The following is a 56,553-nucleotide window of genomic DNA, read 5'->3' as shown; positions in this document are numbered from 1 at the left end:
ACTGTTCAGGATCATCTTGAAATAAAAATTGTGGATGAAAATGGCAGAACCCTGAAACGTGGCGAACATGGCGAACTGTGCACAAGAGGCTATTCTGTTATGCTGAAATACTGGAATGATCCTGAAAATACTAAAAAAGTACTGGATGATGCCCGCTGGATGCATACCGGAGATATGGCAGTAATGGATAAAGACGGATATATTACCATTTCAGGAAGAATAAAAGACCTCATCATCCGTGGCGGAGAAAATATTTCACCTAAGGAAATTGAAGATTTTTTATATACTTACACCAACATTCTTGATGTTCAGATCATTGGAGTTCCGAGTGAAAAATTCGGAGAAGAAGTGATGGCTTGGGTAAAAGTAAGGAAAGGATTCACTATCACAGCAGAGGAACTTCAGGAATACTGCAAAGGAAGAATTGCCCACTATAAAGTTCCTAAATACTGGAAGTTTGTAGATGAATTCCCCATGACCATTTCCGGAAAAATCAGAAAAGTAGAAATGCGGGAGATCTCTATGAAAGAGCTTGAATTAGGAAGTTTTAAAGATTAATTCCTGAATTAAAATTGGGAGCTACCATACTTATATTTCTTCCGGCGATAAAATAATAAAAAAAGCATTCCAAATTGAAATGCTTTTTTATATTTTAAAGTTCTTTTCTTAATCTTGCTACAGGAATATTGAGCTGTTCACGATATTTTGCAATCGTTCTTCTGGCAATATTATAACCCTGTTCTTTTAGGATTACCACTAATGCATCATCTGTAAGTGGCTTTCTTTTATTTTCTTTATTGATTACTTCCTGAAGATGGGTTTTGATCTCCTTGGTAGAAACCTCTTCTCCGTCATCATTCGTTAAGCTGTCTGAAAACAGGTCTTTAAGATATACAATACCGTTAGGAGTATCTGCATATTTACTTTTTACGACCCTTGAAATGGTAGAAATATCAAATCCTGTAATATCTGCAACATCCTTTAAGATCATTGGTTTCAGAGACTTTTCGTCTCCGGTAATGAAATAATCCTTCTGGAATTTCACAATCGCCGTAATCGTCTGTAATAAGGTATTCTGACGCTGATTAATTGCATCTATATACCATTTTGCTGCATCCAGTTTCTGTTTGATAAATAATGCAGCCTGCTTATGCTCCGATGAATTTTTATCATGGGAATAAGTAGTAAGAATATCTTTATATTCTTCAGAAACTCTTAACGTAGGTGCATTTTTGCTGTTAAGCATAGGAATTACTAATCCGTCTTTTACCTGAATCACAAAATCCGGAATAATTTCCTGATTGATTGTAATGGTCTGTGTGTCGAAATTCCCACCTACTTTCGGGGATAATTTTGAGATTTCTTCCAGTGCATCTTTAAGATCTTCTTCTTCAATATCATATTTCTGAATGATCTTGTTGTAGTGCTTATTCGTTAAGGCTTCAAACTGATGTCTCAAAATATTGGCAGCTAAAGAAACTGCTTTATCTGAGCTTACTTTCTTTTCAATTTGCAGCAATAAACATTCCTGCAGGCCTCTTGCTCCTACTCCGGAAGGGTCCAGCTTCTGAACATAGTTCTCCAGGATATCCTCAACTTTTTCTTTAGTTGTATAAATTCCTTGTGAGAAAGCCAGATCATCAACAATAGACTTGATTTCTCTTCTAAGATATCCGTCTGTATCTAAGTTCCCGATAAGGTATTCTGCAATCTTAAGATCTTCATCACTGATATTCACCAGATGAATCTGTTCTGTAAGATAGTCGTATAAGGACTGTCCTTCCGTAAGAAGACTTTCATTGTCAAATTCTTCGTCATCCGGAGAATAGTTGCTGGATGCGGTTTTATAGCTTGGTTCATCGTCATAGATATATTCATTGACGTCGAAATCTGTTTCAATGCTTTCTGTACCCTCATCCTTATAAGCATCTTCCAGGGAAGAATATTCATCCTCCTTAGAATCTTCTTTCGCAATTTCCAAAGCCGGGTTTTCTTCTAACTCTCTCTCCAACTCCTCTTCAAATTCCAGAGTATGAAGTTGAATAAGCTTCATCAACTGGATTTGCTGAGGGGCCAGCTTTTGTCCTAATTTGAGTTGTAAGTGTTGTTTAAGCATATTCTTATTTGCGTTTTAACATAACATATTCTACGAATTTAATAAATTTATTTGATAAAAAACGTATTTAGCATGATTTTTGCAGTATACATCCCATCTTAATAAACTATTGAAAAATAAAAAAAGCCTTAACTTGTGATTAAGGCTTTTTTTTATTGTTCTAGAATTCAGCGCTTTTCGGCGTTCTTGGGAAAGGAATTACGTCTCTGATGTTCGTCATTCCTGTTACGAAAAGAACTAATCTTTCCAGTCCTAAACCAAAGCCTGCATGCGGCACAGAACCGAATTTTCTGGTATCAAGATACCACCAAAGTTCATGTTCATCTACATGCATATCTGCCATTTTCTGTTTTAAAACATCTAATCTTGCTTCTCTTTCAGATCCACCGATGATCTCACCGATACCAGGGAAAAGAACATCCATCGCTGCAACAGTTTTGTTGTCATCGTTCAGTTTCATATAGAAAGCTTTGATTTCTTTCGGGTAGTCAAATAATACTACCGGGCTTTCAAAATGTTTTTCAACAAGATATCTTTCATGCTCAGACTGAAGGTCTGTTCCCCATTTTTCAACCGGGTAAGCAAATTTTCCTTTTTTGTTTTCTTTAGAGTTCAATAGGATTTCGATTGCTTCTGTATAGCTTACACGCTTGAAACGCTTAGCCACTACATTCTGAAGTTTTTCGATAAGACCTTCTTTTGCTCTTTCTTTTTCCGGTTTTGTTTTCTGCTCTTCTGCAAAACGGTTGTCTAAGAACTCTAGATCATCTTTGCAGTTATCCAATACATACTGAATCACATATTTTAAGAAATCTTCCGCAAGGTCGATATTGTCTTCAAGGTTGTTGAAAGCTACTTCCGGCTCAATCATCCAGAACTCAGCAAGGTGTCTTGTAGTGTTAGAATTTTCAGCACGGAAAGTAGGTCCGAAAGTATAAATTCTTCCCAATCCCATAGCTGCAGTTTCTCCTTCAAGCTGTCCTGAAACGGTAAGGTTGGTTTTTTTACCGAAGAAATCCTGTGCAAAATCAATATCTCCTTCTTCAGTTCTCGGCATGTTGTTCAGGTCAAAGTTCGTCACTCCAAACATTTCACCTGCTCCTTCTGCATCTGCTCCGGTAATAACCGGTGTGTTGATGTAGAAGAACTGATTTTGGTTGAAGAACGAGTGAACCGCAAAACTTACCGCATGACGCACTCTGAACACCGCTCCGAAAAGGTTTGTTCTGAATCTTAAGTGTGCCTGCTCACGAAGTTTCTCAAGACTGTGTTTTTTGGGCTGAAGAATTGTATTCTGAAGTTCTTCCGTAAAGTTATCTCCTAAAACAATGATTTTTTTAGCGATAATTTCCACAGTCTGTCCAGCTCCCTGGCTTTCTACCACCTCACCTACTACTTTCAGAGAAGAAGCCGTATTAATTTTCTTGATGATCTCTTCATCAAAATTTTCGAAATCAACAACTATCTGCAAATTATTAATCGTAGAACCATCATTAAGCGCAATAAAGCGATTAGAACGGAATGCTCTTACCCATCCGTAAACTGTAATGTCATGATGTAATACTTTCTTGTAATCCTTTAGGATTTCTTTGATCGTTTGCTTTTTCATTTGTTGATGATAAATTTTTTATATAAAAATTAATGTCTGCAAAGTTACAAAAAAACAGCGCAACTTGATGATTGCGCTGTCTTTAAAAATCATTTAACAGGTATTTAAACTTTCAGTTCAGGAAATTCACCTTTTTTCTTCTGCAGACTCTTCTTCATTTTCAGGTACATTTCCACTCAATATCATCCTGAACTTCAATAAAATCCGGATACACCCGGAATGAACACACTTACACTATCACTTTTAAAAAGAATAAAATATTATTTTATTCTGAGTTTTCATGGAATTAGTTTATTGAAATGGTTATTAGTTTTTAAGTGATACGTTCGTGGTAAATTACCGGGTCATACATCCATTTTTAGACTATAACTATACTTTTAAACTGTGGCGGATTCACCGGATTTACTGTTTAATGATTTTAAATGATTACTACACTTTACATCTCTAAAATTCTGAACAATTACATCATTAGTTGCATTTTAGTTTTCTGGTTATTATTCTGTTTTTATCCTCTTCATTATTAATTTTTTTGATACAGTTCCTGACTTGATATTTAAATATTCAACAGCTTAGAACTGATATCTTGTATTGTGCACATACAAAATAAATGGTTGTGTTTTTACCTGAAGCAAAGATGCAGGAAGTGGAAGAATGACACAAGGGAATGGTTTATAGATTCATAAATTTATATACATAAAATCATGAATCTATAAACATTAACCAAATGAATACCAGTAAATTAAATCTAATCCGAAGACATGTTTTCAATTTCTTTCAGATAGATAGAAAGAGGAGTTCCGGTTCTTTTTTTGAAGGCTAAAGTGAAAGCCTGTTCGTTATTATATCCTAATTCTTCTGCGATAAAAGGAATTTTGTAGGACCTGAATTTTCTGTCAGTGGCCAGTCTGCTGATGGCATAGTCAATACGGAGATCGTTGAGATAGGTTGCGAAGTTTTTCCCTTTGTAAGTATTGATAATTTCTGACAGATATTTAGAGTTTGTTTTTATTTTTTTAGCAAGACTTCCCAAGGTAATCCCTTTATTCAAAAACTGATCTTTGTTTTCAAATATTTCAAGTTCCTTTAAAATGGTCTGAGCAATATCTTCAGAAACAGTTCTGGATGTTTTGTCTTCAGAATTTTCCGTAATTTCTACCGGATGAATTTCTTGTTCGATTTCCGGTTCTTTATTTTTCCCTACTCTATTTTCATTTACGGATTGAATCAGATCCTGGGCAATCTTTTTATAGTTCTTTTCAGATTTTTTATATTTAAAATAAACATTGATAAACAGGAGGTGCGATATCAATAAAAGACTCAGTACAATATAAAACAAACTCTTTCTTTTTGTAAGCTCATTAGTAATATCTTCCTTCTCCTGCTGTAGTTCCGGCGTATCATATCTTCTCGGAAGCTCTCTGGAAATATACCTGAACTGTGTATCCAGGACCTGATCAACTTTTAGAAAACGGTCTACATAATACAGCTGCTTTTCTTTATCATTATTTTCTTTATAATAATCAATCAGGTAAGTGTATACGTCCCTCAGCTCGGGATAAATATAATTTGTTTTAAGAACCATAGAATCGATCTTCCTGAAAAAGTCTGCTGCTTTTTCTTTTTTCTGAAGCCCGGCATAAGATTTCCCTAAATACAAAAGGGTATAATTATGATCTCTCTTAGAGCCATTATTCCTGGTAAAGAAATATTTTTCACATTCCGATAAGCCGTCAATCGCTTTCTGATAATTTTTTGAATGAAGATGATAATATCCCAGCAACCCAAGATTCTGATAATAACGGTAAACATCATTATTTTTTTTGCCCCCCTGTAAACCTTCCTGTATCAATATATAAGCAGAATCCATTTTATTGATCTCTATATAAGCATCTGCGAGATTCAATTTGAGAGAATTTCTTTCATCTATAGTCAAATAATCGGCATGATATGCATAGTGTCTCAGTACTTTTGCGGTCTCCGCATGTTTCCCTATATAATTGTTGAGATAGGCAATACTGGTATGGGCCATGGCAATCTGCCTTTTATTTCCTTTTTCTTTTGCATATTTCAATCCCAGGATATAATTATTTAATGCAGCCTGGAGATTATCAGTCTTGAAATACAGGTTTCCTTTTAACAGGTAGATTCTTGCCGGATAGGCATTTCCTTTTGAATTTTTGGTGATGTGTTGTAAGCTGTCAAGGTATTTTAATGCATTGGGTAAATCTTCGTCATAATGAAGCAAAACATACCCTTCAGCAATCTGAGTTGTATTTTTTTCAAATTTTGCCTTTTTAAGATAAGAACTGGCAATACTTTTTGTGCTGTTTGTATCTCCGGGAAGGGCCTTATAGAATTCATGTTCCAATTCCTTATAAGTCAGTCTTTCCAGAATATTTTTTTCTACATTATTGATCTGTGCCTTAAAAAGCACATTCCCTATAATCAAAAACAGCAATAAATATTTTATTTTCATCATTCATCCGAGCTATATTACAAAAATATTATTTTTCTTCAGTAGATGCATCACTGCTTTTGCTTTTTTCATGTATTAATCAATATTTTCATTAAATTTAATAGTGATAAGTCTCTAAAAAGAGAGTACAGACTGATGGCTGCACTCTCTTCAAAAAATTATTTCCATTCTACTCTACCCTCAAGATAATATACTCTTCCATCACTTTCGTAAAGAAGATCATATCCCTGGGATGTCAGATAAAAATGGCAAACCTTTGTTTCTCCACTTCTATCTTTAAAATTGATAACAGCAGGACACATTTTAGCATGATCCATTTTTTTCACAATCAGGTCAAAATTTTTCTGAATGTTCTTTTTGCTGTACAGAGACAGCATCCTGTCATCAATAAAACGCACATACTTCAAAGCTGAAAGAGGATAATGAATAAGTTTAAAAGGCTGTCCTGCCAACTTAGCTGCATTCTCATTGAAAAAATTCGTGATCGAAAGACTATCCTGTGTAATATTTTTCACCACGTTTGATTCATATCTTTTTCCGTCCGTGAATTCCATACTGTAGATAGCTTCCATTTTAATAGCAAAACCTTTCCCTGATTTTCTTAAATCTTTTAAATCTGTAAATTCTTTTCCTTTTTTGATCACAATCAAACATTTCCTTCTCCAAAATCACAATCATAATATTTTTTATAATCAAAAGGTTCTTCTGTAGAGGTATTCACTGTATCATGAGTGGCATTTTGTGAAAAAATACGTGCTGAAAACAGGAATAAAAATAATATGAGTTTATAATTTTTCATGTCTAATTTGTTTTCTGTTTTTTAAAATTCCAGTTGATGAGCGGAAGTTTTCTTTTTCCGTTTTCATTCCATCCACCGATCTGGATTCCTCTGAAATCTTCACATTTGTTGTACAAACCAATCTGCAGCCCACGACATTTATGTCCAATATTGGCCAACGGTGCTGCAGAAACACCTTTCATCTCATGATGGAGATTAAAAAATGGAGAAACAGACACTCCGTTAGTCACCGCATATGTGTTGATATTACTCGAAACATTAACCTCCAGACCATTGGTAACGGTAGGCTCCATATTGATCAGAGACAATTGAAGTCCATTGATTGTATTCATCTTTTCACGGGGAACCATTACATAATCATCATTGCCTGGTAATTGTAAGTTGAAAAGCATCAACGGAGGAAGAAAAATACCCAGGAAGTTGAATCCCATTCCCAATCCGTTTACTTTTTTAGGCTTAAAATGATCTTCCTCATCATAATATTTAAATAAAATCCCGTTGACATTTCTAACATTCTTTGAAGGAGAAGCTGCGATAAATCTCGGTTTCAAAGAATCTGCTTTTAAACTGTCTGATGCATAAGCCAGACTATTGAATAAAAGAACTGCTGCAAATAAAATTCGTGTTTTCATAACGCATTATTTTAAAATTACATTTCAAAATTATCAGCAGAAAGCGCAGTTTCGAATGTGAAAAAAAATTAAAAAAAATACTACATTTGTGAAAATCACAAAACTATGCACCAGGAAGCTCTATTGAAGGAAATCCGAAGAAAAATCGGGGAAAAATCTTTAAATGATGAGATTGCCAACATTCTTAACATCAGTTATGATGCGGCCCACAGAAGAACTTCTTTGAAAGCTAAGTTCAGCTTTGAGGAAGCGCTGGAGCTTGCCAGGTACTATCAGATCTCATTGGATCAGTTTCTGGGAACAGAAAACCAATTGGTTGTCAAAAGAACACAGCCGGTAAGAACAACTGAAGATCTTTTAAATTATTTCGAGAACTCATTGAAAATTTTAAACGTTTTTCAGAATATCAACAATTCCAAAGTATTTTATTCTGCAAAAGACATCCCGTTTTTCTATACCATTTCAGATTCAATGTTATCCCGCTTCAAGTTTTATGTCTGGATGAATTTACTGAATCAGGATAAATTCTTAAGTCCGTTTCATGAGTTTAGTATGGAATATCATTCAGTAAAAAATGACATGCTGAAAGATCTTTATGATAAACAAAACGTCACCGAAATCTGGAATGACACCACCATTATGAGTGCTTTGAGACAAATTTCTTTCTACTATGAAATGGGACTATTGAAGAAAAATGATGTGGATCTTATTCTTGATGACCTGAAGAAATTACTGGAATGCCTGGAAATTAAAACACTGGAAAAAACTAATTATCAGATCTATGTCAATGATTTAGTAATTTTAAACAACAGTATTTTATTCAAAAATGAGCAGCAATGTTCCTTTTTCGTTCCTTTCAGCATGTTTGGATATATGATGACCAATGATAAAATCACCTGTGAAGATTCTCTAAGCTATTTTGAACATCAGATCAAAAACTCCCGATCACTCAACGAATCCGGAAACCGGGAAAGGAAAATGTTCTTTAATAAAATGTATGAACAGATTGACCGATTAAAACAAAATTTATCATGAATACTCTTCGTAAAGGCGAATATTTTGGGGAAACCAATCAAATGGTCAATGTAGAAGGATTGATTATCACTGATACGGAGTATACACATCCTTACGTAGACTGGCATTATCATGAAAATGCTTATTTCACTTTTTTGCTTCAGGGCAATATGACAGAAGGAAACAGAAAAGAGACCTATGGCTGTTCTGCAGGAACATTATTATACCATCATTGGGAAGATCCGCATTACAATATTAAACCGGATGTTTTTACAAGAGGTTTTCATATCGAGCTCACGCAAAGCTGGTTTGATCGTTTTGACATTCAGAAAAATAAAGTGGAAGGCAGCTTTAATATAAAAGATCCGGCTTTAAAACTATTGGTTTATCAAATGTTCAAAGAAACGAAAATCAATGATTTATCCTTTGAACTGGCCGTCAATCAGTTATTACTGCACCTTTTCAGTCAATTGACCCATCAGAAGGAAACCACTGATAGAAAACCAGTCTGGGTAGGCCAGATCAATGAAATTTTACATGAAAGCTTTACAGAAAGCCTGAATCTTACGGAACTTTCTAAAACATTGAACATTCACCCTATTCATCTCAGCAGGGATTTTCATAAATATTTCCACTGCAATCTGGGTGAATATCTCAGAAAATTAAAACTTAATAAATCACTTGAATTGCTGACTTTACCCCATTCTTTGACGGATATTGCTATAGAATGCGGCTTTTCAGATCAGAGTCATTTTACCCGATGTTTTAAAGAAAATATAGGAATTACACCTTTGAAATACAGGAACCTTCTGAAAAATTATTAAAAAATCTCTGAATGTAAAGGAAATAAATCATCATTCACGATTTGGATACATCATTCCCCGATTTGGATACATTTCCCTTTTCGTAAGTTTCCATCTTTGTACCATCATTTAAACAAAAAAATATTTAAAAATGGAAACAAAAAAAGTATGGTTCGTGACAGGAGCTTCAAAAGGCTTAGGATTCGAGTTGGTAAAAAAATTATTATCCGAAGGATTTCAGGTTGCTGCAACAAGCCGTACCGTTGAATCCCTGATCTCAACCCTCGGAGAAACTTCTGAAAACTTCCTTCCGCTCAGCGTAAACATTACAGACAATAACGATATTAAATCTGCCATTGCCCAAACGGTTGAACATTTCGGAAAAATTGATGTAGTGGTCAATAATGCAGGTTATGGACAAATCGGAACACTGGAAGAACTTACAGATGAAGAGGCGAGAGAAAATTATGCAGTAAATGTTTTCGGAACCTTAAATGTGATCAGAAATGCCATGCCTTATCTTCGTGAGCAAAGGTCTGGAAACATCTTTAATATTTCTTCCGTTGGTGGATATTCCGCTAATTTTCCGGGTTGGGGAATTTACTGTTCAACAAAATTTGCTGTTGCCGGATTTACCGAAGCTTTGGCTGAAGAAGTAAAAGATTTCGGAATTCATGCTACCGTTGTGTATCCCGGATATTTCCGTACAGATTTCCTGAACAAAGATTCTGTGAAAACACCTTCCAATCCTATTCAGGCTTATGAGGCGGCAAGAAATTCTGAACAGGCTCATCTTAATGAGATCAACGGAAATCAGCCTAATGATCCTGAGAAGGCAGCTGATGTACTGATTCAGATCAGTAAAGAGAAAAATCCGCCGGTACATTTATTATTGGGAGTAGGAACGATGGAGTTTCTGAATAATAAGATTGATATCTTAAAGAAAGATGCTGAGAAATGGGAAAGTCTTACTGTTTCTACTGCGATTTAATTTGATACTATCCTTCGGCTCCGCCCAGGATGACATTCCTAATACTTAATATTTCAATTTAATCGGATGAATTAAATATAAAACTTTAGAAGTCAACCTGACCGGAGTCCAAGGTTTTATGATATCATGTATTATAATTTTTACAAAAACACTTAACTTCGCTATTATGAAACACCCTGTTCGTTTTAATTCGATTTCAGATTTTCATGCTTTCTGTAGTCTTCCGAATCCTGAGCATCCACTGATCAGTTTGATAGATTACAGCAAGGTTCGTTATGTTGTAGAAAATGAAGAACTGAAGTGGATCCAGAATTTTTATTCTATTGGTTTGAAAAAAAATGTCACTCCAAAATTCAATTACGGTCAGCAGCAATATGATTTTGACTCCGGTGTATTGTGCTTTGTTTCTCCGCAACAATTTTTAAGTCTGGAAATAAGACAGGATGTTGAAGTAGAGCCTACCGGATTTTTATTGCTGATTCATCCCGATTTTCTGTGGAATACTTCATTAACCAGAAAAATAAAGTCTTATGATTTCTTCAGCTACAAGGTGAAGGAAGCCCTTTTTCTTTCTGACAAGGAAGAGAAAATCCTTGTTGATATTTTTAAAAATATTGAACGGGAATATCAGGCAAACACTGATAGGTTCACACAGGAGCTCATCATTGCCCAGATTGAATTATTATTGGTTTACTCTGACCGTTTTTATGAGCGTCAGTTTTTCACCAGAAAAAAATCAAGCCACGAATTATTATACAAGTTTGAAGATCTCCTATCCCAATATTTTGAAAGCGGAAATCTTCTTGAAAGTGGAATTCCTTCGGTAAAAACGATAGCCGAGCAAATGAATATTTCACCTAATTATCTCGGAACCTTACTCCGATTACACACTCAACAAAATACGCAGCAGCATATCCAGAATAAATTGATTGATTCTGCTAAAGAACGTTTGAGTACCACAAGTTTATCTGTAAGTGAAATTGCTTATGAATTGGGATTTGAACACCCGCAGTCTTTCAGTAAACTCTTTAAACAAAAGACGAATCAGTCTCCCGGAGAATTCAGAAAGCTGTTCAATTAGAATATATGGTGAATAATAAAATCGCAATGTTAATTTCATTCTATTTTACCATGAAGAAGTTTGCTACTTTTGCTTAAATACTTCTAGCAATGAAACCAGTTCTATTATTGATCTTTATTTTCACATTTTATCTTTATCAGGGACAAAATAAAAACATAGTCAATCCTGAAAAAATTGAAAATCCGATTCAAAAAAATCATCTCGGTAAAATTGTTTTCGTTAATAAAACTATTTCTCTTGAAAACCTGAAAGATTCGGATTTTCTCAGTTCTTCTTTATTCCAGGAAAACGGAGATCTTGGTATCCACGCTTTTTTTAATAATTCTCTTGTCAACTATCTGCATCAGCTTGAACCCAATTGGACGGTTGATGAACTGTTGAAAAACGGAAACTATCAATTCTCATTTTATGTAGACGGAAAACTGATCTATAAAGAAAATCTCAATACAGGTGCAGGTACGGCAGATCATAAAAAAGTCAAGACTACATTGCGAATTCCTCTTCTCAGTAGTAAAAACGAAGATTCATGGGGAAGGTATTTATGGATGCGCTTTTATATGTCTCATAACGGAATTGATGCTCTGGCGGAAGGAAATCATACCTTAAAAATTGAAATACGCCCGTATCTTAATACTTCTACAATCAAGTCAGGGCCAATTATCGCAGAAGGTCAGATCAACCTCAGTATTCCTTCCCAAAATATCCCGGAGCAGCAGATTGCCATTCAGCCCATTCAATCCAACAGTGGATGGAAGGTTTCTCAGGAAAAAATCAATACACAAGCTATCAGAAATCTGAATAAGAAAATTGCAGAAAACAGGTTTAAAAATATAACCGGAATTGTCATTCTAAAAGACGGAAAACTGCTTCTGGAAGAATATTTCAACGGATCCGGAAGAGATTCTTTGCAGGACACCCGTTCTGTAGGGAAATCATTTTCTTCAGCGTTGACGGGAATTGCTGTCAAAGAAGGATATTTAAAAAACGAAAATCAATACCTGAAAGAATTTTATGATCTGAAACAATTTAAAAATTATTCTTCTCAAAAAGAAAATGTTACTATAAAAAACTTATTGACAATGAGTTCCGGATTTGAAGGGAACGACGAAAATCCGGAATCTGCCGGAAATGAAGAAAATATGTATCCTACCGAAAATTGGGTGAATTTCACATTAGATCTGCCAATGACAGAGGATACGCCAGGAAAAAACTGGAATTATTTCACTGCCGGAGTTGTGGTAACAGGAGATATTTTGGATAAAACAGTTCCGCAAGGCTTAAAAAACTATGCAGATAAAAAGTTATTTCAACCCCTTGGAATCACAAATTATAAATGGCAGTTTACTCCGCAGCAAAAACCTTCTCTGGCGGGAGGACTTCGTATGAAAGCTCTTGATTTTGCAAAATTCGGGCAGCTGTACAGCAATAATGGAATTTGGGAAGGAAAAACTATTCTGAGCAAAGAATGGGTTGAGAAATCTTTTACCAATTATTTTCCGGATCGTCACGATTTTGAAGGGTATGGATATTTATTCTGGAGAAAAGTTTATACAGTGGGAAACAGCAGTTATGAGGCTTACCAATCCAGCGGAAATGGTGGAAACAAAATCATCATCTTCACCAAAATACCAGTTGTAATGGTAATTACCGCACAAGCTTACAATAAACCTTATGCCCATTCACAAGTTGAAAAAATGGTACAGGAATATCTTTTACCCGCCTTAAAAATGAGTAATGAATAATAAGTAATGAAGTAATAGTAATGAAGAAAATTGAGGAAGAATAGCTTATTGCTTATTGCAAAACTATTCGTCTTTCTTGGATGGAACCAGAAATACATCAATAAGACCTTCAGGAAGTTCCATTTTGATTATTCTTTCTTCTCGGTCAACTTCAAGAATCCAGTCTTTGATCATAGGAATAACCACTTCTTTTCCATCCAGATTGGTAATGAAATACACCTGTGCCGTCTGATCATTTACAGATCTGATCACTCCACAGTTGTTATCATTTTGATCAAAGATTTCAAACCCGATGATCTCGTGATAGTAGAATTGTTTTCCCGAAAGTTTAGGCAGTGAAGCAAGCGGAAGGTAAACATTTTTACCCAACACCTGGTCTACCATAGCCTCAGAAGAGTTTTTGAATGCAAGATTCAGAGCATCAAGTTTGCTCCATGATGATCTTTCAATAAAAAATGGAACCAATAATCCGTTGATTTCAACGAATATTGATTCCAATTTATTGTAAAGCTCGGGTTGATCGGTATCCAATTTAAGGATTACGTTACCCGCAAGTCCATGTCTGCGTGTGATTTTTCCTAAAAAATAGCAATCTTCTTTACGCATAACAGGGTTTGTTCTTAAGCTTCAGTGTTTTCTTCAGTTTCAGCAGCAGGAGCTTCTCCTTCTGTAGCTTCAGCAACAACTTCTTCAGCAGGTGCGTTAGCAGCTTCTTCAGCAGCTTTAGCATCAGCCTCAGCTTGTGCAGCAGCAGCAACTCTAGCTTCGTTTACTTTTACTTCAGCTTCTAAAGCAGCTTTCTTAGCATCAGCTTTAGCAGTTGCTAAACCTTCTACTTTACCTTGTACTTTAGAGTCTTTAGCTTCTACCCAAGCATTGAATCTTTTTTCAGCTTCAGCTTCGTCAAAAGCACCTTTAGCTACACCACCTTGTAAGTGTTTTTTGTAAAGGGCACCTTTGTAAGATAAAATAGCTCTAGCAGTATCAGTAGGCTGAGCACCGTTGTTTAACCACTGTACAGCGGAATCAACGTTCAATTCGATAGTTGCTGGATTAGTAATTGGGTTGTAAGTTCCTAGTTTTTCGATGAATCTACCATCTCTTCTAGCTCTAGAATCTGCAACCACGATGTGGAAAAAAGGTTTTCCTTTTTTACCGTGTCTTTGTAATCTGATTTTTACTGACATAATGTTTGAATTTTACGGGAACTCGTCCCAGTTAAATATTTAAGAGTGCAAAGATAGTAAAAAAGTTTGAAGTAAAAAGCTTCAGGTAAAAAGTTTTATAAAATTCATTTTTCCAGAAGCCGGGAACCTGCTCTCGCTACTCGCTTTTTTCTTTTTACAAAGAAAAAGAGCTTAAACAAACCGCTCGATCAGGGCTATTTATTCCAAATTACCCATGTAAAACAATCCCAGACATTTTTGGTTTTCTTCAATAGTCAGAGAATCTTTCAACTCATCTACAATTTTGGGAGAACTCCAATAGCACCCGATATTATTCGCTGTACAGGTAAGATACATGTTCTGAACCGCCATTGAAACAGCAGCTATTTCTTCCCATTCAGGAACCATTCCGCTGAAGTTGACTACGATAGAAACTACAACATTGGCTTTATTGATTTTAAAACCGATATCATTGTATTTTTTTTCCAGGAAAAGCTGCTCAGGTGTAATTGCTTTATAGATAGCCTGCATTTCTGAGGCCAGCTGTGCTTTCTCTTCACCTTTGAATATTTTGAAACGCCAGGGTTTTGTACGTTTATGATTGGGAGCAAGTGTAGCAGCATTTAAAATTTCCTCCAAAACTTCCTGAGATATTTCTGTATCCGCATAATCTTTTGGGAAAATACTTCTCCTTTGCTCTATGATTTCTTTTAAAATGGATGCTTTATTCATGTAACAAAATTACGAAAAAGATGGAAGCAGGAAGCCGGATGAAGGAAGTTTAATGTTTGATTGGCTGATAGGTACCGGAACCTTATCAATTTTACTTTTACAAAACCTCTATAACCTTCTGATGGATTTTGTTTAAAGTAAACTCATCGCCGGATTTCATACCCATCATTTTTTTGGCCATGGGACTTTCGGGAGAGATTGCATAGAACCGGTCTCCTTCAAAAAAGAATTCCCCTAATGACACTGATATATAAAACCGGGCCTTATTGGTGATGACCAGTGAGCCAAGCTGTACTCTTTCTGTAGCGGTATTCAGGACTTTTGCCATATTTCTTTTAAGATCATTCAAAGCCCCCAGCTGTCGCTGCATCTGATAAATCTCCTCCTGCATCTCTTCTCTCATACTGTCATATTTCGGAGTTTTTTTGATGTCACGGCTGGCCTCCAGGGTAAATTCAATAAAGTTTTTAAGCTTCTCAATTTTCTCTGCGATAGTAGTTTTCACAAAGTCTCTGATATCACTTTTTTCAAATACAATCTTCTCCATACAATCGATTCTTTATATAAAGATAATATTTTTGAATAATATTTCTTTGGCTAATCTAAAATAACTTGATAAACGAAATCAATAAGAAAGAATTGTAATAAAAAAGCCTTGTAAAATTTACAAGGCTTTCATTTTATTTTTCAGCAAGTTTCTTCAGATCACCCAGACCCTGGCTAAACATTTTATCCATGTTCCCGTTCATCAGTGGTTTCATAATTTTCATCATAGGAGTCAATTCATTATCAATCATCCAGGTCACTTTGGTTCCGCTTCCTTCAGGAACCATAACAAAATTAGCCTTCATATCTCCCTCAAAAGGTTTTATAAAGTGAAGTTTTGTAGCCATTTTTTGATTAGGAACCAGCTCACTAATTGCCTGCTCTCCTTCTCCTACATTTTTATCTCCTTTCCAGTGATAGGAATCTCCTACTTTATCACCGTTCCCTGAATACGTAATCACAATATTTTTATCAGCCTTGGAAAAAGGATCCCATTGATTGTAGCCTTTTAAAGTACCTACATAAGGCCATACTTTTTCCTGTGGTGCATTGATGACAACAGATTTTTCATAATGATAATCTTTACTGAAAGCCAGCATTGCAATTACAGCATAGATGATAGCCAGCACAATGATGGCACCAATGATTTTTAAGAGTGTTTTCATAGTCTATATATTTTAAGGTTATTTATTTTAAATCTGTTTTCAAAATTAAATATTCCCACATCACTCCCACTTTCCATATGACAAGATTATTTAAAGATAAGTATTTTTGTCATAACTTGTGAGTAAGGCATTATTTTTGAGCGTTTCAGCTGTGATTCCCAATGAATCATTACATTTACCTTTTATAAAAAATCGAAAAATGAATATTTTAACAGAAAAATTTACTACTCCATATCATTCAGCGCCATTCAATGACATTAAAAATGAAGATTATCTGCCGGCATTTAAAGAACTGATTCAAAAATCAGAGGCAGAAATTGATGCTATTGTCAACAATACGGAAGCACCCACTTTTGAAAATGTTATTGAAGCATTGGCATATTCAGGGGAACAGCTGGATGTGGTTTCAAATATTTTTTTCAACTTAAATTCTGCTGAGACCAGCGATGAGATCCAGCAGATTGCCCAGGAGGTTTCTCCGATCTTAACGGAATATTCTTCAAAAATATCTCAAAACGAAGCCCTTTTCAACAAAATCAAGAAAGTATATGATGAAAAGGACAAATATAATCTCAACGAAGAACAGGGAATGCTTTTAAATGAGACCTACAAAGGTTTTGTAAGAAGCGGAGCTCTATTGAATGAGGAAGACAAAGAAAAATTAAAGAAAATCAGCATGGATCTTTCTTTGAAGTCTTTACAGTTCGGACAGAATGTTTTGGCTTCTACTAATGCTTATTTTAAACATATAACGAATAAGGAAGATCTTGCAGGAATTCCTGAGGCTATTATCGATCAGTATGCTGAAGAGGCTAAGGAAAGAAACCTTGAAGGCTGGGTAGTGACTTTACAATACCCAAGCTATATTCCGTTCATGACGTATGCTGAAAACCGCGAACTGAGAAAGGAACTGGCGCTGGCAAACGGTAAAAAATCCTTTGATGGCGGAGAATTTGACAATCAGAATCTGATTAAAGAACTTCTTAATTTGAAACAGCAGAAAGCTGAACTTATCGGATATAAAAACTATGCAGATTTCGTTCTGGAAGAAAGAATGGCGAAGTCTCCAGTAAAAGTTTTTGATTTCTTAAATGAGCTTTTAACTAAAGCAAAACCATATGCTGATAAAGAAATTGAAGAATTAAAATCTTTAGCCAAAGCTGACGGAATTGAAGAAATGCAGGGTTACGACCACGCATTCTATGCTGAAAAACTTCGTAAACAGAAATTTGATCTTAATGATGAGGAATTAAAACCTTACTTCCCGTTAGATCAGGTGCAGGAAGCGGTATTCGGATTGGCAGGAAAACTTTTCGGACTGAATTTTGAGGAAAGAAATGATATTCCGAAATACCACGAAGATGTAAAAGTATATGAAGTAAAAGAGAACGGAATTTACAAGTCTCTGTTATATGTTGATTATTTCCCAAGAAAAGGTAAAAGAGCCGGTGCATGGATGACCAGCTATAAAAATCAGTATAAACAAAATGGTGAAAATTCCCGTCCGCATATTTCAATCGTTTGTAACTTCAGTAAACCGACAAAAGATACTCCTAGTTTACTAACATTCCAGGAAGTGACTACTTTATTCCATGAATTCGGGCACGCCCTTCACGGAATGATGGCAGATACCCAATATCCTACGCTGTCAGGAACTTCTGTAAAATGGGATTTTGTGGAACTTCCCTCTCAGTTTCTGGAGAACTTCTGTTATGAACCTGAGTTCTTAAAAACATTCGCCAAACATTATAAAACAGGGGAAGTACTTCCTGACGAGAAAATTGAAAAGATAGAACAGTCTAAAAATTTCATGGAGGGTTACCAGACTTTAAGACAGCTAGGTTTTGGACTTCTTGATATGAACTATCATACTAAAGTTGAAGAATTAGAAAATGAAAGTGTAAAGGATTTTGAAGATAAATATACCAAAGCAACAACGCTTTATCCTTCCAATTCTGAAACGGCAATGAGCCCAAGTTTCTCCCATATTTTCCAGGGCGGGTATTCTGCCGGATATTATTCTTACAAATGGGCGGAAGTTCTGGATGCAGATGCTTTTCAGTATTTCAAAGAAAACGGAATCTTCAACCCTGAGATTGCAGCCAAGTATAAAATATTGCTTTCTTCAGGTGGAACAAAAGATCCAATGGAACTTTATAAAAGCTTCAGAGGCAGCGAGCCAAAAGTAGAGAGTTTGCTGAAAAGAGCATTTGGATAACCAATAAACAAATTCAACGGATCAGGAAAAATACAATATAAAAGAACAGCAATTGCTGTTCTTTTTGTTTCATCATTATGCATATTGTGCTTTATGAAATTTTGTAAATTAGTCGCTCAATAATCTCAAATTTCACATGACCATCCAAGAACAAATCAAAGACTATATCGACAGTCAGTCTGAGAAGAAACGCAATGATATGCATGAACTCCATCACATCATTCTGGACCTTATGCCAGAATGCCAGTTATGGTTTCTGGATGGAAAAAACAGTGAAAATAAGACTGTTTCCAATCCCAATATCGGATATGGATTCTATACCATACAGTATACCGACGGAAAAACCAGAGATTTTTATCAGATCGGAATGAGTGCCAATACCTCTGGAATCTCAATTTATGTTCTCAACATCGCTGATAAGACCTATCTGAGCACAACCTATGGAGATAAAATAGGGAAAGCCAACGTAACCGGATATTGCATTAAATTCAAAGCGTTGAAAGATATTAACATTGAAATCCTGAAAGCGGCCATACTGGATGGTCTTAAAGAATAAAATTCTTTTAACCTTAAAAAAACAGCAAATCAATTTTAAGAAAGCTAAATTTGTACAGTATACAAAGCAAACATCCATTCTGTAATTTTAAATAATGAGTACGATACCTCAAAGATTAGAAAACGTAAAAAAACTTCAGGCTAGAAGATGGGAAAATGAAGATCATTGGGATACTTTGAATGATCTGCTAATTAAAGAACTAGATGAAATTTTACTCATTGAGCCTGAAAATACCTCAGCTTTAATTAATATTGGCGCTGTTTATTCCGATATGGGAGAAAACGAAAAGGCTCTGGAGTATTTAAAGATGGCTTTAAATTTAGGTTCCAAAGATAAAAACCTGTTTGTAAACCTCGCTATTGTGCTTGTTTATATGGAAAAGCATCAGGAAGAATATTTAGAATATCTTGAAGAAGCGGAAGACAAAACTGAAGATCCGCTTACTTTTAAAGCTTATTTTGATCCTCAATCCCGTTAAATTCTGTTCAATTAAAAATTTAAAATCATGTTACTAGCCATATTACTTCCCTTCTTATCCTTTATCGTCCGTGGCAAAGTTCTCACCGGAATTATCTGCCTGATTTTACAGATTACTCTGATAGGATGGCTTCCTGCCGCCATATGGGCTGTACTTTCTTTAAACAATGAGAGAGCAGATAAACGTAATGACAAACTGATTAAAGCAATGCGAAAAAATCAAAAGTAATATCTCAATTCCCAACACAAAGCAATATTTGATAATACATAACAGCATTTGAGTTCTGATATTATTGTCGTAAATTTACGTAAGTCCATCTTCATTAAAGAATTTGCAGGAATGATACTTCTTTAATGAGCTGAAAATTTTCAAAGTCTCAACTATCTAAGTATGTTTATTCATGTCAAGGTTTAAAACCTTGACATGGATAAATCATAAGTCAGGTAAGAAAAGTCAAAATGACTTTAATTAAAGAACCACAATTTTTGAAGCTATGAAAGAAAATAAATACGACAATCCGTCATTTTTTGACCAGTACGAAAAAATGCTCCGCTCACAGATAGGATTGGAAGGAGCCGGAGAATGGCACACCTTGAAAAATATGCTGCCTGATTTTCATGGAAAAGATATTCTTGACCTCGGCTGTGGTTTTGGGTGGCACTGCCGTTATGCTATTGAAAATGGTGCAGAATCCGTGATCGGAATTGATCTTTCGGAAAAAATGCTTGCAAAAGCTCAGGAAATCAATAATCTGGAAGGAATTCAATATGAAAGGAAAGCTTTGGAAGATGTGGAATATCCTGCTGAAAAATTTGATATCATATTGAGTTCGCTTACATTACATTATGTAGAATCATTCGATAGTATTGCTCAGAATATTTACAATTGGCTGAGCCCCGGAGGATCTTTTGTCTTTTCAGTGGAACATCCTGTTTTCACTGCTGAAGGCGGCCAGGACTGGGTATATGATAAAAATGGCGAAAAAACCTGTTGGCCTGTAGACCGTTATTTTATGGAAGGAAAAAGAAACACGACTTTTTTAGGAGAAAATGTAATCAAATACCACCGTACTTTAACTTCTTATTTAAATATTTTATTAAAACACGGTTTCAAAATCAAAGAAATTATTGAACCAGAACCAGGTCAGGAAATGTTGAAAGAAATCCCTGAGATGAAAGAAGAACTCCGCAGACCAATGATGTTGTTAATCTCAGTTGAAAAATAGTTTCTTATAAAAACTCATTCTATTTTTTAGGAAAAAACATAAATCACTATATTGCATAACATAGTAATAATAATTAATCATATCTTTGCATAACAAAGTATAAAAATATGATTATTAAAAAACTAACTCCCTTTTTGATATTGCTTTTGCTTTTCAGCAATACAATTGAGGCTCAAATTCATACTAAAGGATATGAAAAGAAAATTGATAGTATTATCCAGACAGAATTCGGGAATGAAAATGAGCCTGGCGGTGTTTTCCTGATTACCCGGAATGGAAAGAATCTCTACCGGAAAGCATTTGGAAAAGCCAATCTTGAACTCAATGTCAATATGACCCCGGAGAATGTTTTCCAGATCGGATCTATGACCAAACAGTTTACCGCTGTAGCTATTCTGATGCTGGAACAACAAGGCAAAATTACTGTCAGCGATCCCATTTCCAAATACATTAAAGATTATCCTAACGGAAACAAAATTACTATTCATCATCTTCTGACCCACACCTCGGGAATTAAAGATTTTACCAAAATGAAATCCATTTCTTCTATTGCACAAAAAGAGATGAAGCCTGAAGAGATGGTCAATTTTTTCAAGAATGAACCTGTAGATTTTGCTCCGGGAGAAAAGTTTGATTACAACAATTCCGGATATGTGATTTTAGGGTATATCATTGAACTGGTTTCCGGAACTTCTTATGAAGATTTTATCAAGAAAAATATTTTTGATACAGCAGGAATGTCCCATTCTTATTACGCTTCAGACAGAAAAGTGATCCTTCAAAGAGCTTATGGCTATCACAAAAAAGAACAGGGATTTGTCAATAAAACAGTCATCAGTTTCAGTGTTCCTTTTTCTTCCGGTTCATTGATGTCTACTGTAGATGATATGTTGAAGTGGCAGCAGGCTTTGCTTCAGAATACTCTTTTGAATTCAACAGAAACCCAAAAAGCATTTCAGAAATATAAGCTGAATAATGGTGAAGAATTTACCTACGGATACGGATGGCATTTGAAAGATATTAATGGAACTCCAGACCGGGAACATGGGGGAAGTGTATTTGGATTTAAAAGCATGGGCGTTTATATTCCCAGTGAAGATATCTATGTGATAGGATTCAGCAACTGTGATTGCCACTCTCCTACTGAAGTCACCAGAAATATTGCGAAAGCGACGTTAAGTGAAGTCAAGACCTCATCTAAAAAAACATACAAATAATCCTGATTATTTTCTACACCTCATTTCAGGGAGAACATGGTTAGGAACTTTAAAAACTGAAGCTATTACAAAAATCAGACAGAGAATATTGATTAATACTGTCACTGAAAACGCATTGTGATAATGCTTTACTGCAGGTTTTGCTCCCAGAAAATAGTAAAAAACACTTCCTACAGCGACAATTCCAATGATGGCAGCCACCTGCTGAAAAGTATTATAAACCCCGGATGCATTTCCAATAAGCTTTTCAGACATTCCCGACAGGGCAATATTGGCCAGTGAAGGAATGATTGAACCTATTCCCAACCCATGCAAAAACAACAGCAGGCAGAACATGGGCAAACCGATCTGTATTCTGAATAAAAACAGCTGAAGAATAAGAATAACAATAATAAAGCTGAGCCCTACAATCAGAGCTTTTTTTCCATATCTCAAAATCAGTTTTACAGAAACCGCGGACGCCAGTATGAATCCCAGTCCCTGAAAGACTATAATTTCTCCGGCTGCTAACGGACTGATCTTTAATCCATCCTGAAAAAAAATCGACAAAATATAAAAATAGGAATCCAGCATAATGAAGAAGAAGGAAACGGCCAGAATTCCCAGATTGAAATTCTTATAACGGAACAATTCAAAATCAATCAGATAAGATCTTTTATTTTCTATTCTTCTCTTCTGATTTTTGATAAAACCGAAAATAATTCCGGCTGAAATGACCATCAGTGTGATATTTTTGAAATGAAAACCTTCATGTTCAGACATCGTAAGGGCATAAGTAGCAGAGAACAATCCTGCAGAAAGCATTACAACGCCACCCATATCAAAAGACTGCCTTATCGAAGTTTTAGATTCATTCAATAATTTCAGACTAAGAAAAATTGCGGGCAGGCATATAGGAATATTCATTAGAAAAATAAGTCTCCAGGGTTCTTCCATCATCGTAAGTGATGAAAAATATCCGCCGAGAAACTGACCTAAAATAGTCCCTATTCCAATAGTGATCCCATACCAACCCATTGCTTTTGTACGTTCATGATGAGCAGTAAATAAAATCTGAATCATGGAAAGCACCTGCGGAGCCATCATTGCAGCGCTTATCCCTTGTACAGATCTCGAAATAACAAGTTGCTCAGCTCCTGCAGAAATTCCGCAAGCCATAGAACTTACCATAAAAGATATTAATCCGATGATATAGGTCTTTTTTCTTCCGTATAAATCACCCAATCGCCCTCCGGTAATCAGAAAAGAAGCAAATCCGATAAGGTAAGCCGCGATCATAAACTGCATTTCTCCGTTGGAAGCATGAAGATCACGCTGTATGGAAGGTATAGACACATTAATGATAAAAATATCAATAATTGTCAACAACTGTCCAAAGAGTATAACCAATAATTTCAAATACTTATGTTTCATTTTTATATAGATATATCTATTTTTTAATATTTAAAAAAAATTAGGGTAATAAACCCTGAACAATTTTTTTAACCTGATCAAAAGAATCATTCTGTTTGCTGATTGTTGATGTTATAACCGCTCCTTCTATTAAAAGGAAAATATTCCCGGTTATTAAATCAACATCAGAAACTTGTCCTTGTACCCCATATTCTGTTACGAGTGTTTTAATCAGATCTTTCTGTTTTTCTTTATGCTGTTTGGCAAAACCGGAGACAGAAGGATTTCCTTCCCCTATTTCAGAAACTATTTTTATAAAATGACATCCTGCAAACTTGGAGGTCTGCTGTAATTTCTTCCTGTAGTCAATAAGTGCCAGAAGTTTTTCTCTGGGTTCTGCAATCTTGGATGTACTGTTTTCATATCCCTCAAACCAACCAAGCTCTTCTTTGATGAGATATGCCTGAAGAAGATCGTTTTTAGATGAAAAGTGGTTGTACAGTGAACCGATGGCTATATCAGCTTCTGCTATAATCTGGTTGATTCCTGTAGAATTGTATCCCTGTTTATAAAATAAATCTGAAGCAACCCTGATAATCCTCTCGCGTACTTTTTCTTTTTTCATCGTGAAAATTTTTACAAATCTAAACAAAAAATAGATAAGTCTATCTATTTTTAAAATACAGATAAAAATTCTATTTTAGATCAAAGAAATAATCCCTGTCATGAAATCCATGTTTTCCCTTTTCCTGTTTTTACTACTAATAGCTGTATCTTGCAGTCAATCGCAGAAACCTAACCTTGGAAAAAATATGAAATCGACCAACCCTGTAGTATATTTTGAAATCCCTGTGCATGATCTGGAGCGTGCAGAAAAGTTCTATTCTGCTGTTTTCAACTTTAGTTTTGAGAAAGAAATCATAGATCGTTATGAGATGGCTCTGTTTCCTTTTGAAGAAAAAAACAGTGGGATTACAGGAGCTCTGGCCAAAGGTGATGTCTACAAACCTTCCAAAAACGGTGTTATTATTTATTTTAAAACAGAGAATATTGACCATACCCTGGAAAATGCTGTAGAACATGGAGGAACTGTTCTTTATCCTAAGAAAACAGATGAAAAGTATGGTTTTGCCGTAGCAGAATTTGAAGATTCGGAAGGAAACAGAATTGCATTACATGAAACGGTAAAATAGTTATACCATTCGCTACATATTATTTTTTTAAATAAGATTGAAGCATATTTTGTATCTTTCAATAACCATTTTTAAAGATTATTTGGTAAATACCTATGGCGGAAGAACTTTATTTCATCAAAACCAACCCTACTATTGCCAAAATTAATTTGTACAATAAGCTCGACCGTGAAGAGGAAAATATTCTACAATTCCTGCCATCTGATGCAAAAGACACGCTTGAAAACATCAAAAACAAGGTAAAGGATTCTGTTGAAGAACTTACTCAGGAGGAACTCCTCCTTATTTTTCAATGGTTTAGTAAAGTGTATTCTTCAGATCATGAGGAAGCAAAAACACAGCTTTTCATCAATGGTATTGATCTTTTTTATGAAATACCGACAACCGTTCATGCCGAAAACTTTCTTCAGATTCTTTCAGACTATGAAAAGCTCCTGAAACAGGACATGAATTATATTGTAGACTCCAAAAACTTCAATCAATTCCTGATCTATGGAATATTTCTCACAGAAATTATCAACAGAGACCAGCATCACGATAATATACTTTGTGAGTATCTGAAGCCGGACAATCAATCTTTATACGTTTTGGCAGAAAACCAATGCGCTTCAAAAGAATTTGACGGAAAAATCATTCCTGAGCTTCAACATCATTTTGCTGATCTGTATGATCTGACTAAGTTTTACAAAGGACCTATTATCAAACTTGAACAGGAATAAATAAAGAGACATTTTTATGCCTCTTTTAAAATTCCAGGGTTTTTCATCAGATAATCTAATGCTTCCTTCACTGCCTGTTCAGGACTTTTGGGATTAAAACCAAGTTCATTTCTTGATTTGGAAATATCAAAATCCTGCTGTAATCCGGAAAACATGGCAATATCTTTTCTTGTGAGTACAGGAGCTTTGCCACTGAGCTTTGCGGTAAATTCCATAATGGCAGCAATACTGAATAGGATTCCTTTAGGCACTGAACGGGGAATCTCCAGTTTCAATTCAGGATAAAGTTGGCTGGCTAAAATGGTGGTATCTGTAATCGTCAAACATTTTTCATTGGCCAAAATATAACGTTCCCCAGAACGGCCTTTTTCAGCTGCGAGATAACATCCTTCGGCCACATCTTTCACATCTATCCAGTTCAAAGTAATTTTGGTATCTACCGGAATTTTCTTGTTCAGGATAAGTTTCAATACTCCGAAGGAAACATTCAACGGAGAAAACGCTTCACTGCCTATCATCGCAGAAGGCATCACAGAAACCAGCTCTATTCCCAATTTTTCGGCCAGATCAAAAGCCAGTTTTTCACCATCATTCTTAGAATTATAATACATATCTCTCCGGTCCGGATTATAGCCGTTACTTTCTTTCGCAGGTAATGTAGTATAATCCAGTGCAGCAACAGAACTTACATAGATTATTTTCTTCACACCAGCTTCTGCTGCTGCTTCGATGGTGTTTCTGGTTCCCGCGATATTCACATCATAGATTTCTCTTTTGGGATCTTTTGCCCATAATTTAAAAGCAGCACCTACTGCATAAAAAGTTTCAACACCCTGAAGGGCTTTTACAAAAGAAGCCTTATCCGTAATATCAGCCTGCACCAGCTCACAATTCAGTCCTTCAAAAGGTTTTCTATTATGTATATTTCTTACTGCCGCGCGCACCGGCAATCCCTGTTTCAGTAAAAATCTGACTAAATTATTTCCCAGATGTCCATTTGCTCCGGAAACAAGACTTAAATGATTCTTTGTCATTGCATTGATTTTAATGCTGCAAAGTTCATCTTCCCAGAACCGGAACCACTTGACTTTTGTTAGTTAATTATTTTTCTCCGGATTCTGCTCAGACTTTCGGGTTTCATCCCTAAAAACGAAGCAATGTACTGGATGGGAACATTCTGAATAATTTCCGGATAGTCTTGCATGAGTTTCAGGTAACGCTGTTCGGCATTCAAAACAGATAATTCTCTGGAACGGTTCTCATTATAAGCAATTGATTGTTGAAAAACCGAAATACTGAAATCTTTCATTGCCTGACTCTTAGCAGTCAGATAATCCAGGTTTTCTTTTGAAATTCTCAAAAGTTCAGCATCTGTGATGCATTCCACATTATTTTCAGAAACTGTACCATTGATAAAATCTGAATAAGAAGTGAAAAATCCGGGTGGACAATTGATATGAGTAGTAATTTCATTACCATTCTGGTCATTGTAAAAAAGCCTGAGATAGCCTGAAATAATATAGTAAAGATAATAAGGAACCTTTCCTGCTTCTTCTATCACAGTATTTTTTGAAAACATAACCGGCTCAAAATATTGTTTGACAGCTTCTGTTTCTTCACAGGTAAAATCATGAGCTGACCGGATATATTGTAAAAGCTTGTCGTGCATCGAAGTGAATATTTTAAGTCTTTTGCAAAGCTACCAAAAGAAAGCTTCAAAATTTATCAGTTAAAAAAATATTCGCCTTCTCATGTAACATTCCGGATTCAATGATTGTCTTGTATACATAATCGAAAGAACACTGCTGATAAAAAAGTACAACTGAGATTATAATAATAATTGAACCAGGATAAAAACTATACCACAGCCAGCAGTCTCCTTTACGATGTAGATCTGTTGGCTTTTTTATTTATAGCCAAACTCTTTACTGAAAAAAAGTAGTATACCAGTCCTCCGGTAAAATAAGCAAGCACATCAAAAACATCTCCGGTAAACCGGACAGATAGTTTCGGGCAAAGCACTTCAAACAAAAAAGACAGATAGAGTACTGAAGTCAATATAAATTTCAGATCCGATTTCCATTGATACCCCAGGATTGAATTCATTATATATTCTATGAGATAACAATACATAGGAACAGTAATACCGTCTGTAAAATAATCATTGATAACGGGAATATAAATTCCGTTTCGTCTCAGTACAGCAATAGTCCCCCAAGCTGCCAGTCCCAGCAGAAACCAATATGAAATTCTTCTTTTCATCACATGTGGAGCACTGCCATTATTATCCCAAGAATCACCTGCAGTATTTTGGATATAACTTCCTGAGGGTCTCTTTTACTTTCATTTTCATTTTTATCTGCTGATTCGTAATCAAATTTTGGTTTGCCTTCCATTGCCTTATAATTTATTACTGCAAATATATCAAATTAGAACAATTGTTCTAATTTTAAAAATATGATTTATATCCACTCTTATATTCTTATCTTTGAGCTATGAAGACCAAGGATAAAATTCTGTCTAAAGCGCTGGAATTATTTAATGACAAGGGGTATAACAATATCACCACAAGGCATATTGCAGCTGAACTTAACATCAGTGCGGGCAATCTGCATTATCATTTCAGGCACTCGGAAGACATTATAAAAATTCTTTTCTCAGAGCTTACCCTGAAAATGGATGAACTACTGAACCAAATGAAAAAGCTGGAGAATAAAAGCCTGGAAGATCTTTATCAGTTTACTTATTCTACCTGTGAAATCTTTTATTTTTACCGTTTTATATTTATTAATTTTATAGATATACTCAACCAGATTCCTGAAATAGAATCCAGATATGAAGGGATCAATTTCAGCAGAAAAGAGGAATTCCAGCTCATCTTTTCAGATCTTCAAAAGAGTAATATTTTTCAGAAAGATGTTCCTCATTTTATTGTGGATTGTCTTACTGAACAGATATTCATTATTGCAGACAACTGGCTTACTCACAACAGGCTTATCTTAAAACTCAATCCCAAAGAAGCAATACAGCATTATACGCTTCTGCAGATGAATCTTTTCTATCCACTTCTTAATAAAGAACAGCAAAAACTTTATGAGCAGCAATACATCCAATAGTCACAGTATCACCATCAGAAAAGGGCTCAGGAAAGATCTTCCGGAAATGCAGGAGCTTTTCACATCCACAATAGATGAGGTATGCAAAAAAGACTACAATCCCCACCAACTTGAAGCATGGAAATCCGGTGCAGAAAATGAGGAAAGATGGATAAATGTGATCAGCAGACAGTATGTTTTAGTTGCTGAAAATGGAAATCAGATCATAGGATTCTGTACTCTTGATAAAGGAAACTATATTGACCTTCTTTTTGTACACAAAGATCATCAGAAAAAAGGGATAGCAGTGGTGCTTTACCATGAAATTGAAAAGGAAGCTCTGAAGCATGATACGAAACAAATTACAGCAGATGTGAGCAAAACCGCCAGACCATTTTTTGAAAAGATGGGTTTTCATTTGATTGAAGAGCAGACTGTTCATGTAAAGGAAATTGCCCTTACCAATTATAAAATGACAAAAAACATTTGTTAATTTCTGAATTATGGAATTACCACTGCAATACAATGAGTTTAGAATTTCAGTTCCTCTGGAATTTGAAAATGTATTTACTCATTTTTATTTTGCTGAAAATACTTCTGATCTATCTGTTACCAAAACTCTTTTGCCCACGTATCAGACAATTCTGTTATTCTGTTTTGGAGAAAGTGCTACAATGTCTACCCGGGAAAAGACGATCATTGGTGTTGATAAATGTATGGTATTTGGTCCGGTGAGGCAATCTTTTGAATATACGCTCCCTGCAGGCTGTTCTATTCTGGTAGCCAATTTTAAAGATGATGCTTTCTTCAGATTTTTTGGAAAAGTACCCATTGAACAGTCGGTAAGACATCCTGACGAATTACTGGAAGAAAATTGTTTTACAGATCTGTGGCAACAGTTGAAAAAATTAGCTTCAACCCAAGAACAAGTAGATCACATCCTTGAATTCTGCAAACCTTATCTTCAGCATCAGGATACTACCAGTAAGCTTTTGAGCAGTTTTGAAAATGATCTTTTAAATCCGGTCAAAGTAATTGCAGAACAGACTCAGCAGACGGAAAGAAATATTCAGCGCAAGCAGAAAGAGCAATTTGGATATTCTCTGAAAGAACTTAACCGCTATAACCGTTTTTTAAAAGCTGTAAAAGTCATTGAAGAGGAAATCGCTAAGCAGAATAAAATGAAGTGGTTTACCATCATTGATGAATGTGGTTATTATGATCAAAGCCAGCTTATTCATGATTTCAGACATTTTATGAACATTTCGCCAGCTCAGTATTTAAAATTTCAGCAGGAGATCTGCAATCCAAAATCTAAATAGTCCGTTTCGTTTTCTTACAATTTTTGCACAGTACATCACGCTACTTTTGTCTCATTAATCTTAACAAAAAAAGCAATGAGACATTTAATAATTTACGCCCATCCGAATGAGAACAGTTTAAATCATCAACTTTTAAACACCGTTATTGAAACACTTGAATCCAGTAATCAGGAAATTGTAGTGAGAGATCTTTATGCGACAGGTTTTGATCCTGTACTTTCTTTGGCTGATATGCAGGGGCAGCGCATGGGAAAAGTAGCTGATGATATACAAGTTGAACAGGATTATATTTTCTGGGCAGAACAGATTACTTTTATTTATCCTATCTGGTGGACAGGTCTTCCTGCGATGATGAAAGGTTATATAGACCGGGTGTTTAGTTACGGATTTGCTTACCGCTATGACCATGGTATACAAAAAGGACTTCTGACGGGTAAAAAAGCAGTAATTATCAATACCCACGGAAAATCTCATGAAGAATATGAACGAACCGGAATGGATAAAGCTCTCACTTTAACATCGGATAATGGAATTTTCATCTACTCCGGACTGGAAATTATCCAACATTTATTTTTTGATAAGGCAGATAAAGCGGCTCCCGAAGATATTGAAATCTGGAAGGATCAAATTAAAAACTTATATTCTCAACATGTCCTGAATTATTAAATAACAATTCATGAAAACAAACACTGATAAACAAACCGCCAATCCTTCATTAATCAACACTTATAAACTGACAAAGAAAATAATAAAATACAGTTTTTACATCTTTATCCTGTATTTTGCTTTTAAGGGATTTATGGCATGAAATTAGCTTCAAAAATCGCAAGTAAAATTGTTTTGAACCATTATTTTAAGCCATTAAGATAGATGGATGGTTAAGTTTTTTTTAAAACAAATCTTGTTATAACCCTGCAATACGTCTTAATGGTTTAAATATTGGATCCGCAGAAATTCTGTACATTTACAACATCATGAAACATTTAAACAGTATACTACGTCTTCCATTCTTCAGTGAATACTACGTTCCGAGCTATCGTTCGGGAGACTTTCTATATCTGTAATTCAATAAAATAATCTAACGTATATATAGAGCCCGGACAGTACCTGTCCGGGCTTTTCATTTTTAAAACTATTCAACATGATTCATTTACTACAAGAAAATGTGGCTATTATCCTTCCTGAAAACGGTTTGGAAGAAAAACTTACACAAGCCGAAAAGGAAAACAGAAAACTATCCATCAAGCTGGGATTTGACCCTACTGCACCGGATCTGCATCTGGGACATGCGGTAGTACTGAAAAAACTGAAACAATTTCAGGAGCTGGGACATCAGATCATTATCGTTGTCGGAAGCTTTACGGCGAGAATTGGTGATCCTACAGGAAAAAATAAAGCCCGAAAACCTTTAAGTGCTGAAGATGTACAGCATAATGCCCAGACTTATATCAATCAACTTTCCAAAGTAATTGATGTTCAGAAGACAAAGATTGTTTTCAATTCTGACTGGCTGGATGCGCTTGACTTTTCAGAGGTTATTCAATTGCTGTCAAAAGTTACTGTTGCCCAACTGATGCACCGTAATGATTTTAATAAAAGATTTACGGAAAATACTCCTATTGCCATGCATGAACTGGTATACCCAATTCTTCAGGGCTTTGATTCTGTAAAAATTGAGTGTGACATAGAAATGGGCGGCACAGATCAACTTTTCAATTGTACAATGGGAAGGCAGCTTCAGGAGGTACATGGAATGCCTGCACAGATCGTCATGTGTATGCCTCTCCTCAAGGGTCTTGACGGAAAGGAAAAAATGAGTAAGTCACTGAACAATATTATCGGGCTGACAGACGAGCCTAATGAAATGTTTGGAAAGACAATGTCTATTCCCGATGCATTGATTGAGGAATTTATCAACCTGACTACAGATTTCTCGGTGGAAGAAAAAAAGACTCTTGTTTCGAGAATAACGGAAGGCGAAAATCCTATGAATATTAAAAAGCTCATTGCTAAAAATATCATCAGCCAATACCATGATCATGCTTCAGCAGAAAATGCGGAACAATTCTTTATCAATCAGTTTCAGAATAAGAATTTTGAAGAGAAAGTATATGAACCTGTTTCTATACATAGTTTGAAGAGTATCCAAAACAAAGTATCTCTTGTAGAACTCTGCCATCAGCTTAAAAATGACCTCAGCAAATCGGCAGTCCGAAGGTTAATTGAGAATGGAGGAATTCAGGTCAATAACAATAAAATAACAGATGCTAATGAAGAAATGGAACTGATCCCTCAAACTAAAATAAAGATCGGGAGAAGAGGCTTTTTTGAGTTAATATAAGGCTGGAAGATGGAAGCCCGGAGAGGGAAGTTTTTATCAGACGTGAAATATCTGAAGTTTTTTGACTGAAATCTTTGAGATAACTTTTATTAAAAAGAGAAAAGTATATCTTAGCAATCAAAATAACTTCCATCCTCCTTCTCCCAGCTCCAGCCTTAACCATTACATTATCCAGCTTATTTCAATATCTTCGTTTTCTTAAAACTATTTCCAATGAGCTACATCATGGTTGACATAGAATCGGATGGGCCGATTCCCGGTGATTTTTCAATGGTCTGTTTCGGAGCTATACTCGTTACAGAGGAACTGGATACCACTTTTTATGGAAAACTGAAGCCGATTTCTGATAAATTCAATCCTGATGCTTTAGCGGTTTCCGGCTTCAGCAAGGAAGAAACAATGAATTTTGATGATCCTGAGACTGTCATGCTTGCCTTTGAAGACTGGATTAAAACGCACTCCAAAGGAAGGCCTATTTTCATCAGTGATAATAATGGTTTCGACTGGATGTTTATCTGCTGGTATTTTCATCATTTTCTCGGACGGAATCCTTTTGGTTTTTCTTCCAGAAGACTGTCTGATCTTTACTGCGGATTGGAAAAGGATACTTTTGCCCAGTGGAAACATCTTCGTAAGACTGAGCACACCCACAATCCAGTAGATGATGCCCGGGGAAATGCAGAAGTTTTGCTGCATATGAAAGAAGAAATGGGACTGAAAATTGCATTAAAATAGAATCTAATTTTTATTTTTGAATATGAATCTTGACCTGCGTTACAAACAAGCTGATGACACCGATATTGATTTTCTTCTCAACCTTAGAATGAAAACCATGAACCCTCATTATGAAAATTCAGGGCTGTCTACTGACAGAAAAACAACTTTGCAAAGAGTTCTGTACCAGTTTGAAAAAGCCAATATTATTCTTTTAAACAATCAACCCATTGGACTGTTAAAAGTAGACCGAACATTTACAAACATTGATGTCCTGCAACTTCAGATTGATCCCAGCCAGCAAGGTAAAGGACTTGGAAAAAAGATTTTGTCTGATATTCTTGAGGAAGCTTCGTTAGCAGGAAAAACGGTGTCATTAAGTGTTTTGAAAACCAATAAGGCACAACATCTTTATACAAGTCTTGGTTTTAGAATTGTGGGTGAAGATCAGTATTCTTATTTTATGGAAACTGAAAAACAATGAATTGAAAATCATGTAAGTTTTGGCTAAAGCCGTTGGAATTTATTTTTAATTTTAAAACGGGCTAAAGCCCGTTCCTATTGATTTTTTCGCAAAGATATTTTATTGATTGGCCATGGTTACATAGATTAATCTTCCTCCTTCTTCTGAGGAAAGCAATATTTTTTTACCATCAGTCAGTTCAACCATAGAACCTGGTGGAATTTCTTTTTGTTCTGTGATATCTTTCATTCCTGATAAACTTTGGTTTACCAATACCCATCTTCCCTGATGGAAAGTAAAATATCCTACAGGCATTTTATCCTGCATCGTCAGGTTTTCATTGCGTATCACTTTCCTGGAAACGTGCCATTTGAATAAATATTGATTGTGATAGACCATCAGTCTGTGGTTTTCCGGTTTCCATACCTCATCATCAAATTTGAAATACAAATCTAAAACAGGTAATGTTCCCTGATGTGGGGTTCCACAGAACGGACATTTAGGACTGCTGGTATTATCAAAGACATACCATTTTTCGGTACAGCCGGAATTGTGGCAAGGCTGTATCAGATCTACAGTTTTCAGTAAAGCAGTTTCCCATTCATTGGCTGTGGGGCGTCTGATGGGGTCATGCAAACCGTCTATAAAAGTTTTTCTGAAAAGCTCTGAAATATAAGGTCCGGTTACGGTATAAGGAATTTTTTGAGGATCACCCCAGAATGCATCCCACTTCCGGAGATGATCTGCTTTTACCTGATTGGAAGGGTTTTCCGGATCTTCTATAAACATCGCTTTTTCTCCCATGGATAAAATTTCGTCTTTTTCGGAATCCAGATCCCAGATTTTCCCTCCACGCAAAGGATGCCTTCTTAAAAGGTACATATAAATCAGAACAGCAAGGGCATGCAGATCTGTTTTTTGATTGGGCAGATGCCTTCCCGGATCCTGAAGGCTTAAATGTTTTGTTTTCAACACTTCAGGAGCAATAAAGTCTGCAGTTCCTATTACTTCCGGAGGAAACAGTTTGGGGACAACAAGACCATCTATATCAATGATACAGGCAGATTTCGTTACCGGATCTACCAGAATATTATTATAAGACAAGTCGGAATGTGCCAGCCCCATCTGATGCAGCTTTTTCACTCCTCTGCTGATATTGACTGCAATCTGAAAATAACTCAGCCAGTCTCCCAGCTCCGACTGGTCAAGTCTCAACGGATACTGCTGATTCCTGAACATGGGCGCAGTAAACCATTTTCCTACTTTATCCTGTCCCTGAATATTTTCTGAACCGATATATCCTTTCGCAAAATAGAATTTATTATGGTAAACAGGAACCACAATTCCTGTGAGTTTATTTTTTTCGACAATATCGTAAGGCCACCTGAATATTTCATTCAGAAAATACTCTGAAGCATTCCCGTTTTGTATACTCTGCAGATAGGTGGAAACAATTCTCATGATTCTTTCTTTTTGCCCTTCATCCAACGGACTCCGGTAAAAAGCCACCACATAATCTTTATCAGGAGAAAAATAAACATCTTTCACGCCGCCCCGGATCGGGTTTTCATCTACATATTCATAGGATTTGGTTGTGTCCAAGACAGAAACAACCTTAATGGTCTTTTTCATGGTATTAATAGATTATTGCCAATGTTCGGTCATCGTGATTTCCTCTGCTCCAGAAATCGCTCCATATTAAAAGCTGCTCATCAATTTTTTCATCGTTGATAAAATCTGCTTTCGTCCGGTCATCATTATTTCCGGCAAAGTCTTCAAAAAGTGATTTCCAGCTTTCTATATCTTCCAGTTTATTTTCTGTGAGAAATTTCGGATCATAAATACCATCCGTCATCAGCACGAGATAGGAAAAATCATCCACACAGGTGATCCGGAAACGGGAAGCCATCTGATCGTTGAAAATTTCTTTCATGGTAATAAAACGTGTACCTCCACTAAATTCCCCCACATCCATCTGATTTAAAAGTTTCACTTCAGAAAAATCAGGATTGATGAGATTAATCGGGCAATCTCCTACTCCAAAACTGAGGATTACATACCCAAAACTAAACTTTTTAAGTAAAGTAAAAATCAGCGTAGCATGCAGATCACTTACAGACAGAGCATTTTCTGCTGCCGTTTTTTCTAATGTTTGATAGACATGTAAAACACTTTCCGATAAAATATTTTTGATATTTCGCTCAGCGTCCGATTGCTCTTCATTTGAAGAACCTGATGCATACATCTGATTGATATTATTTTCGATTTCGCCTACAATCTCCCTCGAATTGAAAAACTGACTTATCGTTGCCGTTGCCAATCTTGAACCTTCTCTTGCAGCAACTGCCGAGCCTGCTCCATCTGAAACAGAAACAATATTCCAATCTTCAGGAAGGTTATTCACCGAAAAATCATCTTCACGGAATTTTCCTTCATGGGCATGGGAACGTCCTCTTTTGGAAGCCACAACAATTTTTTTGTCTGAAAAAGAACCTTTGAAAGAATCTTCCTCAGATTTATAAAAAGCTGCATTTGTATCGCTTGGAATATTTTTCCACAAATCTTTCGGATCTGCGTTGACAAAGAGCTGTATTTTTTTTGTCTCAATCTGCTTCTGATCATGAATGTGATAAAACTGAACATCCAGATGATACATATTGTTGGTAACCGGAATTCCTGAAATTGTATCATTTTCAAAATTAAGTCCCGCTTCATCAAGACCACTGATATTCTGAATTTTTATGTTCGGAAAATCTTCCATGTCCAGATGGAATTCATAGAACTGCTTTGCACTGGCATTCTTTAATACCCAATGCGCATCTTTGAACTCTTCTTTTTCTTTATAAACGGCAGCCTGTTCCATCGTCTTTGGCTTAGAGTCAGAGGCTGATTTCCTGAAGAATTTACCCATCATTAGCCTAAGGTTCTGTTAATATCAAATCCTCCACCGGAAAACCCGTAATAATCCGAAGTTCCACACCATGGACATTTGCTGTATCCTTCTCCTCTCAGACAGTGAATGCCACCACAGGAGCAGGTTGCCAACGCAATAGGGTTGGCACAGTGAGGACATGAAGTTCCTCCATCCAGTTCTTCTATATTGATTTTAAGGTGAGTTTTCTGATTGGAAGAAAGTCTGTAGTAGGCTTTTTCATCAATTTTATAAGCTCCGTCCAGTCTGTAATATCTTGTTGCCATTCCGGGAATGCTTGATTCGGCAAATGCTTTTTTAAATTTCATCAGGTAAAGCTTCTCAGTTTCCTGACATTTCCCGTTTAATACTACAAAATTGTTATCCGGAAACCGCTGTTCCATTTCAGGGTCTACTTTCTCCAAAATAAGGGAATCGATTTTAGACAAATTAATCCCTTCCTTTTTGGCTTCTGTAACACTTTGGCTGGTTGTTTTAATAGAATCGGTTACCCATTTGAAAAATTCTTTATAGGAATTCTCATCAGAGTTATTAAACAACAGTACATTATCTGCTAATGAACCAAGAAGTTTGTAATTTGTATTTTCCCCAATAGATACGGCAATGGTATTGGATTTTCCGCTATACTTGTTATTCCACCTCTCAATAGCTTTGGTAGCATCATCAGTGGGAACTCCGTCTGTAAAAAGGAAAACAATGGGTTTCCAGTCTCCTTTTCTTTCATAGGTGGTTTTCACAATATCTCTGTCAATACAATCCATTACTTTAATCAATCCCTGAGAAAGTGATGTGCCACTCCCGATTGGAATTTTAGGTGGATAAAAGCTGATAATATCCTGCATAGGAGTAATCACTTCTGCTTCTCCTGCAAAACCTATCACGGAAATGTAAACGGTTTCGAGTGAATACGGATCTTTCTTTAATTCTCTGATGATATTGGCGATACCTTCCTGTACCTGCTCAATAGGTTCTCCTACCATAGATTCGGAGATGTCTACTAAAAAATAAATAGGCAGTCTTCTCATGCTGTAAAGACAATTTTTTAAATAATAATATTAAGCTCCGATGGTGGCGGAGGCAATGTGATATTTTCTCCAGTATTCTGCGAATGTCCTCCCTGTGTAATGGAAGAACTTACCCATCTGAAAAAGGAAGAAAGGGTAATAGCGTCTGTGGTATCCAGTTTCACCACATGATCGGTCAGTTCCTTCAAAAACTGTTCATCAGCCTTCGGGCCGGCAGCACAGCCTACGATGGCACCAAATTCCAGTCCTCTGATCACAGGAATCATCTGTCTGTATTTCTGAATATCCGAAGGTTTTCCATCTGTAAATATAAAAAGTAACGGCTGCCAGTCTCCTTTTGTATCCGCTGATTCTTTTACAATCTCTTTCTTCACCAATTCTGAAACCATTTCCAATGCAGCTCCCGTGTGGGTTGGCCCGCTGTCCGGACAGGTAATTTCCATGGGATAAAAACTCGCCAGATCTGTCAAAGGAATAATATTTTTCACTTCTCTATCGAAAGTGATAACGCTTAGATGCAGACTGTCCATTGCCTGTGGATCTGCACGAAGCATACTGATTAATCCGTTAAATCCGTTATTCAGTGCCTGAATAGGCTCACCGTTCATAGAACCTGAGGTATCTAATAAAAAATAAGCTAATAATCTCCTGCTCATTATATGACAAATATTAAGTCTGAAGCCGGCGGAGGGAGTCGGAGACTTCCAAGCCGGCTTTTATTTTGGTTTGATAAAAATTTAGAATCTAGTTGGAATAAGCGTACTGCTGTCTCAGAATGTCTATAAAGTTATCTGTATGATGCGGCTCTCCTACAGCGCGGAATTTCCAGTCGCCATTGTGACGGTATGCTTCTGCAAAAACCATTGCACACTTACCATTCATACTTGAATCTCCTGAAAGGCTGTATTTTGTAATTTCTTTTCCTGTAGCATCCACCGCACGGATAAATGCATTTTCGATCATTCCGAAGTGTTGGTTATTCGTTCTTCCCTGATAAATGGTAACAATGAATACTATTTTCTGATAACTCTGGTCCAGCTGATCCAGCCTTACAATAATCTGCTCATCATCCCCATCTCCTGCTCCGGTTCTGTTGTCTCCTGTAAGCCATACATTCCCGCTTGGGTGCTGCATAGAATTAAAGAAAACCACATCTCCCTGATAAAGCCCCATCTGTCTTCCGTCATTAGTTTGTACCGTTCTTCCAAGATTGGCTACTTTGCCGTTGCCATCTAAAAGGAAAGCTACTGCATCAAGGTCATATTCGGCTTCTTTGCTGAACAGTTTTCCAAAGAATCCTCCGCCTTGCTTTCTTACATCCCATCCTAAGCCAATGGTTACTTTTGAAAGATCATAAACGCTTTCTCCGCGGTCATTCTTTCTTAAATCTATCGTTTGTCCTTTCTGTAAATTAATTGCCATAGTTATAGTTTTGTGTATTTGATGATTTTATTTGATAATTTGTCCTTTGTAGTATTTCTCTAAAAAGAAGCCAAGATCTGCTCTGTATCCTATTCCTGAAGCTTCAAATTTCCAGCTTCCGTTTCTTTTGTACAGCCTTCCGAACTCTACACCGGTTTCAATAGAGAAATCTTCATCCAGCTCATATTTTGCAATTTCCTGGTTTGAATGATTATCAACAACTCGGATATAAGAGTTTCTTACCTGTCCGAAATTCTGTCTTCTTCTTTCAAAATCTTCTATAGTGACTACGAAAAGAATCTCTTCCACCCTTGAATCTACTTTATCAAGATCTATTACGATGGCTTCATCATCGTCACCATCACTGTTTTTACCATTAGGATCATCACCTGTATGAGTAAGAGCTCCGTCCGGAGAATTCAGGTTATTGTAAAAAACGAAATATTCTTCGCTTACTAGTTTTCTGTCAGAATCAATCATGATTGCAGAAGCATCCAGGTCAAAATCGTAGCCGGTTCCTTCATTGGGATCCCAGCCTAATCCAATCGTCATTTTCGTCAATCCTATGTCGATCTTTTGCCCTTTCTGTAGATTAATTGCCATAGTGTTTTATATTATGATTATTTTTCGCATTAAGATAGAAGTGATTTATGACCTGACCAAATTTATTTAGGAAAAAATGATCTACAGAGCGCAATTAAAGCTGTTTAAGTCACCCATCACCATAAAAAAAGGTCCAATTAAAAAATTGAACCTTGTATTGTATAAAAGAGTATTAAATTAATTTTCAAAATCCTTATCTGAAACGGCAGCATTTCTTGCTTTGGCCAGCATAGGAATGGAAATCAGTCCCATCACCAGCATGATCACAATCTGCAGCGGTAAAGAAATAAAAGAATATGTCAATCCCATCTCCCCTCCGAAATCAGCACTTTTTCCTACGGATATAAAAAGCGCCATAAAGCCATACTTCATCGCAAGGTTATAAGCCCCAATACCTCCACTGGCAGGAATAATCATTCCCAATGTTCCTACTACAATAATAAAGAAACCGTCTGCAAAAGTAAATGCAGATGTTTCCGGAAGTGCAAAGCAAACCAGATAAGCCGCTAAATAATAACAAATCCAGATTCCTAATGTATAAAGGATGAATTTTCCCTTTTCTTTTAATTTAAAAATAGACATTATCCCCTGGAAAATTCCATCAATAAAGTTGACAATTTTTCCTAAAAAAGGAATTCCTGAAAGTTTCTTTTTGAATACAAAAAACAAAACGGTTCCCACAATCAGAATTGAAAGGACCAATACAATCTTATTAGGATTCATACTGATTCCTGAATTTTTATAGAAGGACAGAATTGCATCGTATTTAAACAACAATGTCAATCCTAAGAAACCAAGCATACATATCAAATCTACCACTCGTTCCAAAATAATCGTTCCAAAAGATTTGTCCACAGGTACTTTTTCTACCCCATACAAAGCCGTAGCTCTTGCCACTTCACCACTTCTTGGAATGGTAAGGTTCATCAGATATCCAAATGATATGGACCAAAGAGCATTAGAATTTGAAATTCTGTGTCCCATGGGTTCAAGCATCAGGTTCCAGCGAATGGCCCTAAACCAATACGCAAGAAGACCAAATACAGAAGCAAACAATACCCACAGATAATTTGCTTTTGCCAATGACTTCTGGATGACTTTAAAATCAAGACCTCTTAAGGCAAGCCATAAAAAAAAGCCTGCAAAAGCAAGCGATATTACTATTGTTAATATTGATTTTACGGGACTTTTTGATGTTTTCTCCATGTACTAGGTAAGAAGATTTGTTTTTTCATCCGGGAAAACGATCTTTGGCTGGAAGTCTTTAGCCTCTTCCGGGGTCATCTGCGCATAAGCAATAACGATGATAATATCATCTTTCTGTACTTTTCTTGCCGCTGGCCCGTTCAGACATACTTCTCCGGATTTTCTTTTTCCTTTGATAACGTACGTGTCAAAACGTTCTCCGTTGTTCACATTCACAATATAGACCCTCTCTCCTACTACCAGACCGGCAGCTTCAATAAGATCTTCATCTATTGTTATACTTCCTATATAATTAAGGTCAGAGGCAGTTACTCTCACCCTATGAATCTTAGACTTGAAAACTTCTATTAGCATGTTGCAAATTTATTAATAAAAATTAATAAATCAGGTCTTTAGTATCATTTAAAAACTCCCACAAACACAGGCGTTTAATTTCACAGAACACAAAGATTCTGAAAATTACTTATAGATTTAATAATCATATGGTCAAAAAAATTAATTGTTTATACAGAATTTAGGATTTAATAAATACGAAAAATAATATTAACTTTTTGCTAAAGTCAATAAACATAAGCATTTGGCATGATTTTAGTAACCTGTAACGTAGATTTTCTGTAAAAAGTGGAATTATCATATTTTAACCAATTTCACCGAAAAGCAAAAAAATTTTACAAGTTTTAATAAAAAAATTGCACAATTAGAAAATAGTATTATATTTGCTATAATTACGAACTAACTTTAATATTAAAAATTATGAACAAGTCTGAATTAATCGACGCAATCGCTAAAGATGCAGGTATCACTAAAGTTGCAGCAAAAGCTGCTTTAGAATCTTTCATTGGTAACGTAACTACTACATTAAAGAAAAAAGACGGAAAAGTGTCTTTAGTAGGTTTCGGTACTTTCTCAGTAGCTGAGAGAGCTGCTAGACAAGGGATTAACCCTGCAACTAAAAAACCGATCAAGATCGCTGCTAAAAAAGTTGCTAAATTTAAAGCTGGAGCTGATTTGTCAAATGCAGTTTCAGGTGCTAAGAAAAAATAATCATTCAGATTAAAAAAATTCAAGGGCTGTTTCTTAGAAATAGCCTTTTTTTGTGTTCAAATAATAGAATAAATTAAACCATTAAGAAGGTTTAAGCGGTTAAGAATTATAAGTTTTGGCTAAAGCCGTTATTATTGATACAAATAAATAAGCGGGCTAAAGCCCACCTCTATTGATATACATTTTCATAATTTAATCAAAATAAGCAAACAACTGATAATCAAATGACAATATTTATAATTCTCTAATCATTCAATAGGAACGGGCAATCATCCTGAGCGTGGTCGAAAGGAGCCATTAAAAAACATCACCAATTCCGATGGCTTCATCCAAAACTTAAAAAGGTTTAATCTGCCTTATTTCATTACTTTTCAAAATAAGCTGTACAATATCAAGTTTCAGCTAAAGCTTTTATCATTGATACAAATAAATAAGCGGGCTAAAGCTCACCTCTATTGATAATGCATTCATAATTTGATCAAGATCAACAAGAATCAAGCAAATAACTGATAATCAAATGACAAATTCCTAATTCTTTAACCATTTTCAATAGGAACGGGCTTTAGCCCGTTAAAAAACATCACCAATTCCGATGGCTTCAGCCAAAACTTAAAAAGGTTATAATCTGCCTGATTTCATTACTTTTCAAAATAAGCTGTACAATATCAAGTTTCAGCTAAAGCTTTTAACATTGATACAAATAAATAAGCGGGCTTTTGCCCGCTTCTATTGATAGTACAAAGTTTAAATTTTCAGTATTCGTTTATAGTAAAAACGAACACCACTAATTTCTAGCTTCTAATATCTAATTCCTTATTTAAGGAGCCAGTCTTGAAATTTTCCAATCCAGATCTTCCAGCTGGTAAATAATTCTGTCGTGAAGACGGTTGGGTCTGCCCTGCCAGAATTCAATTTCATAAGGTCTTGCCAGATATCCACCCCAATTGGAAGGTCTTGGAACTTCAGTATTTTCATATTCTTTTTCCAGTTCTTTTAATTTACCTTCCAAAAACTCTCTGTTCGGAATCACCTGGCTCTGTGGAGAAACTACAGCTCCCAACTGGCTTCCTTTAGGTCTTGAATGGAAATAACCATCACTTAAGTTTTCTGCCAGCTTCTCAAGATCAGCTTTAATGATGATTTGTCTTTCAAGATTAGGCCAGAAGAAATGCAGGCATGCTTTATGATTGTTTTCTATTGCTTTTCCCTTTCGGCTGTTGTAGTTGGTATAAAAAATAAATCCTTCATGGGTATATGCTTTAAGAAGAACCATTCTTGTTCTCGGACACCCGTCTTCCTCTACAGTAGAAACAGCCATAGCATTGGATTCTGAGATCATTGGGCTCTCACTGGCCTCCAAAAACCAGTCTCTGAACTGCTCAATTGGATTTTGTTTTATCTCACTTTCAATAAGTTGGGATTTCTCGTACACTTTTCTTTTGTCGTGCAGGTTTTCCATAAATATTTTTTATTAAATTTGAGTATGAATCACTCATACAAAGGTAAAATATTAATCTCGACACCTGACATTTCCGGCGATATTTTTTCAAGATCGGTCGTGTTGGTTATTGAACATAATGAAAGTGGTGCATTTGGTTTGATACTGAATAAAAAGAACAGCCAGATGAGCAGCAAGTTCAAAGATTTTTTTGACTTTAAAATTGAGGTGTATGATGGAGGTCCTGTAGAGAACGACAAAGTGTTTTTTATTGTAAAAGGTAAGAGGGTTACTGAGATCTATACAGACATCACAGATGAATATTATCTTACAGAAGATATTGAACGTATCATTAACGCTGTTTTGAGCAGCGAACTGGATATTGAGCACATCAAAATATTTTCAGGCTATTCAGGATGGTCTCCAGGTCAGCTTGACACTGAAGTTCAAAGAAAAATGTGGACGGTAGTGGATGTTTATAATCTGGATTATACGCTTCCAAACGATCAGACCCTTTGGAAATCTATTATGCAGAATCTTGGTGGTGAGTTTCTTCTCTGGGCGAATTCACCTGAAGACATTTCGCTGAATTAATGTAGTATTTTCATATCAATCAGACAATTAACAAACTTTAAGATTCCTTTAACCAATTTTAAAGAAAGTTTTTCCGTTCTTTGAAAAACTAAAATCACTGATATGAAAGGTATTACATTACTTGCTTTATCAATATTTTCTACCGCATTTTTATCATTTACTCCCATTAACAAAAAATATATTGTCATAGATGCCGGTCATGGCGGAAATGATTTTGGGGCTACGCATGGTGAAATTCGTGAAAAAAATATATCATTAAGTGTTGCTAAGGAAATCCAGAAGATCAATGAAAGCCAGGATAAATATGAAATCATTCTGACAAGGGATTCTGACACGTATCCTACTCTTTCCGAAAGGACAGCTCAGATCAATAAACTTAATCCTGAAATGGTGATTTCACTCCATGTCAACACTTCTCCTGAACAAGAGAGATCTGATAACGGTTTTGAAGTTTACACTCAGAATTCTGATGTTTCAAAGGAGTTAGCCGGAAAAATTTACAAGAAATTCAATGCCCGCAAAATATCGGAGAGCAATCTTCATATTTTAAGAGAAACTAAAGCACCTGCTGTATTGGTAGAGCTTGGATTCATCAATAATTCTGAAAACAGGAATTATATAACGAGTGAGAAAGGGCAGAAAGAAATCGCACAGAAATTTGTTGAAATCATCAACGAATACTAAATAAAATAAACAATTTCTGATTTAATCAGAATAAAACCCGGTAAAGGACTTCTGGAACTTTGTTGTTTACCGGGTTTGTCAATTTTTATTGATTAAAACTTTTCTTCCAGCTTTCCACTAATTCTGAGAAACGGGAATTTTCAAAAGTCTTGTTTCTTATCTTACCTACAGAAAATATACCTTTCTCTTCGGAAATCATTAAAATCTCTTCAGCTTTCTGAGATTCAAATGCGATGATCTCGTGTTCCTGGATATCAGCAAGGTTATTTTTATGTAAAAAAGTAACAAAGTTTTCCATCAAAGGAGAAATGTAAGCTCCTTCAGTCTGCTTGGGTACTTTAATAACATCGCCTTCTAAAAAAAGAAGATTTCCGGCAGTGGTACGTGCTATTCTTTTGTTTGGGTTCAGAAGAATAACGTCATCAAGGTCATTTTCCTGGGCATAGATCGCTCCGTAGATATTTTCCGGGCAGTGAACTCTGATATTGCTCAGAAGGTTGTTATTAACGTTAATTTCTTTAATCAAATCCAATTCTAAAGATCTTTGATGAACTGACAATACATCTGCTAACTCTGAAACTTCGTAAAAATAGGAAACAGAAGATTTTGCCAATGTTACACCGTCATTATTCCTGAACACCTGGAAATTGATAATCCCGTTCTTTACTCCTTTACCTTCAATAATTTCTTTTTGAAAAAGTGTCTGGAAAAACTCCAGGGTGTAAGTTAAAGGAATATTCATTCTCATTTTTCTCATGGAAGCCATCAGGAAAAAATAGCATTCTTCGTCCATGATCAATCCACCATTTCTTACAAAGAAAGAAATTTTCACTGAGTCGCCCCAAAGGAAGGCTCTGTTCTTTACATTTAACTCGTCTGATGTAAAATATTGATTTTCCAATTTTTGATGTGATTTATTTACAAAAAAATAATGAACGATAAATCGTTCATCAGTTTTATCATTTAATATAGCCCGGTATTATGCCGCACCTAGTTTTATTCTCAGGTTTTCAATAAGATTTTCCCAATACATTGCATTTTCCTCTTCATCACCTTCTTCACAGAAATCTGTAATATTTAAAGCCAGATCTTCTGTAATATCATCAATTGTGATAGTCATTTCAAAGAAATTTTTTGTTCCTTCATCTTCTTCCCATCTGAAACGCACGAAACCTTCAGGCTTATATCTGATCAAAGTGGCCTTCTCAGCAGGTCCTCCACCCCAGCTAAAAAAGAAATCATCGCCTTTCTCTGTTACCTCATCCGCAAACCATTCAGACAATCCCTCTGCAGTCGCCAGATATTCATATAAAATCTCTGATAAACAGTGCATTGGAAATTCGTAATGGACTTTATGTTTCGCCATATAATCTTTTTTTTATCGTCCCGCAATATATAAATTAATTTTTTTATTACGCAAAAAAACAATTACTTTTTTAAAGAATCAGTATGATATTTATCACGGGATTTAAATCCTTATTTCATTAATTTTTAATGGTTAAAACTGTCATGTAAAGCATAAAAAAATCTCTCCTTTCCGGAGAGATTATATCTTTAATTTTCGTTCAGTATATCAAGAATAATCTGACATCCTTCTCTGATTTCATCTTTGGATAATGTAAGAGGCGGAGAGATTCTCAGGTATTCATTTCTGTATAGCTGCCAGAAGACAACAAGCCCTTTCTCCATACATTTTTTCGCTACTTCCAGTGTATATTCCGGTGTTCCGAGATTCACGGCAAGCATTAAACCTTTGCCATTGATATTTTTAATTTTAGGATGAACTAAAAGTTCTCTGAACAGTTTTTCTTTTTCTTCCACTTCATTCATCAATCCGCTGTCCAGCACTTCTTTTAAAGTAGCGTAACTTGCGGCTGAAATCAATGGATTTCCACCAAAAGTAGTAATATGACCAAGCTTTGGTGAGTGTGATAAGCTTTCCATAATTTCTCTGGAACTCATAAAAGCTCCTACAGGAACTCCTCCTCCCATTCCTTTACCCATCACCAGGATATCCGGAACGATTCCAAAGTGTTCAAAAGAAAATAACTTTCCTGTTCTTCCAAATCCGGGCTGAATTTCATCTAAAATCAAAAGTGCTCCTACTTCTTCACATCTTCTTTTTAGTTTGACCAGATAGTCTTTATCGGGAACCAGAAACCCTGCTGCTCCCTGAATGGTTTCAAGGATAACACAAGCCGTTTTCTCAGTGATTTTATCGAAATCTTTTTCATTATTAAATTCAATGAAAGAAACCATTGGCAGTAAGGGACGGAATTCTCTTTTATGGGTTTCATTTCCTGAAACACTTAAAGCACCATGGGTATTTCCGTGATAAGAGTCTTTAAAGGAAACAATTTCTTCTCTTCCGGTATATCGTTTTGCCAGCTTCAGACTTCCGTCAATAGCTTCGGCACCACTGTTTACAAGATAGGTAACTTCCAAAGGATCCGGAGTAGCTTCTGCAAGCAGTCTGCATAAAGCAATAGGCTTTTCCTGCGCATATTCGCCATATACCATGACGTGAAGGTATTTATCTGCCTGTTCTTTGATTGCATTTACGATCTTAGGATGTGAATGTCCCAGCGTATTGGCAGAAACTCCTGCTACAAAGTCAAGATATCTTTTTCCGTCTGTACCGTAAATATAGCTTCCTTCTGCTTTTTCAACTTCAAAACCTGCTGCAAATTTTGTGGTTTGAGCCTGATATATAAAAAAATCTTTATGCATTTCCATTGTCTCCAAAATTTCAGCAAAGCTATAAAAGATTCATTAAAGGTTAAAATTAATCCACAAAAAAAGACCAGTGAGTACTGGTCTTTTATATTATTTTCTGGTTCGTTTCGGCTTTTTAGCTTCTTCTTTCGCTTTTTCGTCATCAATTGCTTTCTGCGCTTTATCGAAGAGTTCGCTATCGGCGGTATATTGTATTTCTTCGTTGTTCGGGGTGTCTACAAGAATATCCTGCCATTTTCGGATCCGGTCTTTCGTATTCCAGTTAAAATCGGGGAACTTCCTTCGTGCAGGTTCTATTTTACTCATCGGATAAGTGTCTGAATTTGCTCCGATACTGCATGAAATAATCTGCAGGGCTCTTTCTTCAAACAATGCTCCGATAATTCCACAGGTAGAAAGGGTAATTCCGATTCTTTCCGGTTTTTTGGTTTCCTGATCGGTATCATCTACATAGACAATAGACTGGGCATTTCCAACGACTCTGGCTTCTTTAATATCATTTTTCTCATAGTAAACCGTCATGAATTTTCCTTTTACCTGGTTGAATTCATCTTTTAGATTGAGTGAGTCTACTTTACTGATGGCAAAGGCATTTCCGATTACTTTTAATGAGTCTATATCTTCTGTTTTGGTATTAAAATAAGCTTCTACTTTATCGCCGGTCACCTGTTTTTCACCGCTCCACAGAATGGGACTTGTGTACATATGCATTACTCCATCTGTTTCATTGAAAGCAATAGAATCTGCTCTTCCCTGTGCGTTGGATTTATAAATACGGGCTTTTTTAAAAGCTCTGAGATAGCTTTTCTTCACTTTAATATCAAGAGAATCCGGTCTTTGGTAAGAGATAATTTTTTCTGCTGCAAAATAAATGGAATCTTTTTCCATCACTTTTACGGCATAAGGGTTTTTCGTCATCATCGCAGAGTCTTTTTTCTCAAAAATCTCTCCGTACCCTCCTTTTATATATCTTCTTTCTTTTGGATCATCAAGGGTTACATTCCCGGTTGCTTTACCAAATCCTGAGATCTGATTGTAGTACATATCATCACCGGTAAGAATTTTCTCATTATAAAAGATTCTGGAGTTTTTGGTTAAATAAGCCTCCTTGGAATCCATTTTATAAGTTCCTTTTTCAGTGTAGATTCTGTTTCTTGGATTGGTTTTGCTGGTAATGGTTGTTGGACCATTAAAATCTGCTATTTTAGTATTCTGATTCTGCTTGATATTAGGGCCTTCTATGGTATATTGAGGCGTTTCTATTTTCACATTACCAGTAAGGTCTACAACTCTTGTATTGAGGAAATACGTTCCTACTTTGGCATAGGTTACATTCTGGCCATCTGAGATCGTTCCTCCTGTATTAAAATAAGCCTGATTAGCCAGTCTGTCATAATACAGAATATCTGTTTTTATTGTTTGTTTAGGATCGGTTAAGACCACGTTTTTTCTGGCAACACCTTTTTGGGTATTGGCATCGTATTCCATTTCTCCTGCTGTAATTACGGAGCCATCTGTATTTTGAAGTCTTGTATTACCTATTGCTTTTACAAAATTTTCTTCATTATACAGGACTACTTCATCCGCAGTAAGAATGGATCCCTGATGTTCAATCTGAACATGACCGGTAAAATATTGGTTTCCGTCGTATTTTTCAGGGTCTTTCTTGATTTCGTCCGCATGGATGATCTTTACTTTATCTTCGGGTCTCACCTGTTTGGGCTGAGCCGTTGAAGGAGCCTGCAAATAGGGATCTCTCTTCACAGAAGTTTTTTCCTGCGCAAAGTTTAGCGTAGAAATAAAGATTAACAGAAAAAGGATTATTCTCATTAATTAGTCATTCTTAGTGCCATAGAAATATAGCGAATGAGAATCAATTCTTACGCCAAACGCTTCTTCGATGGCTTCTTTGATTCCTTGGATCCTTGGGTCACAGAATTCAATAATTTCTTCAATCTCTTTATCAGAGTCTTTTTTGTAGATCACCAGGTGGTCATGCTGTTTGTCAAAATAAGACTTCTCATAAGATGAAGAGGTCAATGTCTTTTCTCCGAACTGATGCTTACGGATCAAACCTGCATCAAGGAAAATTTCAATAGTGTTGTAAATCGTTGCTTTGGAAACATGATATTTCTTCTGCATCATCAGAAGATACAGATCATCAACGTTGAAGTGATGATCCATATTATAAATCTCTTCTAATATCGTATATCTTTCAGGTGTGTTTCTGAACCCTTTTTCTAATAAGTAGTTTCTCAAAACATCCTTGATCAAAGCTATATTTTTTTCTTTTTGTACTGTATCCATTAAAAAAATTATCTACAAATTTATTGAATTTTATTTAAATAGATAGTATGGTTAGATGCCATAAGGCTAAGAGTTGTGTCGGAAGTACCCCGACTGCTCAATCTTATTATCATAAACCGTAAGTTCTGTAATAGGTGCAGATTCTACTTCAACGTTATGAGAAGATACTCCCCAAGCCTTAAAGTCATCACTTCCGATATACTTCACAAAGTTATAAATGTTAAGAATAATCTTTTGTTTAACAGTTAAAAGGATATCGTTGATATAAGTATTATCTATGATTACATATTTAAGATCCGGCGGTATTTCATGAGATCTTAATGAAGGGTGGCTGCTTCTTGAAGGAATAGTTCCATCAGCCATTAAATCTTTAAGAACCATATTGAAATAGTCATTGATTCTTCGGTCTACTTTAAATCCTAAAAGGAAGTTGATTTTATATACTGTTCCGGGAAGAATTTCATCTACTGTATATTTGAAAGTATAGGGATCTTCCTGGTTTACGATGCTCAGGATAAAATAATGATCTGCTCTTTTCGGCTGTTTTTTGATGATGGAATAGATGATTTTTGATTCCACTTCATCATTTCTTTTTGCTCTGCTCAGATAAGCAAGGTTTGTAGCATATTTCGGTATGGTTTCGTCCAGTTTCATATCTTTAAGGATGGACACGTATTTTTCAATTTTCACAAACTGGATAAATCTTGTTTTGATCAGTCGTCCGTTATACCATGCATACATAGAAAGTCCGATAGAACCAGCCAATACAACGGTAATCCAACCTCCTTCCATGAATTTGATGATGTTGGCACTGAAGAAACCTAATTCAATAGCCATATAAACAAATGCAAAAAATAAAATCAATATTTTGCTTACTCTTTGTTTCAATAACCAGAACACAAGCAGGATTGTTGTCATCAGCATCGTAACTGTAATGGAAAGTCCATACGCGGCTTCCATTTTTCCGGATTCCCTGAAATGCAGAACGACAATAATACACAGAATAAGAAGTCCCCAGTTGATTCTTGGGATATACATTTGTCCTTTAACTCCGGAAGGGTAATCAATTTTTTGATTAGGCCACAGGTTAAGAGACATTGCTTCTGAGAAGATGGTAAAAGAACCTGTAATCAATGCCTGGCTGGCAATAATTGCAGCGGCTGTTGCCAAAATTACTCCCGGGATGATCATCCATTCTTCCATAATTCCAAAGAACGGGTTTACTACTGAAAATCCAGGTTTGTTGTAATTAGTCAAAAGCCAAGCTCCCTGTCCAAGATAGTTTAGAATAAGCATGATTTTAACAAATCCCCAACTTACTCTGATGTTTTTTGCACCACAGTGTCCTAAGTCTGAATAAAGGGCTTCTGCTCCCGTTGTACAAAGGAAAACAGCACCTAAAATAACAATGGCACTTGGTGAGTTGACAATAAGTTTATAAGCATAGTAAGGATTGAAAGATCTTAATATCTCAAAATTCTCACTTAAATGCATCACTCCCAAACCTCCTAATACTAAGAACCAAACAACCATTACAGGGCCAAAAAACTTCCCGATAAAGCTGGTTCCGAATTGCTGTACCACAAAAATAACAATCAGAATTCCAATGGTGATTGGTACAACAGGGGTATGAGGATTATAAATTTCCAGACCTTCAATAGCCGACATTACGGTAAGCGATGGCGTAATTACCCCGTCTGCAATAAGAGCGGCTGCTCCTACAATGGCAATCAGATACAACCATCCTTTCTTAAGATTTTTAACTAGTGAAAACAAAGCAAGAATACCTCCTTCACCCTTGTTATCTGCTCTTAAAGCGATGATCACATATTTTATTGTGGTCTGCAGGGTAAGTGTCCAAATAATACAGGAAAGAGCACCTTCTATGTATTCATTGAAAGGCATATTACTCCCTTGGAATCTTGCATTCACAATTGCTTTCATTACGTAAAGCGGAGAGGTACCAATATCTCCAAAAACAATTCCTAGAGACACTAAAACTCCCATAAAGGAAAGCTTCTTTATATCGAAGTGGTAACCATCTTCTGTAACTTCTGCCATATCAGCTTAATTTATTTTAAAGGCGCAAATTTATACTAATTTTATGACGTCAAGAATTTTTCTTCATGAATATAATAAATGAAAAAACTTCCTTTCGGAAGTTTTTCTCTATAACTATTTTACGTACATCGCTTTTTTGATTTCCTCTTTTACTTTTTCAAGTTTAGGGAACCATTCTGCAAATAATGCGGCAGAGTAAGGCGCAGGTGCATCAGGAGTAGTAATTCTCTTGATAGGAGCATCTAAATAGTCAAATGCTTTTTGCTGTACCATATAAGTAATTTCAGAAGATATAGACGCAAATGGCCAAGCTTCTTCCAAAATAACCAATCTGTTTGTTTTCTTCACTGATGCCAGAATAGTATCAAAATCAAGAGGACGAACTGTTCTAAGGTCAATAACCTCTACAGAGATTCCTTCTTTAGCCATATCTTCAGCAGCCTGTAAAGCCAGCTTCATGATTTTACCGAAAGAAACCAAAGTAACATCTGTACCTTCTCTCTTGATATCTGCTTTTCCTAATGGTAAGTAGTATTCTTCTTCAGGAATTTCCATTTTATCTCCATACATCTGCTCAGATTCCATGAAAATAACCGGGTCATTATCCTGAATTGCGGTTTTCAACAATCCTTTCGCATCGTAAGGATTTGAAGGAACCACTACTTTAAGGCCAGGAATGTTTGCAAACCAGTTTTCAAAGGCCTGAGAGTGGGTAGCTCCCAATTGTCCTGCAGAAGCCGTAGGCCCACGGAAAACGATTGGACAGTTCCATTGTCCACCACTCATCTGACGGATTTTTGCAGCATTATTGATAATCTGATCAATTCCTACCAATGAGAAATTGAAGGTCATATACTCTACAATTGGTCTGTTACCATTCATTGCAGCACCAACAGCAATTCCTGTAAACCCAAGTTCTGCAATTGGAGTATCAATTACTCTTTTAGGACCAAACTCATCCAGCATTCCTTTTGAAGCTTTATAAGCACCATTGTATTCTGCAACTTCCTCCCCCATTAAAAAGATGGATTCGTCTTTACGCATTTCCTCGCTCATTGCCTGTGCAATTACCTCACGAAAAGTATATTCTGCCATATTTATTCGAAAAATTTAGACTACAAAAATAGTGATTTTTTATTATACACATAATAAAAAGACTCCTCATTTGAGCGAGAAGTCTTTTTATTAATTTTATTTAAAACTGATTTTTCTTCATGGCTGTACTATTCTTTCTTGTTTTTTCTGAAGTATGGAAAAGAATTTCTTTTAAATCTTTCTATACAAAAACGGCATTCCATTGCTGAAATGCCGTTTTAAAATTCTATTTAAACTTATATTAATTAGCTTTCTCCCAAACCTGGGTTCTTCCTAATAAAGATAATCCTAAGTAACCTCTTACATTCAGCTTATCTCCGCTTCTTGTAATAGTACACTTGTATGTTTTCCCTGTTTTAGGGTCAGTAATTGTTCCTCCGGTAAACTCATCACCGTCTTTTTTTAATCCTCTGATGATCTCCAATCCTACAATTGGTTTTCCCTTTCTGTCATCTTTACAAAGTGTACAGTTGGGTTCAGCTGGTTTTATTAATAACTGAGAAACTTTCCCATAATATTTCCCGTCTGACTTTTTGAATACTTCAACAATAGATTTTGCCTGTTTTGTCTCATCATCTATTGTTTTCCACTTGCCTTCTATCTGTGCAAATGTAAGTACACCACATAGAGAAAGCGCGAACGTTAACAATATTTTTTTCATATTTCTTATAGTTTTAATTTTTATACAATATTCTTATCTACGTATTGATAAAAATATAAATTAATTTTCAACGAACAAAAACTTTTATTATACAAAGCATAAAGAGCTAAAGAAAAGCAGGAAAGCCGATTCCCGGCTAACCATTTTTAATACAGTTTCCTGTTAATAACTCTATCCATATAATCCTGATACCATGCTTTTGCGGTTTTCTTCCCCTGCTCCACTTCAGCATTTTTAACCTCATTGAGTATATTTTTCTCAAGACTCAGGTCAGATTTATCATACACACCGATAATTTCTTTTCCGTCAAAGCGGTAAATGTAATTCCCGATCATAAACTGATCTGTACTTCCATCTGAATTTACAACGATAAAAGGATACTTTTTATCACTTACCAGACTTCTTCCCCAACTTCTGATAGGTTTGTTATACCCGATAAGATCAGCCAATGTAGGATATATGTCCGCCTGCTGTGCTATTTCCTGATTTACTCCTTTCAGCTGATAGGCAGGATTCGGAGAATAAAAAACCAATGGAACGGCATAACGGTTCATCGCTCTTTCGTATTCCGGGTAATACACCTGATTGGTATGATCTCCGGTGAAAACAAAGATGGTATTGTTATACCAGGGTTGCTTTTTAGCCGTTTCAAAATATTGTTTGATGGCATAATCCGTATACTGCATCGGCTCATGGATTTCAATCTTTCCTTTTTTAAATTTACCATTATATTTTTCAGGCACTTTAAAAGGGTGATGTGATGATGCCGTAAATACGGTAGTCATAAAAGGTTGTTTCTTTCCTACATTCTTAGCAAAATACTGGAGGAAAGGTTCATCCCATATGGCCCACATTCCATCGAAATCTTCATCATGGTTGTATTCTGTTTTTCCGAAATAGTGTTTAAATCCTAAAATATTTCCAAATCCAAGGAAGCCCATGGAACCATTCGGTGCACCGTGATAAAAAGAAGTATCATATCCAAGATCATTACAAACAGACACAATAGACTGAATTTTCTGGTTGGAATAAGGTGATCCGGTAAATGCATCCGTAAGACTTGGAATTCCGGCCAATACGCTGCTCATTCCATGAATTGACTGTCTTCCATTCGCAAAAGTATTGGGAAAAATCAAACTCTGGCCAGCCAGACTGTCCATAAACGGTGTGTAAGAAACGTAATCTTTAATATTTTTATCTTTATTGAACGCTCCGGAATACTCTCTTCCAAAAGATTCTACAATGAAAATAACGATATTAGGTCGGTTTTCAACTTTTCTGTCATATACTTTATAAGGCTGTACATTTTCTTCGATATATTTTTCATCTACGAAATGAACTTCCTTAAAATTATTGGTATTTAAAGTCCTGAAAAAGGAGAATGTACTGTTGAGCACCATATTTCCCTGCAGTGGATTTGTTACAAAACGGGTAGCATCCACCATATTAATAGGTCTTGTACTGTGTTTGAAATCTCCTCTTATTCCTCCTACCACCAATACCGCAGTGAGACACAGCGTAATAATGGAAGTAATAAAATAAGGAACTAATTTTAAAGGTTTCGCCTCCTCCACTTTTACTCTTTTGTAAAGGAAAACCCACAATCCCATTAAAACAATAAACCAAATCAGCACAAAAGGATGCTCTCCCACAGAGATCATCAGCGTTTGGGAGACATTGGATTCATGTTCTGCCACCTGAAATACGGCAGAGGTAAGTCTTGCCTGTGCAAATTTATAGTAAATAAAATCCCCGAAATTCATCGCATAAGCAATCCCGTTCGTGATAAAATACAGCCAGAAAAGAATTTTCTGAAAGACCTTTTTTGTATTGATCACCAAAGGCAATAAACTAAGGAGTATAAACAATGCATTGACATATAAAATAGCAGTGGTATCGAAAGCCGTACCATGGAAGGCCAGCTTTATGTATTCTGAAACAGAGTCAACTTTAATCAGATCTTTATTAAAATACCAGAATAAAAGTCTGGCAATCTGATAAAAAACATAGGCTAAAAAAATCCTGTAAACTAATGCCAGAACTTCCTGTTTTCTAAATCCTTTTAAAAATTTCATGGGGCAAATTTACATCAAAAACACTTTAATGCATTTTTTAGTGCAGATTATTTTGAGTTAGAATTTTTAAAAACTGTAATTTTGTGGTTATGGATTTTATAAAGAATAATCTGGCCAATGCCTTAACCCTGGCTAACTTATTTGCAGGCTGTATAGGAGCAATACATCTAATTTTAGGAGATTATCAGACGACTGCGATCTGTCTTATTCTCTCTTCTATTTTCGATTTTTTCGACGGCTTTGTAGCCAGAGCTTTAAAATCAAATTCCAATCTGGGACTTCAGCTGGATTCTCTTGCGGATATGGTAAGCTTTGGGGTCATTCCGGGACTTACTATGTATAAAGCTCTTGAACCGTTTGGTGCAGAGCTCATTGGGATTCACTTTCCGTTTGAAATCAAATATCTCGGATTGATCGTTACGGTATTTTCCTGCCTGAGACTTGCCATCTTTAACCTTGATGAAGAGCAGCGTTATTATTTCAAAGGATTGAATACGCCTACCAATACGGTTTTACTGTTTGGTCTCTATTATGCATTCAAAGAAACCGGAACTTTCAGCTTTTTGTTCAATAATGAGTTGCTGCTGATTCTTCTGACTCTTCTTACCTCATGGCTTCTGATCAGCCCGATTAAGATGATGGCGATGAAATTCAAATCCAAACAACTAAAAGATAATTACCCTAAAGTTGTATTACTAGTAGGAGGTATTGCTATTCTTGCCCTGTTTCAGGTGGTAGGAATTCCGATGCTTGTTATTTATTATATATTGGTGTCTCTTGTTTTTCAGGGACAGTTAAAATAGAAATTAAAGAATTTACATAAGGTTTTTATCACCTTATTTTAAGTAAAACACATTTTCAAATTATTAATCATCAACATGAATTTAAAACTCCATAAACCACTTTGTATTTTTGACCTTGAAACAACAGGAACCAACATCGGAAAAGACAGAATTGTTGAAATCTGTATCTTAAAAGTAAATCCTGATGCTTCCAGAGAAAGCAAAACATGGCGCGTCAACCCAGAAATGCTTATTCCTAAAGAAAGCAGTGAGATCCACGGAATTTATGATGAAGATGTAAAAGATGCACCCACCTTCAGAGATATTGCTTCTAAAATTATGGAAATGATTACCGGAAGTGACTTGGGAGGATTTAATTCCAACAGGTTTGATGTTCCGCTTTTAGCTGAAGAGCTTTTAAGAGTAGGAATGGATTTTGATCTGAGTAAATTCAGATTAGTAGATGCGCAGACTATTTTCCATAAAAAAGAACCTAGAAATTTAGGAGCTGCTTATCAGTTTTACTGTGGAAAAACACTGGAAAATGCCCATTCTGCAGAAGCTGATGTCATGGCAACGTTTG

At 35.9% G+C, this 56,553-nt stretch carries 62 protein-coding genes (2 of these 62 only partly in view); 27 read left to right on the top strand and 35 right to left on the bottom strand.

Annotated features, from left to right (window positions below; genetic code table 11):
• On the top strand, positions 1–558 hold the end of the coding sequence (locus ACLMCG_RS15735; protein WP_413959965.1) for an AMP-binding protein. It extends 1,065 nt beyond the left edge of the window; 558 of the gene's 1,623 nt are visible here — the last part of the coding sequence; its start codon lies off the left edge, out of view; it ends in the stop codon at positions 556–558.
• 94 nt (positions 559–652) lie between these two features.
• Here ACLMCG_RS15735 and rpoN read toward each other — a convergent pair whose 3' ends face one another.
• From rpoN to ACLMCG_RS15705, 6 genes are all read right to left on the bottom strand, one after another.
• On the bottom strand, positions 653–2,116 hold the full coding sequence (rpoN, locus tag ACLMCG_RS15730) for an RNA polymerase factor sigma-54 (protein ID WP_184556878.1): 1,464 nt from the start codon (positions 2,114–2,116) through the stop codon (positions 653–655).
• 160 nt (positions 2,117–2,276) lie between these two features.
• A complete protein-coding gene (gene asnS, locus ACLMCG_RS15725) occupies positions 2,277–3,725 on the bottom strand; it encodes an asparagine--tRNA ligase (protein ID WP_223600023.1) in 1,449 nt (482 codons plus the stop codon).
• A gap of 745 nt (positions 3,726–4,470) precedes the next feature.
• Positions 4,471–6,204 (bottom strand): helix-turn-helix domain-containing protein, encoded by a 1,734-nt coding sequence (locus tag ACLMCG_RS15720; RefSeq protein ID WP_413959966.1) that lies wholly within the window; start codon positions 6,202–6,204, stop codon positions 4,471–4,473.
• 155 nt (positions 6,205–6,359) lie between these two features.
• Positions 6,360–6,845: a hypothetical protein gene (locus ACLMCG_RS15715; protein ID WP_413959967.1), complete on the bottom strand. Its 486-nt coding sequence runs from the start codon at positions 6,843–6,845 to the stop codon at positions 6,360–6,362.
• Between the two features lie 2 nt (positions 6,846–6,847).
• Complete coding sequence (locus ACLMCG_RS15710; protein ID WP_413959968.1) at positions 6,848–7,000, bottom strand: hypothetical protein; 153 nt, start codon at positions 6,998–7,000, stop codon at positions 6,848–6,850.
• Positions 7,001–7,002: 2 nt separating this feature from the next.
• Positions 7,003–7,632: an LA_2272 family surface repeat-containing protein gene (locus ACLMCG_RS15705; RefSeq protein ID WP_223600020.1), complete on the bottom strand. Its 630-nt coding sequence runs from the start codon at positions 7,630–7,632 to the stop codon at positions 7,003–7,005.
• A 105-nt stretch (positions 7,633–7,737) separates the two neighbouring features.
• Between ACLMCG_RS15705 and ACLMCG_RS15700 the strand changes: the two genes are divergently transcribed.
• From ACLMCG_RS15700 to ACLMCG_RS15680, 5 genes are all read left to right on the top strand, one after another.
• Complete coding sequence (locus ACLMCG_RS15700; RefSeq protein ID WP_413959969.1) at positions 7,738–8,667, top strand: XRE family transcriptional regulator; 930 nt, start codon at positions 7,738–7,740, stop codon at positions 8,665–8,667.
• The gene (locus tag ACLMCG_RS15695) at positions 8,664–9,470 is read left to right on the top strand and encodes a helix-turn-helix transcriptional regulator (RefSeq protein WP_413959970.1); all 807 of its coding nucleotides are present in this window, start codon (positions 8,664–8,666) and stop codon (positions 9,468–9,470) included. The genes ACLMCG_RS15700 and ACLMCG_RS15695 overlap by 4 nt, the downstream gene beginning before the upstream one ends.
• Positions 9,471–9,600: 130 nt before the next feature.
• Positions 9,601–10,440, top strand: coding sequence for an SDR family NAD(P)-dependent oxidoreductase (locus ACLMCG_RS15690; RefSeq protein WP_413959971.1), 840 nt, complete (start codon positions 9,601–9,603; stop codon positions 10,438–10,440).
• A 166-nt stretch (positions 10,441–10,606) separates the two neighbouring features.
• Positions 10,607–11,521: a helix-turn-helix domain-containing protein gene (locus ACLMCG_RS15685; RefSeq protein WP_413959972.1), complete on the top strand. Its 915-nt coding sequence runs from the start codon at positions 10,607–10,609 to the stop codon at positions 11,519–11,521.
• A gap of 89 nt (positions 11,522–11,610) precedes the next feature.
• Positions 11,611–13,263, top strand: a complete 1,653-nt coding sequence (locus tag ACLMCG_RS15680) for a serine hydrolase domain-containing protein (RefSeq protein WP_413959973.1) — start codon at positions 11,611–11,613, stop codon at positions 13,261–13,263.
• A gap of 63 nt (positions 13,264–13,326) precedes the next feature.
• Here the strand turns inward: ACLMCG_RS15680 and rimM are convergent, their stop codons facing one another.
• The 5 genes from rimM to ACLMCG_RS15655 form a co-directional block, all read right to left on the bottom strand.
• On the bottom strand, positions 13,327–13,869 hold the full coding sequence (gene rimM, locus ACLMCG_RS15675; protein ID WP_223600014.1) for a ribosome maturation factor RimM: 543 nt from the start codon (positions 13,867–13,869) through the stop codon (positions 13,327–13,329).
• A gap of 14 nt (positions 13,870–13,883) precedes the next feature.
• Positions 13,884–14,450 carry a 30S ribosomal protein S16 gene (locus ACLMCG_RS15670; protein WP_034698991.1) on the bottom strand — a complete coding sequence of 189 codons (567 nt, stop codon included), beginning with the start codon at positions 14,448–14,450 and terminating at the stop codon, positions 13,884–13,886.
• A gap of 198 nt (positions 14,451–14,648) precedes the next feature.
• Positions 14,649–15,161: a nitroreductase gene (locus ACLMCG_RS15665; protein WP_223600013.1), complete on the bottom strand. Its 513-nt coding sequence runs from the start codon at positions 15,159–15,161 to the stop codon at positions 14,649–14,651.
• 97 nt (positions 15,162–15,258) lie between these two features.
• Positions 15,259–15,708, bottom strand: coding sequence for a hypothetical protein (locus tag ACLMCG_RS15660; protein WP_047420780.1), 450 nt, complete (start codon positions 15,706–15,708; stop codon positions 15,259–15,261).
• 133 nt (positions 15,709–15,841) lie between these two features.
• Positions 15,842–16,372 carry an SRPBCC family protein gene (locus ACLMCG_RS15655; RefSeq protein WP_413959974.1) on the bottom strand — a complete coding sequence of 177 codons (531 nt, stop codon included), beginning with the start codon at positions 16,370–16,372 and terminating at the stop codon, positions 15,842–15,844.
• Between the two features lie 199 nt (positions 16,373–16,571).
• Here ACLMCG_RS15655 and ACLMCG_RS15650 point away from each other — a divergent pair, with 199 nt between their 5' ends.
• The 6 genes from ACLMCG_RS15650 (at position 16,572) to ACLMCG_RS15625 (ending at position 22,066) form a co-directional block, all read left to right on the top strand.
• Complete coding sequence (locus ACLMCG_RS15650; protein ID WP_413959975.1) at positions 16,572–18,590, top strand: M3 family metallopeptidase; 2,019 nt, start codon at positions 16,572–16,574, stop codon at positions 18,588–18,590.
• Positions 18,591–18,726: 136 nt separating this feature from the next.
• Complete coding sequence (locus tag ACLMCG_RS15645) at positions 18,727–19,146, top strand: DUF1801 domain-containing protein (RefSeq protein ID WP_413959976.1); 420 nt, start codon at positions 18,727–18,729, stop codon at positions 19,144–19,146.
• Between the two features lie 94 nt (positions 19,147–19,240).
• Complete coding sequence (locus ACLMCG_RS15640) at positions 19,241–19,624, top strand: tetratricopeptide repeat protein (RefSeq protein ID WP_413959977.1); 384 nt, start codon at positions 19,241–19,243, stop codon at positions 19,622–19,624.
• Positions 19,625–19,651: 27 nt separating this feature from the next.
• The gene (locus ACLMCG_RS15635; RefSeq protein ID WP_047386728.1) at positions 19,652–19,852 is read left to right on the top strand and encodes a YqaE/Pmp3 family membrane protein; all 201 of its coding nucleotides are present in this window, start codon (positions 19,652–19,654) and stop codon (positions 19,850–19,852) included.
• Positions 19,853–20,117: 265 nt separating this feature from the next.
• Positions 20,118–20,849 (top strand): methyltransferase domain-containing protein, encoded by a 732-nt coding sequence (locus ACLMCG_RS15630; RefSeq protein ID WP_413959978.1) that lies wholly within the window; start codon positions 20,118–20,120, stop codon positions 20,847–20,849.
• A gap of 107 nt (positions 20,850–20,956) precedes the next feature.
• Complete coding sequence (locus tag ACLMCG_RS15625) at positions 20,957–22,066, top strand: serine hydrolase domain-containing protein (protein ID WP_413959979.1); 1,110 nt, start codon at positions 20,957–20,959, stop codon at positions 22,064–22,066.
• A 6-nt stretch (positions 22,067–22,072) separates the two neighbouring features.
• Here ACLMCG_RS15625 and ACLMCG_RS15620 read toward each other — a convergent pair whose 3' ends face one another.
• Positions 22,073–23,479: an MFS transporter gene (locus ACLMCG_RS15620; RefSeq protein ID WP_413959980.1), complete on the bottom strand. Its 1,407-nt coding sequence runs from the start codon at positions 23,477–23,479 to the stop codon at positions 22,073–22,075.
• Positions 23,480–23,519: 40 nt separating this feature from the next.
• Positions 23,520–24,083, bottom strand: a complete 564-nt coding sequence (locus ACLMCG_RS15615) for a TetR/AcrR family transcriptional regulator (RefSeq protein WP_413959981.1) — start codon at positions 24,081–24,083, stop codon at positions 23,520–23,522.
• Between the two features lie 187 nt (positions 24,084–24,270).
• Between ACLMCG_RS15615 and ACLMCG_RS15610 the strand changes: the two genes are divergently transcribed.
• Both ACLMCG_RS15610 and ACLMCG_RS15605 read left to right on the top strand, forming a co-directional pair.
• Positions 24,271–24,651, top strand: coding sequence for a VOC family protein (locus tag ACLMCG_RS15610; protein WP_413959982.1), 381 nt, complete (start codon positions 24,271–24,273; stop codon positions 24,649–24,651).
• Between the two features lie 95 nt (positions 24,652–24,746).
• Positions 24,747–25,370 carry a hypothetical protein gene (locus ACLMCG_RS15605; RefSeq protein WP_223600002.1) on the top strand — a complete coding sequence of 208 codons (624 nt, stop codon included), beginning with the start codon at positions 24,747–24,749 and terminating at the stop codon, positions 25,368–25,370.
• Positions 25,371–25,384: 14 nt separating this feature from the next.
• Here the strand turns inward: ACLMCG_RS15605 and ACLMCG_RS15600 are convergent, their stop codons facing one another.
• The 4 genes from ACLMCG_RS15600 to ACLMCG_RS15585 form a co-directional block, all read right to left on the bottom strand.
• Entirely contained in the window at positions 25,385–26,404 is a 1,020-nt protein-coding gene (locus ACLMCG_RS15600; protein WP_413959983.1) for an NAD-dependent epimerase/dehydratase family protein, read from the bottom strand.
• A 59-nt stretch (positions 26,405–26,463) separates the two neighbouring features.
• Positions 26,464–27,039 (bottom strand): Crp/Fnr family transcriptional regulator, encoded by a 576-nt coding sequence (locus ACLMCG_RS15595; protein ID WP_413959984.1) that lies wholly within the window; start codon positions 27,037–27,039, stop codon positions 26,464–26,466.
• A 212-nt stretch (positions 27,040–27,251) separates the two neighbouring features.
• Positions 27,252–27,632 carry a hypothetical protein gene (locus tag ACLMCG_RS15590; protein ID WP_413959985.1) on the bottom strand — a complete coding sequence of 127 codons (381 nt, stop codon included), beginning with the start codon at positions 27,630–27,632 and terminating at the stop codon, positions 27,252–27,254.
• Positions 27,632–27,766, bottom strand: coding sequence for a hypothetical protein (locus ACLMCG_RS15585; protein WP_262904067.1), 135 nt, complete (start codon positions 27,764–27,766; stop codon positions 27,632–27,634). The genes ACLMCG_RS15590 and ACLMCG_RS15585 overlap by 1 nt, the downstream gene beginning before the upstream one ends.
• 99 nt (positions 27,767–27,865) lie before the next feature.
• On the opposite strand from ACLMCG_RS15585, the gene ACLMCG_RS15580 reads away from it, so the two are divergent.
• The 8 genes from ACLMCG_RS15580 (at position 27,866) to ACLMCG_RS15545 (ending at position 33,326) form a co-directional block, all read left to right on the top strand.
• Complete coding sequence (locus tag ACLMCG_RS15580; protein ID WP_413959986.1) at positions 27,866–28,486, top strand: TetR/AcrR family transcriptional regulator; 621 nt, start codon at positions 27,866–27,868, stop codon at positions 28,484–28,486.
• Positions 28,464–28,958, top strand: a complete 495-nt coding sequence (locus tag ACLMCG_RS15575; RefSeq protein ID WP_413959987.1) for a GNAT family N-acetyltransferase — start codon at positions 28,464–28,466, stop codon at positions 28,956–28,958. The genes ACLMCG_RS15580 and ACLMCG_RS15575 overlap by 23 nt, the downstream gene beginning before the upstream one ends.
• 10 nt (positions 28,959–28,968) lie before the next feature.
• Entirely contained in the window at positions 28,969–29,787 is an 819-nt protein-coding gene (locus ACLMCG_RS15570; protein WP_413959988.1) for a helix-turn-helix domain-containing protein, read from the top strand.
• Positions 29,788–29,862: 75 nt separating this feature from the next.
• On the top strand, positions 29,863–30,453 hold the full coding sequence (locus tag ACLMCG_RS15565) for an NAD(P)H-dependent oxidoreductase (RefSeq protein ID WP_413959989.1): 591 nt from the start codon (positions 29,863–29,865) through the stop codon (positions 30,451–30,453).
• 10 nt (positions 30,454–30,463) lie between these two features.
• A complete protein-coding gene (locus tag ACLMCG_RS15560; protein WP_414136885.1) occupies positions 30,464–30,595 on the top strand; it encodes a hypothetical protein in 132 nt (43 codons plus the stop codon).
• A 333-nt stretch (positions 30,596–30,928) separates the two neighbouring features.
• Positions 30,929–32,128: a tyrosine--tRNA ligase gene (gene tyrS / locus ACLMCG_RS15555; RefSeq protein ID WP_413959990.1), complete on the top strand. Its 1,200-nt coding sequence runs from the start codon at positions 30,929–30,931 to the stop codon at positions 32,126–32,128.
• A gap of 213 nt (positions 32,129–32,341) precedes the next feature.
• A complete protein-coding gene (locus ACLMCG_RS15550; RefSeq protein ID WP_413959991.1) occupies positions 32,342–32,863 on the top strand; it encodes an exonuclease in 522 nt (173 codons plus the stop codon).
• A gap of 22 nt (positions 32,864–32,885) precedes the next feature.
• Positions 32,886–33,326: a GNAT family N-acetyltransferase gene (locus ACLMCG_RS15545; RefSeq protein ID WP_413959992.1), complete on the top strand. Its 441-nt coding sequence runs from the start codon at positions 32,886–32,888 to the stop codon at positions 33,324–33,326.
• 99 nt (positions 33,327–33,425) lie between these two features.
• Here ACLMCG_RS15545 and ACLMCG_RS15540 read toward each other — a convergent pair whose 3' ends face one another.
• The 8 genes from ACLMCG_RS15540 to panD all read right to left on the bottom strand — a co-directional run bounded on the left by ACLMCG_RS15540 (position 33,426) and on the right by panD (position 40,847).
• On the bottom strand, positions 33,426–34,937 hold the full coding sequence (locus ACLMCG_RS15540; RefSeq protein WP_413959993.1) for a helix-hairpin-helix domain-containing protein: 1,512 nt from the start codon (positions 34,935–34,937) through the stop codon (positions 33,426–33,428).
• A gap of 4 nt (positions 34,938–34,941) precedes the next feature.
• Positions 34,942–36,219 (bottom strand): PP2C family serine/threonine-protein phosphatase, encoded by a 1,278-nt coding sequence (locus ACLMCG_RS15535; RefSeq protein ID WP_413959994.1) that lies wholly within the window; start codon positions 36,217–36,219, stop codon positions 34,942–34,944.
• The gene (locus tag ACLMCG_RS15530) at positions 36,219–37,262 is read right to left on the bottom strand and encodes a TerY-C metal binding domain-containing protein (RefSeq protein WP_213280481.1); all 1,044 of its coding nucleotides are present in this window, start codon (positions 37,260–37,262) and stop codon (positions 36,219–36,221) included. The genes ACLMCG_RS15535 and ACLMCG_RS15530 overlap by 1 nt, the downstream gene beginning before the upstream one ends.
• Positions 37,263–37,279: 17 nt before the next feature.
• Entirely contained in the window at positions 37,280–37,918 is a 639-nt protein-coding gene (locus ACLMCG_RS15525; RefSeq protein ID WP_223599989.1) for a vWA domain-containing protein, read from the bottom strand.
• An 88-nt stretch (positions 37,919–38,006) separates the two neighbouring features.
• On the bottom strand, positions 38,007–38,684 hold the full coding sequence (locus ACLMCG_RS15520; RefSeq protein WP_223599988.1) for a TerD family protein: 678 nt from the start codon (positions 38,682–38,684) through the stop codon (positions 38,007–38,009).
• Between the two features lie 27 nt (positions 38,685–38,711).
• Entirely contained in the window at positions 38,712–39,287 is a 576-nt protein-coding gene (locus ACLMCG_RS15515; protein ID WP_047378867.1) for a TerD family protein, read from the bottom strand.
• 177 nt (positions 39,288–39,464) lie between these two features.
• The gene (locus ACLMCG_RS15510) at positions 39,465–40,493 is read right to left on the bottom strand and encodes a lysylphosphatidylglycerol synthase transmembrane domain-containing protein (protein ID WP_413959995.1); all 1,029 of its coding nucleotides are present in this window, start codon (positions 40,491–40,493) and stop codon (positions 39,465–39,467) included.
• Between the two features lie 3 nt (positions 40,494–40,496).
• A complete protein-coding gene (gene panD / locus ACLMCG_RS15505) occupies positions 40,497–40,847 on the bottom strand; it encodes an aspartate 1-decarboxylase (RefSeq protein ID WP_047386679.1) in 351 nt (116 codons plus the stop codon).
• Between the two features lie 399 nt (positions 40,848–41,246).
• Here panD and ACLMCG_RS15500 point away from each other — a divergent pair, with 399 nt between their 5' ends.
• Entirely contained in the window at positions 41,247–41,537 is a 291-nt protein-coding gene (locus tag ACLMCG_RS15500) for an HU family DNA-binding protein (RefSeq protein ID WP_002976900.1), read from the top strand.
• 817 nt (positions 41,538–42,354) lie between these two features.
• On the opposite strand, the gene pdxH is transcribed toward ACLMCG_RS15500, so the two are convergent.
• The gene (gene pdxH, locus ACLMCG_RS15495; protein ID WP_223599986.1) at positions 42,355–42,996 is read right to left on the bottom strand and encodes a pyridoxamine 5'-phosphate oxidase; all 642 of its coding nucleotides are present in this window, start codon (positions 42,994–42,996) and stop codon (positions 42,355–42,357) included.
• Positions 42,997–43,020: 24 nt separating this feature from the next.
• On the opposite strand from pdxH, the gene ACLMCG_RS15490 reads away from it, so the two are divergent.
• Together ACLMCG_RS15490 and ACLMCG_RS15485 are read left to right on the top strand one after the other, a co-directional pair.
• A complete protein-coding gene (locus tag ACLMCG_RS15490; protein ID WP_047420684.1) occupies positions 43,021–43,569 on the top strand; it encodes a YqgE/AlgH family protein in 549 nt (182 codons plus the stop codon).
• Between the two features lie 102 nt (positions 43,570–43,671).
• A complete protein-coding gene (locus tag ACLMCG_RS15485; RefSeq protein WP_413959996.1) occupies positions 43,672–44,253 on the top strand; it encodes an N-acetylmuramoyl-L-alanine amidase family protein in 582 nt (193 codons plus the stop codon).
• A gap of 85 nt (positions 44,254–44,338) precedes the next feature.
• On the opposite strand, the gene ACLMCG_RS15480 is transcribed toward ACLMCG_RS15485, so the two are convergent.
• From ACLMCG_RS15480 to ACLMCG_RS15440, 9 genes are all read right to left on the bottom strand, one after another.
• On the bottom strand, positions 44,339–45,154 hold the full coding sequence (locus ACLMCG_RS15480; RefSeq protein ID WP_413959997.1) for an aminotransferase class IV: 816 nt from the start codon (positions 45,152–45,154) through the stop codon (positions 44,339–44,341).
• A gap of 78 nt (positions 45,155–45,232) precedes the next feature.
• Positions 45,233–45,619, bottom strand: a complete 387-nt coding sequence (locus ACLMCG_RS15475) for an START-like domain-containing protein (protein ID WP_034696870.1) — start codon at positions 45,617–45,619, stop codon at positions 45,233–45,235.
• Between the two features lie 188 nt (positions 45,620–45,807).
• Positions 45,808–46,983, bottom strand: coding sequence for an aspartate aminotransferase family protein (locus tag ACLMCG_RS15470; RefSeq protein WP_413960194.1), 1,176 nt, complete (start codon positions 46,981–46,983; stop codon positions 45,808–45,810).
• A 96-nt stretch (positions 46,984–47,079) separates the two neighbouring features.
• Complete coding sequence (locus ACLMCG_RS15465; protein ID WP_413959998.1) at positions 47,080–48,819, bottom strand: OstA-like protein; 1,740 nt, start codon at positions 48,817–48,819, stop codon at positions 47,080–47,082.
• 3 nt (positions 48,820–48,822) lie between these two features.
• Positions 48,823–49,296 (bottom strand): Fur family transcriptional regulator, encoded by a 474-nt coding sequence (locus tag ACLMCG_RS15460; RefSeq protein WP_047386665.1) that lies wholly within the window; start codon positions 49,294–49,296, stop codon positions 48,823–48,825.
• Positions 49,297–49,362: 66 nt separating this feature from the next.
• Positions 49,363–51,357, bottom strand: coding sequence for a KUP/HAK/KT family potassium transporter (locus tag ACLMCG_RS15455; RefSeq protein ID WP_223599982.1), 1,995 nt, complete (start codon positions 51,355–51,357; stop codon positions 49,363–49,365).
• 114 nt (positions 51,358–51,471) lie between these two features.
• Positions 51,472–52,452, bottom strand: a complete 981-nt coding sequence (locus ACLMCG_RS15450; RefSeq protein ID WP_047378880.1) for a pyruvate dehydrogenase complex E1 component subunit beta — start codon at positions 52,450–52,452, stop codon at positions 51,472–51,474.
• A gap of 241 nt (positions 52,453–52,693) precedes the next feature.
• A complete protein-coding gene (locus ACLMCG_RS15445; protein WP_223599981.1) occupies positions 52,694–53,113 on the bottom strand; it encodes a DUF2147 domain-containing protein in 420 nt (139 codons plus the stop codon).
• Between the two features lie 146 nt (positions 53,114–53,259).
• Positions 53,260–55,188, bottom strand: a complete 1,929-nt coding sequence (locus ACLMCG_RS15440) for an LTA synthase family protein (RefSeq protein ID WP_223599980.1) — start codon at positions 55,186–55,188, stop codon at positions 53,260–53,262.
• An 89-nt stretch (positions 55,189–55,277) separates the two neighbouring features.
• Between ACLMCG_RS15440 and ACLMCG_RS15435 the strand changes: the two genes are divergently transcribed.
• Both ACLMCG_RS15435 and ACLMCG_RS15430 read left to right on the top strand, forming a co-directional pair.
• Positions 55,278–55,991 (top strand): CDP-alcohol phosphatidyltransferase family protein, encoded by a 714-nt coding sequence (locus tag ACLMCG_RS15435; protein ID WP_413959999.1) that lies wholly within the window; start codon positions 55,278–55,280, stop codon positions 55,989–55,991.
• 75 nt (positions 55,992–56,066) lie between these two features.
• Positions 56,067–56,553, top strand: the 5' portion of a protein-coding gene (locus ACLMCG_RS15430) for a 3'-5' exonuclease (protein WP_047378883.1). The gene runs 278 nt beyond the window's last position; the window shows 487 of its 765 coding nt (coding positions 1–487); its start codon is at positions 56,067–56,069; its stop codon lies off the right edge, out of view.

This window comes from Chryseobacterium sp. S90 (genome assembly GCF_047444895.1).
Lineage (GTDB): Bacteria > Bacteroidota > Bacteroidia > Flavobacteriales > Weeksellaceae > Chryseobacterium.
The sequence above is the reverse complement of the archived record's forward strand: the minus strand, read 5'-3'. Positions and strand labels throughout refer to the sequence as shown.

What these genes read in the sequence shown, in the direction of transcription:
- rpoN (WP_184556878.1), bottom strand. Translation starts at nt 2,116, where the DNA reads ATGCTTAAACAACACTTACAACTCAAATTAGGACAAAAGCTGGCCCCT.
- asnS (WP_223600023.1), bottom strand. Translation starts at nt 3,725, where the DNA reads ATGAAAAAGCAAACGATCAAAGAAATCCTAAAGGATTACAAGAAAGTA.
- ACLMCG_RS15720 (WP_413959966.1), bottom strand. Translation starts at nt 6,204, where the DNA reads ATGATGAAAATAAAATATTTATTGCTGTTTTTGATTATAGGGAATGTG.
- ACLMCG_RS15710 (WP_413959968.1), bottom strand. Translation starts at nt 7,000, where the DNA reads ATGAAAAATTATAAACTCATATTATTTTTATTCCTGTTTTCAGCACGT.
- ACLMCG_RS15705 (WP_223600020.1), bottom strand. Translation starts at nt 7,632, where the DNA reads ATGAAAACACGAATTTTATTTGCAGCAGTTCTTTTATTCAATAGTCTG.
- ACLMCG_RS15700 (WP_413959969.1), top strand. Translation starts at nt 7,738, where the DNA reads ATGCACCAGGAAGCTCTATTGAAGGAAATCCGAAGAAAAATCGGGGAA.
- ACLMCG_RS15695 (WP_413959970.1), top strand. Translation starts at nt 8,664, where the DNA reads ATGAATACTCTTCGTAAAGGCGAATATTTTGGGGAAACCAATCAAATG.
- ACLMCG_RS15690 (WP_413959971.1), top strand. Translation starts at nt 9,601, where the DNA reads ATGGAAACAAAAAAAGTATGGTTCGTGACAGGAGCTTCAAAAGGCTTA.
- ACLMCG_RS15685 (WP_413959972.1), top strand. Translation starts at nt 10,607, where the DNA reads ATGAAACACCCTGTTCGTTTTAATTCGATTTCAGATTTTCATGCTTTC.
- ACLMCG_RS15680 (WP_413959973.1), top strand. Translation starts at nt 11,611, where the DNA reads ATGAAACCAGTTCTATTATTGATCTTTATTTTCACATTTTATCTTTAT.
- rimM (WP_223600014.1), bottom strand. Translation starts at nt 13,869, where the DNA reads ATGCGTAAAGAAGATTGCTATTTTTTAGGAAAAATCACACGCAGACAT.
- ACLMCG_RS15670 (WP_034698991.1), bottom strand. Translation starts at nt 14,450, where the DNA reads ATGTCAGTAAAAATCAGATTACAAAGACACGGTAAAAAAGGAAAACCT.
- ACLMCG_RS15665 (WP_223600013.1), bottom strand. Translation starts at nt 15,161, where the DNA reads ATGAATAAAGCATCCATTTTAAAAGAAATCATAGAGCAAAGGAGAAGT.
- ACLMCG_RS15660 (WP_047420780.1), bottom strand. Translation starts at nt 15,708, where the DNA reads ATGGAGAAGATTGTATTTGAAAAAAGTGATATCAGAGACTTTGTGAAA.
- ACLMCG_RS15655 (WP_413959974.1), bottom strand. Translation starts at nt 16,372, where the DNA reads ATGAAAACACTCTTAAAAATCATTGGTGCCATCATTGTGCTGGCTATC.
- ACLMCG_RS15650 (WP_413959975.1), top strand. Translation starts at nt 16,572, where the DNA reads ATGAATATTTTAACAGAAAAATTTACTACTCCATATCATTCAGCGCCA.
- ACLMCG_RS15645 (WP_413959976.1), top strand. Translation starts at nt 18,727, where the DNA reads ATGACCATCCAAGAACAAATCAAAGACTATATCGACAGTCAGTCTGAG.
- ACLMCG_RS15640 (WP_413959977.1), top strand. Translation starts at nt 19,241, where the DNA reads ATGAGTACGATACCTCAAAGATTAGAAAACGTAAAAAAACTTCAGGCT.
- ACLMCG_RS15635 (WP_047386728.1), top strand. Translation starts at nt 19,652, where the DNA reads ATGTTACTAGCCATATTACTTCCCTTCTTATCCTTTATCGTCCGTGGC.
- ACLMCG_RS15630 (WP_413959978.1), top strand. Translation starts at nt 20,118, where the DNA reads ATGAAAGAAAATAAATACGACAATCCGTCATTTTTTGACCAGTACGAA.
- ACLMCG_RS15625 (WP_413959979.1), top strand. Translation starts at nt 20,957, where the DNA reads ATGATTATTAAAAAACTAACTCCCTTTTTGATATTGCTTTTGCTTTTC.
- ACLMCG_RS15620 (WP_413959980.1), bottom strand. Translation starts at nt 23,479, where the DNA reads ATGAAACATAAGTATTTGAAATTATTGGTTATACTCTTTGGACAGTTG.
- ACLMCG_RS15615 (WP_413959981.1), bottom strand. Translation starts at nt 24,083, where the DNA reads ATGAAAAAAGAAAAAGTACGCGAGAGGATTATCAGGGTTGCTTCAGAT.
- ACLMCG_RS15610 (WP_413959982.1), top strand. Translation starts at nt 24,271, where the DNA reads ATGAAATCGACCAACCCTGTAGTATATTTTGAAATCCCTGTGCATGAT.
- ACLMCG_RS15605 (WP_223600002.1), top strand. Translation starts at nt 24,747, where the DNA reads ATGGCGGAAGAACTTTATTTCATCAAAACCAACCCTACTATTGCCAAA.
- ACLMCG_RS15600 (WP_413959983.1), bottom strand. Translation starts at nt 26,404, where the DNA reads ATGACAAAGAATCATTTAAGTCTTGTTTCCGGAGCAAATGGACATCTG.
- ACLMCG_RS15595 (WP_413959984.1), bottom strand. Translation starts at nt 27,039, where the DNA reads ATGCACGACAAGCTTTTACAATATATCCGGTCAGCTCATGATTTTACC.
- ACLMCG_RS15590 (WP_413959985.1), bottom strand. Translation starts at nt 27,632, where the DNA reads ATGAAAAGAAGAATTTCATATTGGTTTCTGCTGGGACTGGCAGCTTGG.
- ACLMCG_RS15585 (WP_262904067.1), bottom strand. Translation starts at nt 27,766, where the DNA reads ATGGAAGGCAAACCAAAATTTGATTACGAATCAGCAGATAAAAATGAA.
- ACLMCG_RS15580 (WP_413959986.1), top strand. Translation starts at nt 27,866, where the DNA reads ATGAAGACCAAGGATAAAATTCTGTCTAAAGCGCTGGAATTATTTAAT.
- ACLMCG_RS15575 (WP_413959987.1), top strand. Translation starts at nt 28,464, where the DNA reads ATGAGCAGCAATACATCCAATAGTCACAGTATCACCATCAGAAAAGGG.
- ACLMCG_RS15570 (WP_413959988.1), top strand. Translation starts at nt 28,969, where the DNA reads ATGGAATTACCACTGCAATACAATGAGTTTAGAATTTCAGTTCCTCTG.
- ACLMCG_RS15565 (WP_413959989.1), top strand. Translation starts at nt 29,863, where the DNA reads ATGAGACATTTAATAATTTACGCCCATCCGAATGAGAACAGTTTAAAT.
- ACLMCG_RS15560 (WP_414136885.1), top strand. Translation starts at nt 30,464, where the DNA reads ATGAAAACAAACACTGATAAACAAACCGCCAATCCTTCATTAATCAAC.
- tyrS (WP_413959990.1), top strand. Translation starts at nt 30,929, where the DNA reads ATGATTCATTTACTACAAGAAAATGTGGCTATTATCCTTCCTGAAAAC.
- ACLMCG_RS15550 (WP_413959991.1), top strand. Translation starts at nt 32,342, where the DNA reads ATGAGCTACATCATGGTTGACATAGAATCGGATGGGCCGATTCCCGGT.
- ACLMCG_RS15545 (WP_413959992.1), top strand. Translation starts at nt 32,886, where the DNA reads ATGAATCTTGACCTGCGTTACAAACAAGCTGATGACACCGATATTGAT.
- ACLMCG_RS15540 (WP_413959993.1), bottom strand. Translation starts at nt 34,937, where the DNA reads ATGAAAAAGACCATTAAGGTTGTTTCTGTCTTGGACACAACCAAATCC.
- ACLMCG_RS15535 (WP_413959994.1), bottom strand. Translation starts at nt 36,219, where the DNA reads ATGATGGGTAAATTCTTCAGGAAATCAGCCTCTGACTCTAAGCCAAAG.
- ACLMCG_RS15530 (WP_213280481.1), bottom strand. Translation starts at nt 37,262, where the DNA reads ATGAGAAGACTGCCTATTTATTTTTTAGTAGACATCTCCGAATCTATG.
- ACLMCG_RS15525 (WP_223599989.1), bottom strand. Translation starts at nt 37,918, where the DNA reads ATGAGCAGGAGATTATTAGCTTATTTTTTATTAGATACCTCAGGTTCT.
- ACLMCG_RS15520 (WP_223599988.1), bottom strand. Translation starts at nt 38,684, where the DNA reads ATGGCAATTAATTTACAGAAAGGACAAACGATAGATTTAAGAAAGAAT.
- ACLMCG_RS15515 (WP_047378867.1), bottom strand. Translation starts at nt 39,287, where the DNA reads ATGGCAATTAATCTACAGAAAGGGCAAAAGATCGACATAGGATTGACG.
- ACLMCG_RS15510 (WP_413959995.1), bottom strand. Translation starts at nt 40,493, where the DNA reads ATGGAGAAAACATCAAAAAGTCCCGTAAAATCAATATTAACAATAGTA.
- panD (WP_047386679.1), bottom strand. Translation starts at nt 40,847, where the DNA reads ATGCTAATAGAAGTTTTCAAGTCTAAGATTCATAGGGTGAGAGTAACT.
- ACLMCG_RS15500 (WP_002976900.1), top strand. Translation starts at nt 41,247, where the DNA reads ATGAACAAGTCTGAATTAATCGACGCAATCGCTAAAGATGCAGGTATC.
- pdxH (WP_223599986.1), bottom strand. Translation starts at nt 42,996, where the DNA reads ATGGAAAACCTGCACGACAAAAGAAAAGTGTACGAGAAATCCCAACTT.
- ACLMCG_RS15490 (WP_047420684.1), top strand. Translation starts at nt 43,021, where the DNA reads ATGAATCACTCATACAAAGGTAAAATATTAATCTCGACACCTGACATT.
- ACLMCG_RS15485 (WP_413959996.1), top strand. Translation starts at nt 43,672, where the DNA reads ATGAAAGGTATTACATTACTTGCTTTATCAATATTTTCTACCGCATTT.
- ACLMCG_RS15475 (WP_034696870.1), bottom strand. Translation starts at nt 45,619, where the DNA reads ATGGCGAAACATAAAGTCCATTACGAATTTCCAATGCACTGTTTATCA.
- ACLMCG_RS15470 (WP_413960194.1), bottom strand. Translation starts at nt 46,983, where the DNA reads ATGCATAAAGATTTTTTTATATATCAGGCTCAAACCACAAAATTTGCA.
- ACLMCG_RS15465 (WP_413959998.1), bottom strand. Translation starts at nt 48,819, where the DNA reads ATGAGAATAATCCTTTTTCTGTTAATCTTTATTTCTACGCTAAACTTT.
- ACLMCG_RS15460 (WP_047386665.1), bottom strand. Translation starts at nt 49,296, where the DNA reads ATGGATACAGTACAAAAAGAAAAAAATATAGCTTTGATCAAGGATGTT.
- ACLMCG_RS15455 (WP_223599982.1), bottom strand. Translation starts at nt 51,357, where the DNA reads ATGGCAGAAGTTACAGAAGATGGTTACCACTTCGATATAAAGAAGCTT.
- ACLMCG_RS15450 (WP_047378880.1), bottom strand. Translation starts at nt 52,452, where the DNA reads ATGGCAGAATATACTTTTCGTGAGGTAATTGCACAGGCAATGAGCGAG.
- ACLMCG_RS15445 (WP_223599981.1), bottom strand. Translation starts at nt 53,113, where the DNA reads ATGAAAAAAATATTGTTAACGTTCGCGCTTTCTCTATGTGGTGTACTT.
- ACLMCG_RS15440 (WP_223599980.1), bottom strand. Translation starts at nt 55,188, where the DNA reads ATGAAATTTTTAAAAGGATTTAGAAAACAGGAAGTTCTGGCATTAGTT.
- ACLMCG_RS15435 (WP_413959999.1), top strand. Translation starts at nt 55,278, where the DNA reads ATGGATTTTATAAAGAATAATCTGGCCAATGCCTTAACCCTGGCTAAC.